A 54,178-nucleotide genomic window follows, 5' to 3' on the forward strand; every position below is an offset into this window, starting at 1 on the left:
TCATGACGCAGCCGAGCGCGTAGAGGTCGGTCGCGGGCGTCGCTCTGCCTCCGTCGGCCTGCTCGGGCGCCATGTACGCGGCGCTCCCGACGATCGTCGAGGTCGCGGTGAGCTGCCCGCTCGTGCCCTCGACGCTCGCGATCCCGAAGTCGACGACCTTGAGCCTGCCCGAGGCGTCGAAGACGAGGTTGGCCGGCTTGATGTCGCGGTGCACGATGCCGATGCTGTGGATCGCCGCGAGCGCCGCCGCGGTCTGCTCGGCAATCTCGACCGCCCGGTCGATCGGCAGCGGCTCCCCGCCCTCGAGCAGCTCCGCGACGGCGGGGCCGGGCAGCAGCTGCATCACGAGGAAGGCGGTGCTGCCGTCGGTGCCGGAGTCGAAGACCGTCACGACGTGCTCGTGCGCGAGCGCAGCGGCAGCGCGGCCCTCGCGCCGGAAGCGCTCGGCGGCGCTCGGATCGCTGCTCGAGCTGAGGTCGACCGTCTTCACGGCGACCTCGCGCCCCAGCACCCGGTCGAGCCCGAGCCACACCTGCCCCATGCCGCCGAGGCCGAGCGGGCGCACGAGCTCGTAGCGCGACGCGAGCACCGTCCCGGGGATCATGTCCCCCATGATCCCGACCGCTCCTGAACGCGGCGATGGAGTTCCCTCAGGGGTCGCGCGGCGCGGGCGCCGCGGCGCGGGGTGGAACCGTCGGCGCGCTACTCGTCGCGGCGCAGCTCCTGGCGGGCGGCGAGGTCGTGGGCGATCGCCGTCGCCTCGTCGCGCAGCTCGTCGTCGCCGAGCTCGCCCGACTGCACCTGCTGCACGAGCCGCCGGAACGCGGGGTTCTGCATGAGTGCCTTGAGCCCGTCCGCGGCGCGCTCGGGATCGTCGGTCGGCAGGCTCGCGGCGGCGGCGTCGAAGTCGATCTCGGGCTGCTCCTGCATGCCGGGAGCGTAGCGCGAGCGCGCGGAGCGCGCTTCGTCGCGCAAGCCGTCTGACGGCGCGCTCAGTCGACGAAGACGGCGCGGGCCGTCGCGGTGACGTCGAGCCGCAGGCCCTCGGGCAGCAGGAGCGAGACGACCGGCGGGCGCCACGAGCTCGAGACGGAGACCGTCGCGCTCCGGGCGTCCGCGCTCACGCCCTCGACCCGCACGGCGTCGAGCTCTCCCGCGGCCTCCGCCGCCCAGGCCGCGGCCGCGCGCTGCACCGCAGCGTCGGCGAGCTCCGGCGCCGCCGAGGCGCCGTCGAAGCGGACCTGCTCGAGCGCGAACGCCTCCGCGGCGGCGAGCGCCGCGCCGTCGGCGACCGTGAAGAGCCGCCGGCGCTCGACGAGCATGCTCGTCGCCGCGGCGACCGCGAGCACGAGGGCGAGCGCGAGCGCCGCGAAGCCGATCGTCAGCACGAGCGTCGATCCTTCCTCCTCGTGCGCGAGCCGCGACCGCGCGCGCCTCACGGGGAGCCGCCGAAGGCCGAGACCGGTTGGCTCGCGAGCGCCGAGACCGGCACGCCGACGCCCGCCCCCAGGCGCAGGCCCGGCGGCGCGAGCGGGAGCGGCACGGTCGCGTCGAGCCTGACCGAGACCGTGCCGCGCGGGGTGTCGCACGCGTCGGGCGCGGGGTCGCACGCGATCGCGACCCGCACCGCATCGGCGGAGAGCCCCGCGTCGGCCAGCGCGACGCGGATCGCCCGATCGGCCGCGGCCATGCCGTGCTCGTGCGAACCGGACTGCGCGATCGCCCGCGCCGCGTGGCGCGCGCCGCCCTCGATGCCCAGCACGGCGTGCTGGATCTGACCGAGCGCGAGCACGAGGTAGACGAGCGGCACGAGCAGGATGACGCCGACCGTCAGGAACTCGATCGAGGCGGAGCCGTCCTCGGACGCGAGCCGATGGCGGCCGGTCGCGCGCCGCTCAGCCGAGCGATTCCACCGGTGCATGACCGGCGACCTCCAGCGCGACGGGGCCGACGAGCCCGAGCATCGGCAGGGGCGCCGCGACGCGGATCTCGATGGTCTCGAGTCCTGCGACGACGGCGCTCGAGGCGCTCACCCGCTCGGCGTAGCCGGGGCCGATCGCGGTCGTGATGAGCTCGCGCGTGCGCTCGACGCCGGCCGCGGCATCCGAGCCGAGCAGCGAGGCGTGCCGCGCGCCCTCGGCCGCCGCATCCGCGACGGTCGCGCGCACGTGGAGCGCGAGCGAGAGCTGCATGACCGACAGCACGAGCACGACGAGCAGGCCCGCCACCATGGCGAACTCGGCGACCGCCGATCCGCGCTCGTCGGTCAGCCGCATCAGAAGCTCGTGACGCGCTCGATCGCCTGCTCGAAGACGCCCTGGAGCGCGGGGCCGGCGACCGTCCACAGCACGATGACGAGCCCGGCGGTCATCAAGGTGACGAGCACCCAGCCGGGCACGTCGCCGCGCTCCTCCTCGCGCAGCCGCCCGACGAGCCGGGCGAAGCGGTTGCTGATCGTGGACATGGCTCCTCCTTCAGAATCCGACCTGCAGCACGTGGATGCCCGGCCACAGCGCGAACGCGACCGTCGTCGGCAGCAGGCCGAAGACGAGCGGCACGAGCATCGAGATCTCTTTGCGGCCGGCTGCCTCGAGCAGGTCGCGCTTCGCGGCGTCGCGCGCGTCGAGCGCTTGCGCCTGGAGCGTCTGCGCGAGCGGCGTCCCGCGCTCGAGCGCCCCGCGCATCTGGTCGACGCTGCGGGTGACGCCGGGATGCGCGAGCTCGTCGGCGAGCGTCCCGAGGGCGGCCGAGAGGCTCGAACCGGCCGCCGCGTCGGCGACGACGCCGGCGAGCTCGCGCCCGAGCGCGCTGTGCCCCGCGGCTCCGACGCGGCGGAGCGCGTCCTGCAGCCCCTCGCCGGCGGCGAGGCTCAGCGAGAGGAACTCGAGGATCGAGGGCAGCTCGCTCGAGATGCGCTCGAGTCGGCGCTTCGCGCGCCGCTGCAGCAGCCGGTCGACGGCGAGCGCGCCGGTCGCGGCGCCGAGGACCGCGAGCGCGGCGGGCAGCGCGATCGGCCCCCGCTGGAGCGCGCCCGCGATCCCGAGCGCCGCGCCGACGGCAGCGCCGACGAGCGCCCACCGCAGCTGCCGAGCCCGGTGCTCGGCGACCGAGCCGCCGTCGGCGGCTTGCCGCAAGCGGCGGCGGATCCCCTCCGGCGCACCGAGCACCGCGTGCAGGAGCGGCGCGACGCGGTCGCCGATCGGCGAGGCGACGGCACCGACGACGCGCGCGGGGTCGACGCGACGCCTCGCGACCAGGTCGCGCGCGCCGGGCGAGACATCGAGCACGTACGGGGCGACGCGATGCAGGAGCAGCGGTCGGCGCAGGATCGGCACGAGGCTCACGAGCAGCCACAGCCCGAGCCCGAGGGTCCCGCCGAGCAGGAGGCTCCAGCCGGCTTCGCCGCTCACGCGAACCACCGCGTCTCGACGGGGAGCGCGCCGATGCGCAGCATGACCCGATAGGCGATGAGCGTCACGACCGCGCCGCCCGCGATGAGCAGCAGGCCGCCCGGCGCGTTGTACGCCTGCGCCGCCTCCGGTCGCGTCGAGAGGATGAGCAGCACGATCCACGGCGCGGCGACGCCGAGCCTGGCCGCGCTCACGACCCAGCTCTGCCGCGCTTCGAGCTCGCCGCGGGTTGCGAGGTCGGCCCGCAGGTAGGCCGCGAGCTCGCGCAGCACCGTCGTCACCTCCGTGCCGCCGACCTCGCGGGCCATCCGCAGCGTCTCGAGGATGCGGTCGGCGACGGGGTCGGCGAGCCGGTCCTTCACGCGGTCGAGCGCGTAGGCGAACGAGCCGGTCGCCCGGTGATCCGCCGCGAACGCCGCGAACGCGGGCCGGGTGAGCTCGGGCCCCGCGCGCTCGAGCTGCGCGACCGCATCGGACAGGGCGAGCCCGCTGCGCACGGCCGAGACGAGGTGGTCGACGACGTCGGGCCAGACGCGGGCCTGCGCGCGCTCGCGGCGCTTCGCGCGCCAGCGGACCGCGAGCGCGGGCGCGGCGCCGCCCGCTGCGAGCGCGGCCGCCGCGACGGCGACGGCGGGTACGAGGGCGAGCGCCACCCCTGCCGCGAGCACCGCGGCGACGATCGAGGCGGCGGCGAGCGCGAGCGGCGGCACGCCGTCGAGCCCCGCGAGCGTGAGCCGATCGAGGGCACGGGCGCGAGGGCGCGGGTCCGGCGCTCCCGTGCGCCGCGGCCACAGCCACGGGCTGACGGCGAGCAGGAGGCCGAGGCCGAGGGTCGCCCCGAGCAGCCACGTCATGCGCGCGCTCCCACGAGCAGCGCGACGGGATCGACGCCGACGGCGGCGAACTTCGCGGTGCGAGCGGGATGCGAGCCGGTGGGCTCGAGGAGGCCGTCGCGGAGGGCGAAGAGGGTCGACGCCTCGATGACGCCGGCGGTCGCCTGCCCCGTCGGCGCCAGGATCTCGACGGCCCTGCGATTGCCGCGCGCGTCGATCGCGAGGTGCACGACGAGGTCGATGCACTGGGCGACCGTCGGCACGACGAAGCCCGCGTCGATGTTGCGGCCGGCGAGCAGCGGTAGGGTCGTGAGCTTCGCGAGCGAGTCGCGCGCGGAGTTCGCGTGGATCGAGCACATCCCCGACACCCCGCAGTTGAGGGCGACGAGCAGGTCGAGCGCCTCCGCCTCGCGCACCTCGCCGACGACGAGCCGATCGGGCCGCATGCGCAGCGACTCCTTCACGAGCCGCCGCAGCGAGATCTCCCCGGTGCCCTCGAGCGAGGGCTGGCGGCACTGCAGCGCGACGATGTCGTCGACCGGCGGATCGAGCTCGAAGGTCTCCTCGACCGTGACGACGCGCTCGCCCGGCCGGACGCTCGCGAGCAGCGCGTTGAGCATCGTCGTCTTGCCCGCGTGGGTCGGCCCCGAGACCAGGATGTTGCAGCCGGCGACGACGGCGTGGCGCAGGAACTGCGCCGCCTGCTGGCTGAGGGCGCCGCGATCGACGAGCGCGGCGAGCGACGCGAGGCGCCGCGAGAACTTGCGGATGTTGATCGACATCGCGCCGCGCGCGACGTCGCCGCTCGCGACGTGCAGCCGCGAGCCGTCGGGCAGGGACGCGTCGACGAACGGCGTCGAGAGGTCGACGCGGCGCCCGGTCGTCGACAGCATCCGCTCGACGAGGTCGCGCACCTCGAGCTCGGTGAGCCGCAGCGGCAGCGGCTCGCTCACGCCGCCGCGCGCGCAGAAGACGCGCGAGCCCTGGTTGATCCAGAGCTCCTCGATCTCGGGATCGTCGAGGTAGGGCTGGAGCGGCCCGTAGCCGCGCACCGCCGCGAGCACGTCGCGCTCGGCCTGCCGCTCGTCGGCGAGCATCGGCACGCTGCCGCCGAGCGAGCGCTCGGCGTAGGAGCGCACCGCATCGCGCACGTAGCGCTCGGCGAGGTCGCCGGAGCGCGCGAGGTCGATGCCGTCGCGCCGCACCTTCGCCCGCACGGAGGCGGTGATCTCGGCGACGGCCTGGTGCATGCGAGCCAGTGAAGCCCAAGCGGGCGCGGCGCCTCGGAAGTTGTCCACAGCGACGCTCGACGGCTCGGTGCGGCGAGCGGATGCGTCCCACTAGGCTCCGGGGACGGGCACCGGACGAGCGGGGTGGGCAGTGGGCATCGAGGCGACGCGCACCACCGTCGCGCTGCCCTGGGGACCCGTCTCCTACCTCGAGTGGGCGCCCCCCGCCGGCGCCGACGCATCCGTCGTGGTCCTGCTCCACGGTGGCGGGCTCGACTCGGCCTGGCTGTCGTGGGGCGAGGTGGGCGGCGAGCTCGCCGCAGCGGGCCACCGCGTGCTCGCGCCCGACCATCCCGGCTACGGGCACAGCCCGCGCGCCCCGTGGCGAGCGACGCAGGATCGCCTGCTCGGCTACGTCGCGGCGTTCGCGAGCGCGCTCGGCCTCGAGCGGTACGCGCTCGCGGGGCTTTCGCTCGGCGGTGGGCTCGCGATCGGGCACGCGCTCGAGCACCCGGATCGCGTGCGCGCGCTCGTGCTGCTCGGCAGCTACGGGCTGCAGCCGACGCTCGTCGAGGGGGCGCTGCGCGTGCCCGCGCAGCTCGCGAGCTGGGCGGCGCTCCGCACCGGCGTGCTGCAGGCGGCGACGCGCGCGTCCGCGCGCGACCGGCGGCTCCTCGAGCGCAGCCTGCGGCCCGTGCTCCGCGATCCCGCGCGGCGCTCGCCCGAGCTGCTCGACGCGGTCGCCGAGGAGGCCCGGCGGGGCTCGGGGCTCGAGGCCTTCGCCGAGTGGCAGCGCGCCGAGGTGGGCCTGCGCCGCCAGTCGACCGACTACAGCGCGCGCCTGCCGCGCATCGAGGCGCCGACGCTCTTCGTGCACGGCGGGAGCGACGCGGGCGTGCCCGCGGCGGTCGCCGAGCGCGCGGCCGCGTCGATGACCCACGCGCACGCGCTCATCGTGCCGGGCGCCGGGCACTGGGTGCAGCGTGACCGGCCCGACGTCGTCGTGCCGGCGATGATCGACCACCTGGCGTCGCTCGACTGAGCGCGCATACGATGCCGCGCATGGCGGTGCAGCGCAGCTTCCCCATCCTCCGCACGCGCGATCTCGAGCGGCTCGAGGCGTTCTACGCCGCCGCGCTCGACGCCCGGCGCACCTACGCCTTCGAGGACGACGGCCGCGTCGTCTACGTCGCGCTCGAGGTCGGGGCGTCGACCGTCGCGATCGGCCTCGAGCCGAGCGCCGGCCCGCCCGAGGCGGCGCTCTGGATCTACGTCGACGACGTCGACGCCGCCTTCGACCGGGTGCTCGAGCGCGGCGCGACCGCGGTCGCCCAGCCCGAGCGCATGCCGTGGGGCGAGCGCGTCGCGCAGGTGCGGGACCCCGACGGGATGCTGCTCTACCTGGGTGCCGAGGCGTCCGGCGCGGCGGCTTCGGACGCAGCCACGGACTGAGCCTCGCCGTCGGCCCAGCGCAGCACCCGCAGCGCCTTGAGCGTGATCCACCGGCTCGGCTCCCCCGCCGCGCCGTAGTCGACGACCGCGTCGCCGCCGTGGACGACGTCGGCCGCCCACGTGCCGTCCTGCCGGCGCTTCGAGCGCACGAGCTCGATCGCCTCCCGCATCCGCTCGTCCACCCGGGCGCCGACGGCGCGGAAGTGCTCGAGCGCGCGCAGCACGTCGTACTCGTGCCGGGGCGGGAAGGCGAGCTGCACGTAGGTCGGCTTCGGGATCTCGCCCGTCGCGCGCCGTCGCATGAGGCCGCGCTCGAGCAGGTACTCCTCGCCGCTCTCGCGCGCCTCGCGCACGCGCGGGTCGTCGTGCTCGCGCTCGAACGCGGCGAGCGCCTCGAGCACGCCGATCGTGGTGTCGAACGACGAGCGCACCGAGCCCCGCTCCTGGTCGCAGTTCCAGCCGCCGTCGGCCATCCGCTCCCCCAGCAGCCGCTCGACGATCGGGTCGACCTCGACGCCGAAGTAGAGCGCGTTCGTCACGAGCGCGGCGTTGATGCACGGCTCGACCTCGCCCTCGAAGAACGGCTCGTCGTCGTACTCCCAGCGCGTCACGCGCGCGACGTCGGCGATCGCCTCGCGCACGGCCGGATCGGCGGGATCGACCCCGAGCAGCCGGAGCTCGGTGAGCACGTGGGCCGTCGAGGTCCAGGGCTGGCCGGGTAGTACCGGCTCGGCCTTCGGGAAGTGCGCGCCGCCCGCCCACTGGCCGTCGGGGCCGCGCGCCGCGAGGAGCGCCGCGCCCCAGCCCTCGCGCGCGACGCGCGAGCGCTCACGCGCCACCGCATCCGGGCCGGCGTCCTCGAGGTCCTGCAGCACCTGCCACCGGATCGCGGGGTCGCCGCCCAGCAGCCACGTCGTCGTGTCCATGCGGGGAGCATGCCGCACGCCGCCCACGCGCGCCAGGCGGCGCGCGTCAGCGATGCTCGGGATTGTGGAACCCGAAGCGGTTCCCCCGCTCCCACGCGTTCCGGTCGTTGCCCTCGTTCGGGATGCCGCCGCGCAGCATGCGCGCGAAGTGCAGCAGGTTCCACGCCATGATCGTGATGTTGCGGTTCGTGAAGTCGTTGTCGGCACCCGCGAGCGAGCCGTCGTCGAGCTCGTCGCCGTAGGAGGGTCCCGGCCCCGCTTCGCCCACCCAGCCGGCGTCGGCCTGCGGCGGGATCGTGCAGCCGAGGTGCTGCAGCGCATAGACGAGCTCGCGAGCGACGTGCTTCATGCCGTCCTCGTTGCCGCCGACGAGGCATCCGCCGACCTTGCCGTAGAAGATCGACTGGCCGTGCTCGTTCAGCTCTCCCGACTCGGCGTAGAGGCGCTCGACGACGCGCCGCATGACGCTCGACGCGTCGCCGAGCCAGATCGGCGTCGCGAGCACGAGGATGTCAGCGGCGAGCACGCGCTCCCACAGCCCGGGCCACGCGTCCTCCGCGGCGCCGTGCTCGGTCATGTCGGGCTGCACGCCGGGCGCGATCGCGTGGTCGACGGCGCGCACGACCTCCACCTCCACGCCCTGCTCGCGGAGGATGCTCGCGCTCGCCTCGATGAGGGTGTCTGTGTGGCTCGCCTCCGGCGAGGGCGTGAGCGTGCCGTTGAAGTAGAGGGCACGGATGGGTCGGGGCCGGTCGGCTGCATCGGTCATCGCCCGACCGTGGCACGCGAAGCCGGGAGCGACCTCCGAGGACGCTCCCGGCCGGATCGATGCGCCCGCGGTCGCGGGCGAGCGCGTCACATGGCGCCGGTGTAGCCGCCGTCCACGTGGATCGTCGTGCCGGTGACGTACGACGAGGCGTCGCTCGCGAGCCACAGGCTCGCCTGCGCGATCTCGCGCGGCTGCGCGAAGCGGTGCAGCGCCGAGAGCTGCTTCGGGTACTCGACCGGGTCGAGCCCGAACTGCTCGATCGCGCCCTGCAGCATGGGGGTGTCGACGGCGCCCGGGGCGACCGAGTTCACGCGGATGCCGTGCGGGCCGTTCTCGACCGCGGCGGTCTTCGTGAGCGCGTTCACGCCGTGCTTCGCGGCGTTGTAGGCGACCGTCTGCGGCTGCACGCGGAAGCCCGAGGTCGAGGAGATGTTGACGATCGAGCCGCCCTCGCCCTGCGCGAGCAGCTGCCGCAGCTCGTACTTGAGCGTGAGCGCCGTGCCCTTGAGGTCGACGGCCATGAGGCGGTCCCAGTAGTCCTCGTCGATCTCCGAGACGAGGTTCTGGTCGGGCGTGAGCGCCGCGTTGTTGACCGCGACGTCGAGCCGGCCGTAGCGCTCGACGGCCGCCGCGACCATCGCCTCCACCTGGTCGGCCTTCGAGATGTCGACCTGCACGAACTGCGCCTCGCCGCCGCCGGCCCGGATGTCGGCCGCCACGGCCTCGCCCTTCTCGGCGTTGAAGTCGGCGACGATCACCTTCGCCTTCGCCTCGGCGAACAGCCGGGCGGTCGCCTCGCCCATGCCCATCGCGGCACCGGTCACGATCGCGACCTTGTCCTGCAGCACCGGGTACGTCATCTCAGATCCCTCCGTCTCGTCGATCCGCGACCGCTCGCGCGGCCGCAGTCCTCGATGCAACGTCCGGCGGCTCGATCTATTCCGAATTTGAAATTCCTGCGCGCGCCTCGAGCAGCGCCGCGAGGCGCGCCGCGAAGCGCGCGGACGCATCCGCGTCGCGGTCGAGGAAGCCCCGGCCGGTCTTCGCCCCGAGGTCGCCGCGCTCGACCCGCTCGCGCAGCATCCCGGGGGCGGCGGATGCGTCGCCGAGCGTCGGGAGGATGCCGTCCGTCACGCTCGTCCACACGTCGAGCCCGCCGAGGTCCATGATCTCGAAGGGGCCCGCGAGCGCCCAGCGCGGGCCGAGCCCCGCGGTGACGACCGCGTCGACCTGCTCGTGCGTCGCGACGCCGCGCTCGACGAGGTGCATCGCCTCGCGGTAGAGCGCCGCCTGCAGCCGGTTGGCGATGAAGCCCTCGACCTGCTGCGCGAGCGGCACCGCCGTCTTGCCCGCCGCGGCGAGCAGGGCGACCATCCGGTCGACGGTCTCCGGCGGGGTCGCCGGCCCCGGCACGACCTCGACGAGCGGCACGGTGTCGGCGGGGTTGAAGAAGTGGGCGATCACGAGCCGGGAGGGATCCCGCATGCCGGCCGCGAGCGCATCCGCGCCGATCGACGAGGTGTTGGAGGCGATCACCGCGCCGTCGTTCGCCGCCTCGACCTCCGCGAGCAGCGCGAGCTTGAGGTCGAGCCGCTCCGGCGCGGCCTCGAGCACGATCGTCGCGCCCTCGACGGCTGCGGCGACGCTGTCGTGCGCGGTGCCGCCGGCCGACTCGGCCGCAGCGGTGGCCGCCTCGGGGCGCACGTCGAAGACCCGCACGTCGTGGCCCGCTCGGCCGAAGACTCGCGCGATGCCCGCGCCCATGATGCCCGCGCCCAGCACGGCGATCGACTCAACCACGGCAGCCTCCCCGATCCGGCCGGCGCCGGTCCCCTCCGACGATGCCACAGCGGCGCGGGCGCGGCGATCGGCGTCCCTGATCAGCCCGCGTTCGCGTCGCTCGTCGGCTCGAGCCGCCCCTCGTCGTCGCGCCGATCGAGCCGCGCCATGCTCCAGCCGCCCATGAACCGGTCCGGGATGAGCGGCACGAGCGGCGCCGTGAGCCGGTAGCGCCAATCGCTCACGACGACGCTCCGCCCCTTCCGGAGGCCGCGCAGCCCCTCGCGGGCGGTCGCCTCGACGCTCGCCCAGATGATGTCGGGCGTGCCCGACCGGTCGATGCCGAGCCGCTCGTGGAACTCCGTCTTGAGGAAGCCGGGCAGGAGCGCGGTCGCGCGGATGCCGTCGGCGCGGTACCGCGCCGCGATCGAGCGGGAGAAGGTGATCGCGTGCGACTTCGCCGCCGAGTAGGTGCCGTTCGGCATGCGCCCGGCCATGCTCGCGACGGTGAGGATGCCGCCCCGGCCGCGCTCGAGCATGCCGGGGAGCGCGGCGTGCACGAGCCGCATGGGCGCCCACACGAGCAGGTCGAGCAGCCGCCGCTCCTCGTCGACGCCCGAGACGTGGAAGTCGGCGAGGATGCCCGTGCCCGCGTTGTTCACGAGCACGTCGATCGGGCGGGCGCGGTCGGCGACCCGCGCCGCGACCCGCTCGAGGTCGGCGGCGACCGTCAGGTCGGCCGCGAGCACCTCGGTCTCGACCGGGAGCGACGCCGCGACCGCGCGGAGCCGCTGCTCGTCGCGAGCGACGAGCACGAGGGAGAAGCCGTCGGCGGCGAGCTGGCGCGCGAGCTCCGCGCCGAGGCCCGCCGTCGCGCCGGTCACGAGCGCGCGCATGTCCATGCCGCCACTGTCGCAGACGCTCCCGAGCGCCGCCTGCGCATCCCGCGCCCCGCTACGCTGGAGCGACCACGCGGGAGTGGTGGAATTGGCAGACACGCAGGATTTAGGTTCCTGTGCCCTCGTGGCGTAGGGGTTCAAGTCCCCTCTCCCGCACTGCGATCGCCCTAGGAGCCGCCCGTGCCCCCGCTCACCGCCGAGTTCCTCATCGATGTCGAGGGGCTCATCTCGGGCGCGGGACCGTGGGCGCTGCTGCTCGTGTGCGCGATCGTCTTCGTCGAGACGGGCCTGCTCGTCGGCTTCCTGCTGCCGGGCGACACGCTGCTCGTGATCGCCGGGGTCCTCTCCTACACAGGCGTCATCCCGCAGCCGATCTGGCTCGTCATGCTCTGCATCTGGGCGTGCGCCGTCGCCGGCGACCAGCTCGGCTACCTCATCGGCCACAAGGCCGGGCCGCCGATCTTCCAGCGCCGCTCATCCGGCCTCTTCTCGCATCGCACGATCGAGCGCACGAACCGCTTCTTCCTCAAGTACGGCGCCGCCGCGGTCATCATCGCCCGCTTCATCGGCATCGTGCGCACCTTCATGCCCGTCGCGGCGGGCGTGGGGCGGATGCCGTGGCCGCTGTTCCTGCGGCTCGACGTGCTGGGCGGGCTGCTGTGGGGCGCGGGGCTGCCGCTGCTCGGGTGGGGCGTCGCCCACATCCCCGGCGTCGCGGAGGTCGTGACGCAGTACATCGACGTCGTGCTGCTCGGGGTCGTCGGCATCGCGGTCATCGCGATCGCGTGGCACGCGATCCAGTCGCGGCGCGAGGTGGCGCGCGAGATCCGCGAGGGCACCGCAGCGGGCCCGGTCGAGACCCTCGACCTCTCGGGCACCGGCGCGGCCGGCCTCGAGCGCTGACGCCTCCCGGCCCCGCGCGGGCGCTCAGGCCGCGAGCCAGATGGCGCGCGCGACGTCGGGGCCGACATCGACGGTGCCGCTCCCGGACCGCACCTGCATCGAGCCGGAGTAGGGCTTGACGCCGAGCACCGTGAGCTGCGCGTCGAGCGCGATGCCGGCGTCGGCGAGGAAGCGCAGCATCGCGGGGTCCTCGTCCGAGATGCGCACGACCGCGCCCTCGTGGCCCGCGGGGGCCTCCGCGAGCAGCACCGCGTCGGGGCGCCGCACGGTGCCGTCGGCGCTCGGGATGGGGTCGCCGTGCGGATCGCGCTCGGGATCGCCGAGCGAGGCGGCGATCGACTCGAGCAGCCGGTCGCTCAGCGCGTGCTCGAGGATCTCGGCCTCGTCGTGCACCTCGTCCCACTCGTAGCCGTGCCGCTCGACGAGCCACGTCTCGACCACCCGGTGGCGCCGCACCTGCCGCACCGCGAGCCGGCGGCCCTCGGGGGTGAGCTCGACCGCGCCGTACGGGCGGTGGTGCACGAGCCCGGCCGCCGCGAGCTTCTTCACCATCTCGGTCACGGTCGAGTTCGCGAGCCCGAGCCGCGTGGCGAGCTGCGAGGGCGTGACCGGCTCGGGCTGCCACTCGGTGTGGTGGTAGATCGCCTTGACGTAGTCCTCAGCCGCTGTCGACCGCATGCCGCCTCGCTCTCGCCCACCGGATGACGAGCCCCCGTCGGGACCCGAACAGCAACGCTAGCCCGAAGGCGAGCCCTTGCGAGAGCACGACCGCGCCGCCCGGGGAGATGTCGAGCCAGAAGGCGCCGAGCAGCCCCACCATCGACGCGACGACCGTGATGCCGACCGACCAGGCGAGCAGCGCATCCCACCGCACCGCGATGAGCGACGCCGTCGCGCCGGGGATGACGAGCATCGCGACGACGAGGATGATGCCGACCGCCTGCAGCGCCGTGACGACCGTGAGCGCGAGCGCGCCGAGCAGCACGGCGTGCAGCAGCTTCGGCCGCAGCCCGATCGCGTGCGCGTGGCCCGGGTCGAACGCGACGAGCGTGAGGTCGCGGCGCAGCACGAGCAGCGCGACGCACACGATCGCGCCCACGATGAGCACCTGGGCGATGTCGGCGTCCGAGACGCCGAGCACGTTGCCGAAGAGGATGTGCTGCAGGTCGGTCTCGGCGGGCGTCACGGAGACGATCACGAGCCCGAGCGCGAACAGGGTCGTGAAGACCACGCCGATCGCCGCATCCGCCTTGATCCGGGAGGCCGCGCGCACGCCGCCGATGAGGGCGACCGCGCCGATGCCGAACACCGCCGCGCCGAGCGCGAACGGCAGGCCGAGGATGTAGGCGAGCGCGACGCCCGGCAGCACCGCGTGCGAGACGGCGTCGCCCATGAGCGACCAGCCCATCTGCACGAGCCACGTCGACAGCAGCGCGCACGCGACCGCGGCGACGAGCGTGACGAGGATCGCGCGCAGCATGAAGTCGTACGTGAAGGGCGCGAGCAGGACGTCGATCATCGCTCGCCCGCCGCTCCGGCGCCGAAGGCCTCGGCGATGCGCTCGGGGCTCAGCACTTCATCGGGCGGGCCCTGGTGCAGGAGCCTCCCCCGCAGCAGCAGCACGTCGTCGACGAGCTCGGCGACGCCCGAGAGGTCGTGGTGCACGATGACGACCGTGCGCCCGCGCTCGCGGAGCCCCCGCAGCACCTCGACGATGCGGGCCTCGCTCGAGCGGTCGACGCCCGCGAAGGGCTCGTCGAGCAGCAGCAGCTCGGCGTCCTGCGCGATCGCGCGGGCGACGAACGCGCGCTTGCGCTGGCCGCCCGAGAGCTCGCCGATCTGCCGGTCGGCGAGGTGCGCGATGCCGAGCAGCTCGAGCGCCTCGGCGACGGCGGCGCGGTCGTCCGCGCGCGGGATGCGCAGGAGCCCCATGCGCCCGAAGCGGCCGGTGGTGACGACGTCGCGCACGGTCACCGGGAAGTCCCAGTCGACCGACTCGGCTTGCGGCACCGACGCGACGAGGCCCGCGCGGCGCGCCTCGGCGGGCTTCCGGCCGAGTATCCGCACGGTGCCCTCGTGCGGCACGCGCTCGAGGATCGCGGCGAGCATCGACGACTTCCCCGAGCCGTTGACGCCCACGAGGCCCGTGATCTCCCCCGATCGGATGCGTGCCGTCACGTCGACGAGGGCACGCACGTCGCCGTAGCGCACCCCGAGCCCCTCGACGACGATCGCGTCGTGCGCTGCTGCCGTACCGCTCATCCGCCCAGTCCTCCCAGGATCGCCTCGATGTCGTGCTCGACGAGCGCGAGGTAGGTCGGCGCCGGCCCGTCGGATGCCGAGAGCGAGTCGACGTGCAGGCTGCCGTCGAAGCGCACGCCCGCGTCGCGCGCGATCTGCTGCTGCGTGCCGGGGTGCGTCGTCGACTCGCAGAAGACGGTCGGCACCTGCCGCTCCTCGACGATCGCGGCGACCTCGGCGATCGATTGCGGCGTGCCCTGGCCGCCCGCGTTCACGGGCCACAGGCTCGCCTCGTCGAGCCCCGCGTCGCGAGCGAGGTAGCTGAAGGCGCCCTCGCACGTGATGAGCACGCGGTGCCGTTCGGGGAGCCGCGCGACGCCGTCGCGGAGGCGCTCGCCGAGCGCGTCGAGGCGCGCGGTGAGGGCCGCGGCGCGCTCGTCGATCGCGGCGCGCTCGGCGGGCACGAGGTCGCCGATCGCGACGCGGAGCGCCTCGACGTAGCGCGCGCCCTCGGCGGGCGCGACCCACGCGTGCGCGTTGGGGTTGCCGGCGTAGTGGCCGGTCTCGATCGCGATCGGCTCGACGGCGTCGCTCAGCACGACGCGGGGCGCATCCTGCCGCTCGAGGAGGGTCAGCAGCCAGTCGTCGATGCCCCAGCCGTTCACGACAACGAGGTCGGCGCCCTCGGTGCGGACGAGGTCGCCGGGCGTCGGCTCGTAGTCGTGCACCTCGACGCCCGGCCGCGTGAGCGACTCGACGCGCGCGGCGTCGCCCGCGACCTCGCGAGCGATGTCGGCGATCACGGTGAAGGTCGCGAGCACGAGCGGGCGCTCGTCGGCGGCGGGCGCCGAGGGCGCGGGCGACGCGCAGCCCGCGAGCGCCGCGACGGCGAGCGCAGCCGCCGCCATGACGGCACTCCTTCGCCGCACCGCATCCCAAGATTTCGGCATACCGAAATCATGGCGCTGGATCGCGCGCCGCGCAAGCCGACTCGACCCGCCCTCGCCGATCCGACCCGTTGCAACGGACCGGGTCAGCGAGAGCGGGTCGAGTGGAGGCGTCCGGGTGCGAGCACGGATCGGCTAGGCGCGCTGGATGCGCTCCGCGAGCGCGGCGAACGCGATCCGGCGGTGGCTCAGCGCGTCCTTCTCGTCGGCGCTCAGCTCGGCCGACGAGCGGCCGCCGCCGTCGTGCGGCACGAAGATCGGGTCGTACCCGAACCCGCCCTCGCCGCGCGGCGCATCCGCCACCTCGCCCGCCCACTCGCCGCGCACCGCGAGCTCGCCGTCGGCGTCGACCCACGCGGCCGCGCACACGAAGCGCGCGCCGCGGTCGGCGTGCTCGGCGAGATTTGCGAGCAGCAGCTCGAGGTTGTCGCGATCGTCGCGCGTGCCGGCGTAGCGGGCGGAGTGGATGCCGGGGGCGCCGCCGAGCGCGTCGACCTCGATGCCCGAGTCGTCGGCGATCGCCGGCAGCCCCGTGCGCTCGTGCGCGGCGCGCGCCTTGATCAGGGCGTTCGCCTCGAAGGTGTCGCCGTCCTCGATCGGCTCCGGGCCGTCGTCGGGCAGCAGCTCGATGCCGGGCAGGAGCGGCGCGAGGATGCGCTGCAGCTCCTCGACCTTGTGGGGGTTGCGGGTCGCGACGACGACCTGCAGGCCGCCGCCGCGCGGGTCGATGCCCGTCGAGCCGAAGCCCGTGTCGACGGGGCTCACGCGAGCGCCTCGCGCTGGAGCTCCGTCAGCCGGGCGGTGCCAGCGAGCGCGAGGTCGAGCAGCGCGTCGAGCTCCGAGCGGTCGAAGGGTGCGCCCTCGGCCGTGCCCTGCACCTCGACGAGCAGCCCGCGCCCGGTCGCGACGACGTTCATGTCGGTGCCGGCGCGCACGTCCTCGAGGTAGTTCAAGTCGAGCGTCGGCTCGCCGTCGACGATGCCGACCGAGACGGCCGCGACCGAGTCGACGAGCGGCTTCGCGCTCCTCGGCACCCGGCCCTGCGCCTGCGCCCACGCGACCGCGTCGGCGAGCGCGACCCACGCGCCCGTGATCGCGGCGGTGCGCGTGCCGCCGTCGGCCTGCAGCACGTCGCAGTCGACCGTGATCGAGAGCTCGCCGAGCGCCCGCATGTCGACCCCGGCGCGCAAGGACCGACCGACGAGCCGCGAGATCTCGTGGGTGCGCCCGCCGACGCGCCCCTTCACGCTCTCGCGATCCATCCGCTCGTTCGTCGAGCGCGGCAGCATCGCGTACTCCGCGGTCACCCAGCCCTTGCCCTTGCCGGCCATCCAGCGCGGCACGGTCGGCATGACGGATGCGGTGCACAGCACGCGCGTGCCGCCGAACGAGATGAGGGCGCTCCCTTCGGCCTGCGCGCTCCAGCCCCGCTCGATCGTGACCTCGCGCAGCTGATCGAGCTGCCTGCCGTCCTTGCGTGCCATGGTCTCTCCTTCAGTCGGTGCGGCCGGGCAGCTGGATGACCCCGGTCTGGTGGAACTCGACGTGCGTGACCTCCGGCCCGAGGAAGCGGCGCGCGAGCCGCAGGAACGGCTCCTGCGCCTCGGTCGTCGCCTCGAACTCGTAGGTGGGCGTCGCGTCGACGGGCGCGAGCATGCGCCGGTCGCTCAGCATGCGGTAGACGTCGCCCGCCGTCTCCTCGGCGCTCGAGACGAGCCGCACGTCGGGACCGGCGACGTAGCCGATCGCGCCGGCGAGCAGCGGGTAGTGGGTGCAGCCGAGCACGAGGGTGTCGAGGCCCTCGGCGAGCAGCGGCTCGAGGTACTCGTGCGCGGCCTCGAGCACCTCGTCGCCGGTCGTCACGCCCGCCTCGACGAACTCGACGAAGCGCGGCGCGGCGCCGGCGGCGACGTGCGGCACCCCAGCGGCGGCGAACGCGCGCTGGTAGGCGCCGGAGCCGATCGTGCCGGCCGTGCCGATCACGCCGATGCGGCCGGAGCGGCTCTGCGCGACGGCGGCGCGCACGGCGGGATCGATGACCTCGACGACGGGGATGCCCATCCCCTCCTCGTAGCGCTCGCGCGCGACGTCGAGGGTCGCGGCGGAGGCGGTGTTGCACGCGATGACGAGCATCTTCACGCCTTGCGCGACGAGCGTGTCGAGCACGTCGAGCGCGAGAGCCCGCACCTCGGCCTGCTCGCGCGGACCATAGGGGCCGTTCGCGGTGTCGCCGATGTAGGTGATCGACTCGGCCGGCAGCTGGTCGATGAGCGCCCTCGCCACGGTGAGCCCGCCGACGCCGCTGTCGAAGACTCCGATCGGGCGCTGCACGACGGCAAGCCTAGTCGTGGCGCGTTCACGGGCTGCTCGTAGGCGCGACCGGAGAGGATGTCGCCGGCGGGCGGTATCGTCATCCCTCCGCGAAGGTGAGGAGAACCTGCGTGATCGAGTTCGACGCGGTGCGCAAGGAGTACCCGGGCGGCACCGTCGCGGTCGCCGGCTTCAGCCTGCGCGTGCCGTCGCACTCGGTCGTCGCCCTCGTCGGCTCCTCGGGCAGCGGCAAGACGACGCTCCTGCGCATGGTGAACCGCATGATCGAGCCCACGTCGGGCGCGGTCCGCATCGACGACGTCGACGTGCGCTCGCTCGACCCCGTGGGCCTGCGCCGCTCGATCGGCTACGTGCTGCAGGCGGGCGGCCTGCTCCCCCATCGCACGGTCGCCGACAACGTCGCGACCGTGCCCGTGCTCGCGGGGCGCTCGCGCCGCGAGGCGAGGGCGGATGCGCTCGGCCTCCTCGAGCGCGTCGGCCTCGACCCAGCCCTCGCCGACCGCTACCCCGCACAGCTCTCCGGCGGCCAGCAGCAGCGCGTCGGCGTCGCGCGGGCGCTCGCCGCCGATCCGAACATCCTGCTCATGGACGAGCCGTTCGGCGCGGTCGACCCGATCGTGCGCGAGCAGCTGCAGGCCGAGCTCCGCGCGCTGCAGGCCGAGCTCGGCAAGACGATCCTGTTCGTCACCCACGACGTCGACGAGGCCTTCGCGCTCGCCGACGAAGTGGTCGTGCTGCGCGCGGGCGCCGCGATCGCGCAGCGCGGCACGCCGACCGAGATCCTCGCCGCCCCCGCCGACGACTTCGTCGCCGCCTTCGTGGGCGCGGGCACCGCGCGCCGCACCCTGCGCATCCGCGAGCTCGACGGGCGTCGCATCGTCGTCGACGGCGACGACCGCCCGACGGGCGTGCTCGCGGCCGACGCCCGCGTGGACGCGCCGTGACGTGGCTGAGCCAGAACCTCCACATCGTGTGGGGGCTACTGGCCGATCACCTGCTGCTCTCGGTGCCGCCGATCCTGCTGAGCCTCGTCATCTCGGTGCCGCTCGGGCGGCTCGCGGCCGGGAGCCGCCGCTGGCGCACGCCGCTGCTGACCGGCACGGGCCTCCTCTACGCGATCCCGTCGCTGCCGCTGTTCATCATCATCCCCGCGATCACGGGCTTCGCGCTCCGCTCGCCCGCGACGATCATCACCGCGCTCACGCTCTACGGCTGCGCGCTCCTCGTGCGCGGGGCGGCGGATGCGTTCGCGTCCGTCCCCGAGGACGTCCGGCTCGCGGCTGAAGCGACCGGGCACTCCCGCTGGGCGAGCTTCTGGCGGGTCGAGCTGCCGCTCGCCGGGCCCGTGCTGCTGTCGTCGCTGCGGGTCGTGGTCGTCTCGACCGTCAGCCTCGTGACGGTCGGCGCGGTCATCGGCATCGCGAGCCTCGGCACGCTCTTCACCGACGGGTTCCAGCGCGGCATCGAGGCCTCGATCCTCACCGGCATCGTGCTCACCGTCGTGGTCGCGGTCGTGCTCGACGCGCTGTGCGTGCTCGCGGGGCGCGCGGTGATGCCCTGGCGGCGGACGGTGGCGGCGTGAACCTGGTGCTCGACGCGCTCGCGTGGCTGCTCGACTCCGCGAACTGGGACGGGCGCGGCGGGATCGGCGCGCGCATCCTCGAGCACCTCGGGTTCTCGGCCGCGGTCGTGGCGGCAGCGTGCGCGATCGGGATCCCCGCGGGCGTCGCGATCGGCCACTCGGGCCGGGGCCGCTCGCTCGTGATCGTGCTGACGAGCGGTGCGCGCGCGCTGCCGACGCTCGGCCTCCTGACCATCCTCGGCCTCGCGCTCGGCATCGGGCTCGACGCGCCGTTCCTCGCGCTCCTCGTGCTCGCGCTGCCGCCCGTGCTCGCGGGCGCGTACGCGGGCGTCGAGTCGGTCGCGCGCGAGACCGTCGGCGCCTCGCGCGCGATCGGCATGACCGAGTGGCAGATCGTGCGCGGCGTCGAGCTGCCGCTCGCCGCGCCCGTGCTGCTCGGCGGCGTCCGCTCCGCCGCCCTGCAGGTCATCTCGACCGCGACGCTCGCCGCGTACGTCGCCGACACCGGCCTCGGGCGCCCGCTGTTCGAGGGCCTCAAGACGCAGCGCTACGACATGATGCTCGGCGCCTCGCTCCTCGTCGCGCTCCTCGCGCTCGTCGTCGAGCTCGGCTTCCAGCTCGTCCAATCCGCCGCGGCCCGCCGCGCCGAACCCCACCGCGCGCCGTCCGGCGCGAGAGAGAGGAGCTCCGCATGATCAGGACCACCACCCGCCGGGCGGCGATCGCCCTCGCCGCCGTCGGCACCGCGAGCGCCGTGCTCGTCGGCTGCGCGAGCGCCGACCCCCTCGCCGCGGACGAGAGCACCGCGCCCTCGAGCGGCGGCGACGGCACGACCCTCGTCGTCGGCTCCCAGGACTACTACTCGAGCGAGATCATCGCCGAGCTGTACGCGCAGGCGCTCGAGGACGCCGGCTACACGATCGACCGGCAGCTGCGCATCGGGCAGCGCGAGGTCTACGTGCCCGAGATCGAGTCGGGGGCGATCGACCTCTTCCCCGAGTACACGGGGCCGCTGCTGCAGTACTGGAGCCCCGACCCCGAGGAGCGGCTGACCGACGAGGTGTACGACGCGCTCGTCGCCGCGGCGCCCGAGGGGCTCACGATCCTCGACCAGGCCGAGGCGACCGACCAGGACTCGTACGTCGTCACGCGAGCGTTCGCCGACCAGTACGGGCTCGAGACGGTCGCCGATCTCGCGAACGTCGACGTGCCGCTCACGATGGGCGCGAACTCCGAGGCCGAGAGCCGCCCGAACGGCCCCGAGGGGCTCGCGAGCGTCTACGGCATCGAGGTCGGCTTCACCCCGATCGAGGACGGCGGCGGCCCGCTCACGATCCGCGCGCTGCAGGACGGCGACATCCAGCTCGCGATCGTCTACACCGCCGACCCGACGATCGCGCAGAACGACCTCGTCGTGCTCGAGGACACGGAGGGACTGTTCCTCGCCTCGCACGTCGTCCCGGTCGCGAGCGACCGCGTCGACGAGGCCGCGCAGGAGGTCGTGAACGGCGTCACCGCTGCGCTGTCGTCCGACGCGCTCATCGAGCTCAACCGGCGCAGCGTCGAGCAGCAGTCCCCGGCAGCCGACATCGCGCGCGCCTGGCTCGAGGAGGAGGGGCTCGTCGGCTAGCGCCGCAGCATGCGGTGCATCGGGATGCCGCCCCACGTCGGCCCGGTCGACACCCGCTCGTCGAGGTGCTCGAAGCCCCGCCGCTCGTAGAAGCGAGCGGCGCGGGCGTTGCCGTCGATGAGCCACAGGTAGTGGGGTCGCTCGTCGACGACCGCGTCGAACAGGGCCGCGCCGAGCCCGGAGCCGTGCATCTCGGCCGCGACGTAGAGCCGGTCGAGCTCGCGATCGGCCGGCGGCGGCACGAGGCCGAGCTCGCGCTCCCAGCGCGCCGGCGCGGGCCCGGCGGCGGCGATGCCGACGACGCGGCCGCCGCGCCACGCGATGCGGCGCACGGCCTCGCCCGGCTGGCCGAAGACGTGCGCGAGTCCCGCGACGTTCGCCTGCTCGAGGCCGCGGGAGCCGAAGTCGTCGGGCAGCTGCCCCGCGTAGGTGCGCTGCTGCTCGGCGACGAGGAAGCGGGCCCACGCCTCGGCGTCCTCCGGCCGGGGGGCCCGCAGCTCGACGCCCTCGGGCAGTTGTCGCTCGCTCGTCCGGGTGGGTCGGGTCTCGTCGCGCACCGGCCCACGCTACCGGCTCCCGGTCGCTCGCTCGGCGGTCGGCATAGGCTGGCGCCGTGACCGACACCGCGCTCATGACCGACCGCTACGAGCTGACCATGATCGACGCCGCGATGCGCTCCGGCACGGCGTTCCGCCCCTCGGCGTTCGAGGTCTTCGCGCGGCGCCTCCCGGGCGCGCGCCGCTACGGCGTGGTCGCCGGCACCGGTCGCTTCCTCGAGCGGCTCACCGAGTTCCGCTTCGGCGACGCAGAGCTCGCGTTCCTGCGCGAGCACGAGGTCGTCTCGCCCGAGCTGCTCGACTGGCTCGCCGACTACCGCTTCTCGGGCGACATCCGCGGCTACGCCGAGGGCGAGCTGTACTTCCCCGGCTCCCCGATCCTCGTCGTCGAGGGCTCGTTCGCCGAGGCGGTCGTGCTCGAGACCGTCGCCCTCTCGGTGCTCAACTACGACTCGGCCGTCGCGAACGCCGCGACCCGCATGGCGCGCGCCGCGAAGGGGCGACCGGTCGCCGAGATGGGCTCGCGCCGCGCGAGCGAGGAGTCGGCGATCGCCGCCGCCCGCGCCGCCTACATCGCCGGTTTCCGCGCGACGAGCAACCTCGCCGCGGGCGCCCGCTGGGGCATCCCGACGATGGGCACCGCCGCCCACTCCTTCACGCTCCTCCACGACTCCGAGGCAGAGGCCTTCCAGGCGCAGATCGACACCCTCGGCGTCGGCACGACGCTGCTCGTCGACACCTACGACATCGAGCAGGGCATCCGCACCGCGATCGAGGTCGCGGGCCCGAAGCTCGGCGGCATCCGGCTCGACTCGGGCGACCTCGACGAGGTCGCCGCCGAGGCGAGGGCGCTGCTCGACTCGCTCGGCGCGACCGAGACGCGCATCACCGTCACGAGCGACCTCGACGAGTACGCGATCGCGGCCCTGCAGGCGAGCCCGGTGGATGCGTACGGCGTCGGCACGAGCGTCGTCACCGGCTCGGGCGCGCCCGCGGCGGGCATGGTCTACAAGCTCGTCGCGCGGCAGGGCGACGACGGCGAGTGGGTCGGCGTCGGCAAGCGCAGCGAGGACAAGGCCTCGCGCCCGGGCGAGAAGGTCGCGGTGCGCACCCTCGAGGGCGGGATCGCGGTCGAGGAGACCGTGCTCGTCACCGACGACCCGCACGTGCTCGAGCAGGCCGCGACGCGCGGCCGCGCACTCCAGGTGCCGCTCGTCGAGCGCGGCGAGATCCAGGAGCGGTGGCTCGGCCCTGCGGGAGTCGAGCTCGCGCGCGAGCGGCACACCGCCTCGATCGACGAGCTCCCGGCGGAGGCGCACCGCCTCGCGCGGGGCGAGCCCGCGATCCCGACGGTGTTCCGCTGAGGCGGATTACTCCGCGCGCAGCTTCTCGTAGATCTCCTTGCAGGCGGGGCAGATCGGGAACTTCTCCGGGTCGCGCCCGGGCGTCCACTTCTTCCCGCACAGCGCGCGCACGGGCTTGCCCGTGAGCGCCGACTGCAGGATCTTCTCCTTCTTCACGTAGTGCGAGAAGCGGTCGTGGTCGCCGTCCTCGACCGACTCCTCGTTGAGCAGCTGCTCGAGCTCGCGGTCGAGCACGTCGGTGCTGCCGCCCGTGCCGACGGTGTCCGGTCCAGGGGTGAGGGTCATGCGAGCCATGATCCCACGCTCAGCCTCCTCCCGGCACGGTCGGGACACGATGATGCCGGGCAGGATGATGGATGCGTCGCGGCACGCGACGAGGACGACGAGGGGATGCCATGGACGAGCTCGATCGCGACGAGGAGATGGGCTGGCTCATCACGACGCTCGAGAACATCCTGGGCGTGCAGCGCCCGCTCGTCGTCGGCCACTTGCGCAACCTGCGCCGACGGCACCCCGACATGACGCCCGAGCAGATGATCGCCCGGCTCGAGAAGCAGTACCTCGCGACCGTCACGAGCGGCGGCGCGGCCGTCGGCGCGAGCGCCGTCGCGCCCGGCATCGGCACCGTCGCGGCGATCGGCCTCACCGCGGCAGAGACGGTCGTCTTCCTCGAGGCGAGCGCGTTCTTCGCGCAGGCCGTCGCCGAGGTGCACGGCATCGCGGTCGAGGACGAGCAGCGGGCGAAGGCGCTCGTGATGGGGCTCATGCTCGGCTCGGGCGGCAAGGCGCTCGTCAAGCGCGTCGCCGACCAGGCGCTCGGCCGCCGCGGCGGCGGCTCGGCGTTCTGGGGCCAGATGATCACGTCGTCGCTCCCGAGCGGCGCGATGGGGCAGGTCATCGACCTCATGCGCCGCGCGTTCCTGCGCCGCATGGCGCGCAACACGGGCGCGAGCATGGTCGGCCGCGCGATGCCGTTCGGCATCGGCGCCGTCATCGGCGGCGTCGGCAACAACATGCTCGGCCGCCAGGTCGTCAAGGCCTCGCGCGAGGCTTTCGGCCCGGCACCCGTCCGGCACCACGGCTTCCTCTCCCCCGCCGAGCGCGAGGAGCGCGTGAGCCTCGGCCGGCGCATCCGCGAGGCGCGCGAGATCGAGCGCGAGGGGCTCGGCGGCGGGCTGCGCCGGCTGCGCGAGCGCCGCGCGGCTGGCGGCACCGACGCTCCGGGCATCGGCCCGGGCGGCGACGCCCCCGGCACCGACGGCGACGGGGGCGCGAGCGCCGACGAGCGCTGAGGCCCGCCGGCTAGGGCAGCTCGCCGAGGGTGACCTCGACCTCGGCGCGCTCGCCTTCCCGGAGGTACTCGATCGTCACCGTCGCGCCCGCCGCGTGCGCGCGCACCTGGGCGGTCGCGTCGACGGCGTTCGTCACGGGCGCTCCCTCGATCGCGGTGATGACGTCGCCCGGCTGCAGGCCCGCGGCAGCGGCCGCGCCGCCGTCGGTGAGCTCCCGCAGCTGCCCGCCGACCGAGCCGATCGAGGCGTCGCGCACGTCGCTCACCGTCGCGCCGAGCAGCCCGTGCGTCGCCTCGCCGCGGTCGATGATCTCCTCGACGACGCGCTGCACGAGGCTCGACTCGATCGCGAAGCCGATGCCGATCGAGCCCGACGACTCGCCCTGCCCCATGCTCGCGATCGCGACGTTGACGCCGATGAGCTGGCCGGAGGCGTTGAGCAGCGCGCCGCCCGAGTTGCCCGGGTTGATCGACGCATCCGTCTGCACGACGGGGATCGAGATGTCCTCCTGCGCGGCCTGCGCGCCGTTCTCCTGCCAGAAGCCGAACGGCGACTGCTGCGAGTCCTGCGAGTCGTCGGGCGCGGCGCTCGAGGCGATCCGCAGCCCGCGATCGACGGCCGAGACGATGCCGTCGGTGACCGAGTTCGAGAGGCCGAGCGGCGCCCCGATCGCGATCGCGGTGTCGCCCACGCGCACGTCGTCGCTCGACGCGAACGTCACGACCGGCAGCTCGGCGTCGACCCGCAGCACCGCGAGGTCGACGACGGGGTCGGTGCCGACGATCTCGGCGGCGAGCAGCCGGCCGTCGCTCGTCTCGACCGTGATGGATGCGTCGGCCGACTGGCCGTCGAGCGTCACGACGTGGTTGTTGGTGACGATGTAGCCGCCGGGCGCGATCACGACGCCGGAGCCCTCGCCCGCGCCGGCGCGCGAGGCTGCCTGCACCGTCACGACGGAGGGGCCCGCGGCCGCGGCGACGTCGGCGATCGTGCCGGGATCGGAGACCGGCTCGGCGGCGACGCCGCCGCTCGGCGCCGATTGCGTCTGCGGGGAGGTCTGCTGCGCCGCGAGCGCGCCCCCGCCGAAGCCCGTCGCACCGCCGATGAGCGCGGCGCCGACGATCGCGCCGACGACGAGCCCCGTGCTGCGGCGACGCGCGGACGCCTGGGGGCTCGCGCCCGCAGGCTGCCCGTAGTGGGGCTGGGGGTCGCTCGAGCGACCGAAGGCCGAGGGTGCGGGCACCGAGGACGCGTAGGGAGCGGAGCCGAAGGGCGGCGCGACGTCGGGCGTCGATCCGTACGGCGCCGACGCGGGCGCGGCCTGCCCGCTCGGCTGGCCCGCGGCGGGGCTCTGCCACCGGGTCTCGTCCGCGGGTCGCGACCAGGGGTTCGGCACGTGGCCCTGGTGGCTCGCGGGATGCGGCGGCTCGTACGGGTTCGTCATGACCTCGACGATGCCACGCCAATCCATGCGGTTGCTAAGCACTCGCAATGTCGACCGTTCGCGGTGCGAAGCGAGTAGCGTCGAGGCATGGAGGTCGATCGCTCGCACCGAGCACCCTGGCAGCGCACGGCGGCGGGGGCGGGCCTGCTGGGAGCCGACGGGCGCCTCGCGCCGACGATCTTCGCCGAGATGACGGCGCTCGCGACCCGCACGGGAGCGCTCAACCTCGGCCAGGGCTTCCCCGACGAGGACGGCCCGCGCGCGGTGCTCGACGCCGCGAAGCACGCGATCGACCACGGCCGCAACCAGTACGGGCCGGGTCGCGGCGCCCCCGAGCTCATCGACGCGATCATCGAGCACCAGCGCCGCTTCTACGGCATCGGCCTCGGCCGCGGCGACGTGCTCATCACCGCGGGCGCGACCGAGGGCCTCGCCGCGACGATGCTCGCCTACCTCGAGCCGGGCGACGAGGTCGTCGTCTTCGAGCCCTACTACGACGCCTACGCGGCGGTCGCCGCGCTCGCGGGCGCCGTGCTCGTGCCCGTGCCGCTCACGGCCCCCGACTTCCAGCCCGACCCCGATCGGCTGCTGCGGGCGACGAGCCCGCGCACGCGCATGATCCTCGTGAACTCCCCGCACAACCCCACCGGCTCGGTCTTCAGCGAGGAGACCGTGCGGCACATCGTGCGGATCGCCGAGCGGCGCGACGCGCTCATCGTCACCGACGAGGTCTACGAGCACCTCGTCTACGACGAGCAGCACGTGCCGGTCGCGGCGTTCCAGGCCGCGCGCGAGCGGCTCGTCTCGATCTCCTCCGCGGGCAAGACGTTCTCGATCACCGGCTGGAAGGTCGGCTGGATCATGTCGACGCCCGAGCGGATCGCGCACATCACCGCGGTCAAGCAGTACCTCACGTTCGTCAACGGCGCGCCCTTCCAGCCCGCGGTCGCGGTCGGCCTGCGCCTCCCGGACGAGCACTTCCAGACGATCCGCGACTCCTTCTGCCGCAAGCGCGACATCCTCACGAGGGGCCTGCGGAAGGCGGGCTTCAAGGTCAACGACGCGATGGCGGGCTACTTCGTGCTTGCCGACGCCGCCCCGCTCGGCATCGACGACGCGAGCGCGCTCGCGCGGCGGCTGCCGGAGCTCGCGGGCGTCGTGGGCGTGCCGCTCTCGGCCTTCGCGCGGCCCTCGCGGCGCGACCTGCGCTCGACGATGCGCTTCGCCTTCTGCAAGTCCGACGACACGCTCCACCGGGCGGCCGAGCAGCTCGCGGCGCTCCGCGGCGTCGAGCTCGAGCCTGCGCGCTGACCGCCCGAGCGGCCGCGGCTCAGGCGATCCGGTAGCGCCGGTTCGCGAGCGAGGGGTTGCGCCGCCGCGTCGCTGCCGTCACGGCCGGGTCGATCGGAGCGATCGCGATCCCCTCCCCGTCGCCGAGCGCCGCGAGCGGGATGCCCATCGGGTCGACGATGAGCGAGCAGCCGACGCCGAGCGGGGGCGCTTGCCCCGCCGCGACGACGTGCACGGTCGACTCGATCGCGCGCGCGGTGACGAGCGTCGTCCAGTGCCGCTCCTTCTGCGGGCCGCGCACCCACTCCGCGGGCACGAGGACGACGTCGGCCCCCGCATCCACGAGCCGCCTCGTCGACTCCGGGAAGCGCAGGTCGTAGCACGTCTGGATGCCGATGCGCGTGCCGCGGAAGTCGACGACCGGCACCTGCGCGGGATCGCCGGGCGTCAGCCAGTCCGACTCGCTCGAGCCGAAGGCGTCGTAGAGGTGCACCTTGCGGTACGCGACCCTCAGGCCCGTCGCGTCGACGGCGACGACCGTGTTGCTCGGGCCGGCGTCGGTGCGCTCCACGAGGCCGGCCACGACGAGCGCGTCGTGCGCCGCGGCGCGCTCGGCGAGCATCGAGACGAAGGGCCCGTCGAGCGGCTCGGCGGCGTCGGGCGCGGTCTCGGCGAGCGTCGCGGAGCAGTGCTGCGCGTACTCGGGCAGCACGATGAGCTCCGCGCCGCGATCGGCCGCGCCGTCGATCCACGCGGCCGCCGCCGCGCGGTTCGCATCGACGTCCTCCGTCGCGGCGAGCTGCACCGCCGCCGCCATCAGCACCCCGGTCGCATCCGCCATGCCGACAGCCTACGGCGGGCCCGCGCGGCGCTGCTGGCGGTCGACGGCGGCGGGTGCGAGGATGCGACCGACGAAGGGAGCAGGATGCTCGTCGCATTCTCGATCGCACCCGGCACGGCCGGACCGGACGGCTCGGTGCACGACGCGGTCGCGGCCGCCGTGCGCGTCGTGCGCGCCAGCGGGCTGCCGCACCGCACCGACGCGATGTTCACGACGCTCGAGGGCGAGTGGGACGAGGTGATGGCGATCGTCAAGCGCGCGACCGACGCCGTGCTCGCGCTCTCGCCCCGCGCGTCCCTCGTCCTGAAGGCCGACATCCGACCCGGGTGGACGGGCGAGCTCGACGGCAAGGTCGATCGGCTCGAGCGAGCCCTCGAGGAGGACGCATGAGATCAGAGCTGTTCGCCGAGGCGAACCAGGAGGCCCAGTCGACCGAGCGCTGGGTCAAGCAGTCGAGCAAGATGCTGCGCATCAGCGTCTCGAACGGCGGCGACGTGCTCGCCGCGAAGGGCGCGATGGTCGCCTACCAGGGGCGCATGGAGTTCCAGCACGAGGGCGCCGGCGCGGCCCGCATGCTCAAGAAGCTCGTGACGGGCGAGGGCGCGCCGCTCATGCGCATCCGCGGCGAGGGCGAGGTGTTCCTCGCGCGCGACGCCGCGAACGTCTTCACCGTGCTGCTCGAGGGCGAGGGGCTCTCGGTGAGCGGGAAGAACCTGCTCGCCTTCGACCCCGACCTGCAGTGGGACATCAGGATGCTGCGCAGCGGCAACATCATGGCCGGTGGGCTCTTCAACGTCGAGATCGGCGGGCGCGGCACGATCGGCATCTCGTGCGAGGGCCAGCCGATGCTGCTCGACTGCTCGCGGCAGCCCACCTTCGTCGACCCGAACGCGGCGGTCTGCTGGTCGGCGAACCTGCAGCCGAGCGTCGTGAACAGCATGAACATGCGCTCGATGCTGCGCGGCGGCACGGGCGAGGCGTTCCAGCTCGCCTTCCACGGGCCGGGCTTCGTCGTCGTGCAGCCGAGCGAGGGCCGCCAGCAGCTCTCGGGCTCGAACGGCGGCGCCTCCTCCGGCGGAGGGCTCGGCAGCCTCTTCGAGTGACGCTCAGGCTCGCGTGCCGCGAGCCGCCCACGCGAGCGCCCGCACGTCGAACGGCGGCGCCGGCAGCAGCTCGCGGCAGCGATCGCGCACGCGCGCGCGATCGGCCGCGCCGAGCCGGGCGACGAGCTCCCCGACCGGCCCGACGCCGAGCTCGAAGGGCTCCCACCACTCGTCGATCGAGCCGATGCGCGCGGTCGCCTCGATCGGCGCCTCCACGACGTCGCGGAGCCCCGCGGCCTCGAGCAGCCGCGCGAGGTCGCCGCGCCGCGTGCCGACGCGCGGCGGCGGCGGCGCGAGGCCCGCCGTCTCGGCGGCCGCCGTCCAGAACGGCCCGAGCGGCCCGCGCTCGTGGTCCCAGACGCACGCGGCGACCGCGCCGCCGGGGCGCACGACCCGAGCCATCTCGGCGACGCCCGCCGACGCATCCGCCATGAAGTGCACGACGAGCTGCGCGAGCGCGGCGTCGAACGCCGCGTCGGCGAACGGCAGCGCCTCGGCGGCGCCCTCGAGCGCTCGGGCGCCCGGGTGGCGCTCGCGCACCGCGGCGACGAACGAGGGCGAGGGGTCGAGGGCCGTGACGGTCGCGCCGCGCGCGAGCAGCTCCTCGGTGAGCGCGCCGGGGCCGCTGCCGACGTCGAGGGCCTCCCCCGGCCCGGCGCCGGCGAAGTCGGCGAAGGCGCGCGCGAGCGGTCGCGAGTAGCGGCCCATGAAGCGGTCGTACGCGTCGGCCGAGACGGCGAAGCCCATGGCGGGACGCTACGCCGCCGGCCGGAGATGCAGAAGAGGCGCCCTCTCGGGCGCCTCTTCTCGTGCCGCAGTTCGCGGACTTCGTTGCGGGGACAGGATTTGAACCTGCGACCTCCGGGTTATGAGCCCGGCGAGCTACCGAGCTGCTCCACCCCGCGGCACAAGAAGAGACTCTATCAGCCGCGGGGCGGGAGGGCAAACCGGCTAGGGCGCGGCCGTCTCCTCCGTCGCCGGCTCCTCGGCAGGCGCCGACTCCTCGGGCGCGATCTCGGGCGCCTCGGTGCCCTCGATCTCGGCCGAGAGGTCGACCGCGCGCTGCACCGCCTCGTTGAGCCGCACCTCCGCCTCGGCGGCGGCGACGACGTCACCCTCCGCGTAGGCGGCCTGGCGCGCCTGGATCGCCGCGACGGCCTCCTGCAGCGCCGCGTCGAGCTGCGCCTGCAGGTCGGCGTCGGGTGCCTCGGCGCCGGGCTCCGCCGGCTCCTCGGTGCCGGGCTCGACGTCGGAGTCGCCCGCCTGGGCGCCCGAGTCGCCGCCGAAGAGCGCGTCGAGCGCCTCGTCGAGGGTGTCCTCGAAGGCGATGTCGTCGCCGAACGCCACGAGGATCTTCCGCAGCACCGGGAACGACGTCGCACCCGTCGAGCGCAGGTACACCGGCTGCACGTAGAGCAGGCCGCCGCCGACCGGGAGGGTCAGCAGGTTGCCGTTGATCACGTCGGACGCGCCCTGGCGCAGCAGGTTGAGCTCGCGGGAGACCTGGTCGTCGGTGTCGAAGGTGTTCTGCACCTGGCCGGGGCCCGGGATCGAGCGGTCCTTCGGCAGCATCTGCAGCGTCAGCTGCCCGTAGGTGTCGAGCCGCTCGCCCGCGGTGCCTCCCGCGTCGGCGTTGACCGACAGGTAGCCGTAGAGCACCTCGCGGCCGTCGCGCGGGATGAACGTCGAGTAGAGCGTGAACGCGGGGTCCTGCCCGTCGACCGACATCGTCAGGTAGTACGGGGGCTGCGGCGGCGCCTGCGTCTGCGCGCTCGACCACGTCGGGTCGGCCGGCGTCGCCCACTGGTCGTCGCCCGAGAAGAAGGTCGCCGGGTCGGTGACGTGGTAGTCGCCGAGGATGTTGCGCTGCAGCTTGAACATGTCGGCCGGGTAGCGCACGTGGCTCATGAGCTCGCCCGACATCTCGCTCATGGGGCGGATGGTGCCGGGGTAGATCTCCTGCCACGCCTGCAGGATCGGGTCCTCCGTGTCCCACGCGTACAGCGTGACCGAGCCGTCGTACGCATCCACCACGCCCTTGACCGAGTTGCGCATGTAGTTCACGACGTCGCCGGGCGTGAAGCCGGGGTTGGGGTTCGTGCTGTCGGCGATCGTCTGCGCGATCGAGCGGTGGGATGCGTAGGGGAACGACGACGAGGTCGTCATGCCGTCGACGATCCAGACGAGCCGCTCGTCGACGACCGCCGGGTAGGTGTCGCTGTCGAGCGTCAGGTACGGCGCGACCTCGCCGACCCGCTGGCGCGGGTCGCGGTCGTAGAGGATCTGCGACTCCTCGTTGACCGCGTCGGAGAGAATGATCTGCTCCGACTGGAACTTGAGCGCGTAGACGAGCCGGTTGAGGAAGCTGTCGAGCTTCGGGCCGCCGTCGCCCGCGAACGTCGTGTTCGCGTTGCCGCTGCCCTCCTCGGTCGAGCGCGGGTAGTCGAGCTCGAGGTTCGGGGAGCCCTCGGGGCCGCCGACGATCGAGTAGTCGGGCGTCGACTCGCCGAAGTAGACCCGCGGCTCGTAGTCGCCGAGCGCGCCGTCAGTCGGGATGCCCGCCTGCAGGAACACCGGCTGGCCCTCGGGGCCGCGCTGGTTGCCGTACGCGGCGACGACGCCGTAGCCGTGGGTGTAGACGATGTGGCGGTTGTACCAGCTGTCCTCGTCGAGGCCCGAGAGGTCGAGCTCGCGCACCGCGATGACGGTGTCGGTCGTCTGCCCGTCGATCTCGTAGCGGTCGACGTCGAGCTGCTCGGGGAAGCCGTAGTACTGGCGGTACTCCTGCAGGTTCGCGAACGCGTCGGTGACGAGCGCGGGGTCGATGATGCGGATGTTCGCGGTCGTCTCCGCGTCCTCGCGCAGCGCGCCGGGCTCGGCGTCGGTGCGCGCGTCGGAGGGCGCCTCGACCATCTCGTCGACGCCCCACGCGGCGCGCGTCGCGTCGATGTTGCGCTGGATGTACTCGGCCTCGAGCGTCCGCGCGCTCGGGTCGACCTGGAAGCGCTGCACGATCGCGGGGTAGGCGACCCCGACGACGAGCGACGACGCGATGAGCAGCGCCGTGCCGACGATCGCGATGCGCCAGCGGCCGATGATCGCGGTGACGATGAAGAACACCGCGACGAGCCCGGCGATGCCGGCCATGATCTGCGCGCCGGGGATCGACGCGTTGACCTCGGTGTAGCCGGCGCCTGCCTCGAGGAAGCCCTGCGCGGGCATCGAGAGCGAGGCGTACTGGCCGAGCCAGATCGAGACGCCGAGCGCGAGCATGTAGAGCGCGCCCGTGACCGCGAGCTGGATGCGCGCGGAGCGCGAGATGCGGAACTCGCGGCCGGTGACGCGGATCGCGCCGTAGAGGTAGGAGGTCGCGAGCGCGGCGACGAGGCAGATGAACAGCACCGCGAGCGCGAAGCCGACGATCGACTGGTAGAAGGGCAGCTCGAAGACGTAGAAGCCGATGTCGAAGCCGAACTGCGGGTCGGCCTCCCCGAAGGGCTTGCGGTGCAGCCACAGCTGGGCCGTCTCCCACTGCGATGCGGAGGCGATGCCCGCGAAGAGGCCGAGCACCGCGGGCGCGGCCCACATGCCCACGCGGCGCAGCGGCTCGACGAGCTCCTGGTAGCGGTCGAGCTGCGAGCTCAGCTGCGCGTAGACGGGCCGCGAGCGGAAGGCGATCTGCACGCTGAGCGCGAGCGGCACCGCCATGCCGAGGAAGCCGATGAGGAACATCACGAGCATCGAGAGCCAGCGCGTCTGCAGCACCTGCAGGAAGCCGAGCTGGTCGAACCACAGGATGTCGGCGTAGAAGCCGGAGAAGAGCACGAACGCTCCGAGGATCGCGGCGACCACGATCACCGTGATCAGCAGCGGCGATGGCCGCCTGCCGCTCGGCGCGGTCGTCGGCATGGGTCGATCGGCGTTGGCAGACACGTCGGGATGCTCCAAAGAGGGGGCTCGGCGGGCGGTGCCGCCATGCTATCGGCCGCGCCTATGAGCCGGGCACGGCCTCGCACGTCGGGAGCGCGCCCGCGTCGCCCTGCTCGGCGACGGTCTCGATCGCGGTGACGGCCTCGTCGAGCGTCGAGACGGCGAAGACCGTGAGCCCCTCCGGTACGTGGCCCACGACCTCCGCGCAGTTCGCGGCCGGGGCGAGGAAGTGCGTCGCGCCCGCGTCGACCGCGCCGTGCATCTTCTGCACGATGCCGCCGATCGCGCCGACCTCGCCGAGCGCGGCGATCGTGCCGGTGCCCGCCCAGCTCGTGCCGGCGGTCATCGCGCCGGGGGTGAGCTCGTCGACGATCCCGAGCGCGAACATCATGCCCGCGCTCGGCCCGCCGACGTTCGGCAGCTCGATGTCGACCTCGAAGGGGAACGCGAACTCGTTCGCGGGGTAGATCCCGACGATGCGCTGCTCCCCCTCCATCGCGGGCATCACCTCGACCGTGAGCGGCTCGCCGTCGCGCTCGATCTCGAACGTCGACGCGCCCTCGGCGGCGGCGATGGATGCGCGGATGGAGTAGACGTCGTAGGCGGTGTCGCCGTTGACGCGCAGGATCCGGTCGTCCTCCTGGAGGATCCCCTCCGCGGGCGAGCCCTCGATGACGCCCGCGACGCGCACGTCGCTCTCGACCGGCTCGCCGAGGTGCAGCAGCGCGGCGGCGACCGCGGCCGATTGCGAGTTGCGCATCTCGATCCGGCCGGCCTCGTTCTGGTCCTCCACCGAGACGGACGGCGGGAACGCGGCCTCCATCGGGATGATGGCGCGCGACGGGTCGACGTACGCGCGCGCGACGTCGACCCACGTGAGCGGCCGCTCGGGGTTGCCGAGCAGCGAGACCGTGAGCAGCCGCAGCTCGCCCTCGGTCGGGAACGTCTCGGCACCCTCGATCTCGATGAGCTCGCCGGCGTCGGTCGCGCCGAGCGTGTCGAACGTCGGGCCGGGCACCTCGACGACGTAGGGCGAGGGCACGAACGCGAGCGAGAGCGACGCGAGGCCCGTCACCCCGAGCGCGGCCCAGCCGGCGCGGCGCACGCGGCGCGGGCGCACGTCCGGGAAGCGGGGCTGAGCCCGGTGTTCGCGGACGGCGGATGGCTGGATGGGCGGATACCCGGCGGGCTCGGACATGCTGGGGCTAGCGTAGTCGCATGCCTGAGGAGCCCGAGGACCGCCGCCCCGAGGACGAGCTGCGGGAGATGCTCCAGCAGTTCCTCTCCGGCCAGGGGCCCATCGATCCGTCGCGCCTCGCCGGCGCCGCCGGCATGCCGAGCGACCCGGCGCAGCTGCACGCGCTCATGGCGCAGCTGCAGGCCGCGCTCGCCCGCACCGACGACGGCATCGACTGGTCGGCCGCGCAGCGGCAGGCCGCCGCGGTCGTGCAGCGCGACCCCGGCTCGGTGACGACCGCCGAGCGCGACGCCGTGCGGCAGGCCGCCGACCTCGCGGCGCTCTGGCTGAGCGAGACGACCGAGATCGGCGCCGCCGCCGGCTCGCTCACGCTCCTCTCGCGCCAGCAGTGGGTCGACGCGACGATCCCTGTGTGGCAGGAGATGAGCGAGCCGGTCGCGAACAGCATCGCGAACGCGCTCACGAGCGCGATGCAGGAGCACGCGCCCGAGGAGGCGCAGGAGATGCTCGCGGGCGCCGAGCGCATCCTCCGCAACGTCGGCGGCACGATGTTCGCGATGCAGCTCGGCAACGTCGTCGGGCAGCTCGCGAGCGAGACGATCGCGGGCGGCGACTTCGGGTTCCCGCTGCTCGAGGACACCGCGGCGCTCCTGCCCGTCAACCTGCGCTCGGCCGCCGAGGGCCTCGAGATCCCCGAGGATCAGGTGCGCATCTGGATGGCTGCGCGCGAGCTCGCGCACGCGCGCCTGTTCCACCACGCCCGCTGGCTGCGCCTGCACGTGCTCTCCTCCGTGCGGGAGTACGCCGAGGGCATCCGCATCGACGTCGAGCGGCTCGAGGAGCTCGCCGAGTCGTTCGACCCCTCGAGTCCCGAGCAGCTGCGCGAGGCGCTCGGCAGCGGCGCGCTCATCCCGCCGAAGACGCCCGAGCAGGTCGAGGCGCTCGCGCGGCTCGAGACGACGATCGCGCTCATCGACGGCTGGGTCGACGCCGTGACCGAGGCGGCCACCGCGCGCCTGCCCAAGCGCGACGCGATCGCCGAGACCGTGCGCCGTCGGCGCGCGACGGGCGGGCCGGCCGAGAAGGCCTTCGGCACGCTCGTCGGCCTCGAGATCCGCCCGCGGCGCCTGCGCGAGGCGGCCGCCTTCTGGCACGCCGTGACGGATGCGGTGGGCCCCGAGGTGCGCGACTCCCTGTGGGACCAGCCCGACCTCATGCCGGGCTCGGCCGACATCGACGACCCCTCGCGCGTCATCGCGCGGCTCCGCGGCGTCGGCGAGCTCGACGAGATGGACCTCGCGCTGCAGGAGCTGCTCGACGACGCGGAGCGGGGCACCGGCGAGGACGAGGCAGGCGGCGCGGAGCAGCGCTGAAGCGGGGCCCGAGACGGGCGCCCGCGCCGGGCCGGCTGTGGACAGCCGCCGACGCGCCCGGCCGCGCTGGCGCACCATGCCGCCATGCTCCGCCTCGACCCGCACCTCGCCGTCTTCCGCAGCGCCCCCGACCGCGTGACGGTCGGCGGGCAGCAGCCCGTCGCCGAGCTGCCGGCCGACGACGCGACGCTCCGCGGCCTCGCGCTCCTCACGCGCGGGGTCGTGCGCCGCGAGCTCGAGCACGTGCTCGGCGACGACGCGGCCGCGGCGCTGCTCGAGGCGCTCGCACCCGCGCTCGACCCGCTGCCGCCCGCCGTCCCGACGCTCGTGCGCGGACGCATCCCCTTCGCCCTCGAGCTGCATCGCGCGCTCGATCGCGCGGGGCACCGCGCCGGGCCCTCGGCCGGCGACGACCCGCTCGTGCTGCCGGTCTCGCCGTGGCGGCTGCCCCACCGCGAGCGCGACCGGCTCGTGGAGTCGGGCACCGCGCACCTGCCGGTCACCGTCGGCGACGCGTGGGTGCAGATCGGCCCGTTCGTGCCCGCGGGCGCGGGCTGCGTCGAGTGCGCGGTCGACGACGAGTCGCTCGTGCCGGCGCACCTCGCGCCGGTGCCGAGCGCGATCGCCGCGGCGCAAGCGGTCGCGACGGTGCTCGGGGCGCTCCGCCGCCTCGGTGACGACGAGCTCCCCGCGGGCTGGGGCGCGCGGGTGCGCCAGCGCGACGGCGCGGTCAGCGCGCTCCGGCGCGCGCGGCGGGCCTGCCGGCACCGATCTCCGCGAGGAATCGCGACGGCTGCCTGACCGCGTGGCCCGAGCTGCGCGCCCACGTGAGCGAGAGCGAGCGCTGCGCGCGCGTGATGGCGACGTAGAGCAGCCGCCGCTCCTCGTCGATCTCGGCGAGCGAGGTCGCGTGCGAGATGGGCAGCAGCCCCTCGGCGAGCCCGCACACGTGCACGTGCTGCCACTCGAGGCCCTTCGCGGCGTGGATCGTCGCGATCGTGACGGCCGCGACGGTCGGCTCGTGCTCGGTCGCCGCCCGGCGCTGGAGGTCGAGCGCGAAGCCCGGCAGGTCGGTGCCGCCCGTCTCCTCCGCGAGCGTCACGAGCGCGTGCAGCGCATCCCACTGCGCCCGCTCCTCGCCGTGGCTCGACGGCGGCTCGGCACGGTACCCGAGCCCCATGACGACGTCGGTCACCGCCTGGAAGAGCGGCCGCCCGTCGGCGGGGGCGCTGCGCAGCATCAGGAGCGCGCGCTTGACCACGGGGAGCTCGAAGAAGCGCACCGAGCCGCGCACGGTCGACGAGATGCCGGCCGCGGCGAGCGCCTGCTCGATGATCCCGGACTGGGCGTGGAAGCGCGTGAGCACCGCGATCTGGCCGGGATCGGCACCCGCGGCGACCTGCGCGCGCACGGCCGCGGCGATCGCGGCGGCCTCCGCGGAGTCGCTCGCGTGCTCGGTGACGCTCGGCTCGAGCCCGTGCTCCCCCGAGGCGGCCTCGAGCGTGAGCGCGTCGCGGCCGCGCATGAGCCGGTTCGCGAGCCCGACGATCGCTCCCGTCGAGCGGTAGGAGCGCTCGAGCCGCACGAGCTCGGCGTCGGGGTGCTCGTGCAGGAAGCGCTGCAGCCCCGCGGGGTCGGCGCCCGCGAACGAGTAGATCGTCTGGCTCGGGTCGCCGACGACGCACACGTCGCGGCGGTCGCCGAGCCAGGCGGCGAGCAGCTGCTGCTGCATCGGCGAGACGTCCTGGTACTCGTCGACCGTGAAGTGGCGGTAGCGCGAGCGCACCTCGTCGGCGACGACGGGCTCGCGCTCGAGCATGCCGGTCGTGGCGAGCAGCACGTCCTCGAAGTCGATCTGGCGGCGCTCGTCCTTCACCCGCTCGTACGCCATGTGGAGGTCGATCATCGCCTCGGGGGTCAGGCCCGTCGGCAGCGGGCGCACGCGCGCCTGGACGCCGTAGTCCTCCATGGTCATCGCCTGCGACTTGCGCCACTCGATCTCGCCCGCCGCGTCGCGCAGCTGCGCGGTCGGCAGCCGCAGCCGCAGCTGCGCGGCCGCGTCGGCGAGCGTCGACGCCTTCTGCGGCAGCAGCTGCGGCATGCGCGAGCCCGTCACGCGCGGCCAGAAGTGCGACAGCTGCGCGAGCGCCGCGGCGTGGAAGGTGCGTGCCTGCACGCCGCCCGCCCCGAGCCGCGCGAGCCGCGTGCGCATCTCCCCCGCCGCCCGGCTCGTGAAGGTGAGCGCGAGCGACGCGTGCTCGACCTGCTCCCCGGTCGCGACGCCGTAGGCGATGCGGTGCGTGATCGCGCGCGTCTTGCCGGTGCCGGCGCCGGCGAGGATCGCGACCGGGCCGCCGAGCGTCGTCGCGGCGAGCCGCTGCTGCTCGTCGAGCCCGGCGAGGATCCGGTCGGCGTCGGGCTTCGGCGCGCTCATCGCCCCAGCCACGCGTCGATGATCCAGGCCGCGATCGACGTCGGGCCAGGCAGCTGCACGACGCCCGAGCGCAGCTCCTCGCGCGTGAACCAGCGCACGTCGAGGATCTCGACGCCGTCGGGCACGATCGCGTCGGGCTCGGCCGCGACGCACTCGAAGCCGATCATGAGGCTCCGCGGGAACGGCCACGGCTGCGAGCCGAGGTAGCGCACGCCGGCGACGGCGAGGCCCGTCTCCTCGCGGACCTCGCGGACGACCGCCGCCTCGAGCGACTCGCCCGGGTCGACGAAGCCGGCGATGAGCGAGTAGCGGCCCTCGGGCCACGCGGCGTTGTGGCCGAGCAGGATGCGCTCGTCGGATGCGTCGTGGATGGCGACGATGACCGCCGGGTCGGTGCGGGGGAAGTGCGCGCCGCCGCTCGCGTCGCGCCGCACCCAGCCCGACTCCTCGAAGCTCGCCGCCGAGCCGTCGACCGGGCTGTGGTGGCTCTCGCGCTGCCAGACGCCGAGCGCGACCGCCTGCACGAACGCTCCGGCATCGGCGTCGTCGAGCTCGGCGCCCACCTCGCGGAGCGACCGCCACTGCGCTCCCTCGACCTCGAACGGCTCCGCGACGAGCATGCTCAGCACGACGCCGCCGGGGGCGCCGTCGCGAGCGGGAGCGCGGCCGAGCCAGCTGAGCGGCACGCGCGGCTCGACGTGCCGCGCGGTCGCGGGCAGCTCGTCCGGGCGCAGCCGCACGAGCGCGCCGTCGCGCACGGGTGCGCGGTCGCCGGCGACCGCGATGACGCGCGTCGAGGGCTGCTCGAGCGCGCGCGCGACGGCATCGGCGCCGAGCCGCCCGGCGTGGTCTCGGTCGAGCGCCGAGCGGGCGAGCGGGGGAACCTGCACGTCACCTCCGTCGCGTGGCGCGGTCTCCCCCGGTCGAGGTCGGCCTAGCCTGGCATCCATGAGCACGAACCCCTTCACCCTATCCGCGCTCGCCACGACGGCCGTGCCCGGGCTCGACATCGTGGGGGCGACGGAGGACGGCTCCGACGAGCACCGCTCGGTGGTCGCCGCCCGCCTCGCCGACGGCGAGACGGTGCAGGTCGTGCTGCCCCGATCCGTCGCGGCGCTGACGGCGGCGGAGGCGCACGCCGCCGGGCTCGCCGCGCTCACGCTCGCGACGCGCTCGCGGCTGCCGTTCGTCGTGCCGACGGTGCTCGGCACGACGGCCGCGGGCAGGTCGACCCTCTTCGTGCTCTCTCGCCTCGGCGGCGAGCCCATGCGGCTCGCCGACGTCTCCCCCGCGCGGCCGGGGCTGTCGACGAGCGTCGGCGAGGCGATCGCCGCGATCCACGAGCTGCCCACCTCGGTCGCCGCCGACGCGGGGCTCCCGCACGAGAGCGCGATGACGCTCCGCCAGCACCTGCTCGCGACCTTCGACCGCGCGGCCGCGACGGGATCGGTGCCGGCGCCGCTGCTCGAGCGCTGGGAGGGCGCGCTCGGCGACGACCGGCTGTGGCAGTTCAAGCCCACGCTCGTGCACGGCGACCTGCAGGCGCCCGCGTTCCGCATCGAGGGCGCGCGGGTCGTCGGCATCGACGGCTGGCACGCGCTCTCGGTCGGCGACCCGGCGCGCGACCTCGCCTTCCTGCTGGGCTCGAGCGAGTTCGGCAGCGTCGACGACGCCTTCGAGGCGCACGCCGCCGCGCGCGGCGCCGGCGACCGGCACGTGCGGCAGCGCGCGATGCTGCACGCGGAGCTCGACATCGCCCGCTGGCTGCTGCACGGCGTCGAGCGCGGCGATCAGTCGATCGTCGACGACGCGAAGCGCATGCTCGCCGGGCTGCTCGCGCGCGTCGACCGCGATCCCACCGCGGCGATCGCGCCCGAGCGGCTCGAGACGATGGACCTCACGGGCGTGCAGGAGTACCTCGGCGAGCAGGCCCAGCCCGAGGCGACCGAGCCCGGCGGTTCAGCCGAGCGCTGACGCCTCGGCGACCGCCTGCTGCGCCCGCAGCCAGCGCGCCTCGAGCTCGGCGAGCGACTCGATGCGCTCGGGGCGCACGATCCGGTCGTGCTCGACGAAGTACAGCTCCGCATCCACGAGGTCAGGATCGAGCCCCGCGTGCGCCGCGTACGCGGCGCGGTAGAGCGCGAGCTGCAGCTGCCGGGCCTCGAGGTCGGCCTCGCCCGACGGCAGGCGGCCGGTCTTCCAGTCGACGACCGTCGCGCGCTCGCCGTCGCGGTAGACGGCGTCGATCTTGCAGACGACGGTCGTGCCCGCGAGCGGCAGGTGGATCTCGAGCTCGGTCTCGGCGGGGCGGCGGTCGCCGTAGGGCGAGAGGAGGAACGTCTGCTTGAGCCGCTCGAGCCGCTCGGCGTCGATGCCGACGAGCTCGTCGTCGAGCGGCGCGTCGTCGACCGCGTCGCCGAGGCTCACGGCGCTGCCGCGGCGCTCGACCCAGCCGTGGAAGAGCGTGCCGAGCCGCGTCGCCGCGAACGGCTCCTGCGGCATGGGCCGCGCGATCGCCCGCGCGACGGCGACCGGGTCGGCCGCCCAGTCCTTGAACCCGGATGCGGCGATGCGGCTCGGGAGCGAGAGCCCGGCCTGGCCGCGGTCGGCGAGCAGGAGCTCGATCGCGTCGTCCCAGGGGGTCTCGGCCGACGCATCCGCCGCCTCGACGCGCGCCGCGGCCGCCTCGACCGCCTCGCGACGGCGACCGAGCGGGTCGACGGGCCACGCGAGCGAGGGGCTGCGGTCGCCGAGCGGGTTCTCGGCACCGCGCTCCGGCGCCTCGAGCAGCTCGGCGCCCATCGCGCCCGCGGCGATCTCGAGCAGCCGCTTGGGCGCCGCGGGCGTCTTCGCCATGCCGTACCACTGCGCGCCCGAGAGCCACAGCGCGCGCCGCGCGCGCGTGACGCCGACGTAGGCGAGGCGGTCCTCCTCCGACTGGTAGTGGTCCCACAGCTCCTCGAGGAAGCGCTCGCGCGCGAGCGCGTACTCGTGCTGCGTCGCGTGCCCCTCCCACTCGAGCCGCGGCAGCAGCGACGCGTCGCCGCGCAGCGGGTAGGGCAGCGTCGCGTGCGTGAGCCAGCCGAGCGGCCGGTCGTCGCCCTTCGCGGCCGCGAGCCGCGGGAGCGCGACGACGTCCCACTCGAGGCCCTTCGACGCGTGCATCGTGAGCACCTGCACCCAGCCGGGCTCGGCCTCGGGCTCGGGCACGTCGGGGCCGCGGCCCGCCTCGAGCACGTCGAGGTACGCGAGGAAGGCCTCGAGCGAGCCGCGCTCGTCGGCCGCGGCGAACGCCTGCACCTCGCGCGCGAAGGCGTCGAGCGCGCCGTGCGCGTGGTGGCGCTTCGCGGCGACCTCGATGTCGAGCCGGAGGGCGTGCTCGACGCTGCGCACGAGCTCGGGCAGCGGCATGCCGGCGCGGCGGCGCAGCTCGCGCAGCAGCGCGCCGGCGTCGCGCATGCGCGCGAGCCCCTCCGCCGTCGCGCCCTCGAGCCGCGGCGAGTCGACGAGCGCGTCGAGCGCGTCGACGATCGAGACGCTCGCCTCGACCGCGATCGCGCCGCGGTCGGCGCTGCGCTGCTCGGGGCTCAGCCCCGCCTTCGCGAGCATCGACGCGTGCCGCTGGAGCGCGGCGAGGTCGGCGACGCCGATGCGCCAGCGGCTGCCGGCGAGCAGCCGCACGAGGCTCGAGCCCTCCTCGGGCCGGCCGAGCACGCGCAGCGCCGCGACGAGGTCGACGACCTCGGGCTCGTCGAGCAGTCCGCCGCCGCCGGAGCGAAAGACGCGGATGCCCTCCGCCCGCAGGGCGCGCGTGAGCTCGACGCCTTGCGAGTGCGAGCGCACGAGCACGGCGGCGGTCGTCTCGGAGCCCGCGACGCCCGCACCGTGCGAGCGCAGCCACGCGGCGAGCTCGCGCGACTCGTCCTCGATCGTCGGCAGGTGCCGCACCGCGACGTCGCCCGGGCCCGCGCCCTCCCGCGGCTCGAGCCGCTTGACGGGCACGCCGGGCTGCTCGGGCAGCCGGCTCGCGACGGCGTGCGCGAGCGAGAGCACCTCGGCGTCGTTGCGCCAGCTCGTCGAGAGCGTGAGCGTGCGCTCGACCCGGAAGCGCTGCGCGAAGAGCGCGAGCGTGCCGGCGCTCGCGCCGCGGAAGCCGTAGATGGCCTGGTTCGGGTCGCCGACGGCCATGACGGGCGAGCCGTCGAAGAGCGCGTGGATGAGCTGGAGCTGCAGCACCGAGGTGTCCTGGAACTCGTCGAGCAGCACCGCGCGGTGCCGGGCGCGCAGCTCGGTCACCGCGCCCTCGTGCGCGTCGATCGCGTCGATCGCGAGCCGCACCTGGTCGCTGAACTGCACGGCGCTGCGCCGGCGCTTCGCCTCGTCGAACGCGTCGACGAGGTCGGCGAGCGGGTCGAGGCTTCCGACGCGCTCGACGTCCTGCGCGATCGCCTTCGCGTGCGCCGCCTTGAACAGCTTCGGCTCCTCGGCGGTCGGGAGCGCCTGCAGGGCGCGGAACCGCTCGGGGTAGCGGCCGCGGCGCAGCCGCTCGGTCGAGACGCGGTGGTCGCCGAGCGTGCCCGCGAGCTGCACGACGCGCTCGGCGACGGTCTCGGCGCGGCCGAGCGAGGCGAGCCGCAGGTCGTCGGAGGCGCGCGCGACGCGGAGCGCGAGCAGGAACGCGGCCGGGTCGGTGAGCACCTCCGACTCGGGGTCGCGGCCGATGAGCAGCGCCCACTCGCGGAAGAGCGAGCTCGCGAACGAGTTGTAGGTCTGCACGACGGGGCGGCGGGTCGCGGCGACCTCGGGGTCGACGAGGCCCGCCCTGGCGAGCAGCGCGAGCTCCTTCGTCAGCCGCTCGGCGAGCTCGCGCGCCGCCTTCCGCGTGAACGTGAGGCCGAGCACCTCGTCGGGCGCGACGCGGCCGTTCGCGACGAGCCACAGCACGCGCTGCGCCATCGTGTGCGTCTTGCCGCTGCCCGCGCCCGCGACGACGAGCGTCGGCGCTTCGGGCGCAGCGATGACGGCCGACTGCTCGGGCGTCGGTCGCTGCCCGGGCTTCCCGCTCGCCGCGGCGAGTGCGTCGGAGAGCTCCTCTGGGGTGATCTCGCGGGTCACTCGGTCACCTCCGGGATGACGTGGATGGCGCACTGGCCGAAGCTGTAGTCGTCGTTGCAGTGCAGCTCGGGCCGGGCGGTGAAGACCGCGCCGCCCATGGTCTCGATCGCTGTCCGCAAGTGCTCGTGGAACGCATCCGCCACCTCGTCGAAGGGCTCGGAGTCGATCGTCTTGTCCTTGCGGGCGAGCTTGGGCATCACGAGCCGCGCAGAGGTCTGCGCGCCCGCCTCGATGCCCTCGACGCCGCCGAGCGCGACCGCGAGCTGGTAGGCGCGCAGCTGCAGGTTGCCGAGGCCCTCGACAGCCTTCGGCACGCGCTTGCCGGTCTTGAGGTCGACGATGCGCACCTCGCCGCTCGGCCCGTGCTCGAGCCAGTCGATCGCGCCCGAGAGCACGGCGCCGCCGACCTCGACCTCGAAGCGCGCCTCGCGCTCGTCGCGCTCGATCCGCCAGCCCGAGCCGCGCAGCACCTGGAAGTAGTTCGCGAGGGCCGAGGCCATCGGCACGACCTCGGCGCGCTGCTGCGCGGCCTCCCACGCGGAGGGGTGGTCGAGCTCGGCGAAGCGCGCGTCGACGGCCGCCTCGATCGCCGCGGCGTCGGTCGCGTCGACGTGCTCGACCGCGTCGTGCACGATCGTGCCGAGCGCGGCGGCGCGGTTCGACGTGCCGCCGGCGAGCCGGCCGATGACCCACGAGAGCTCGCACTCGACGAGCCCTTGGAGCGCCGAGGGGCTCACGCGCACCTGCTCGCTCGCGTCGAGCCGCTCGGTCGTCGTGACGGGCGCGAGCCCCGCCCACTCGCGCGGGTCGGCGCCCGGCACGCCCGCATCGGCGAGCCGGCGCAGCGCGCTCGCGGCCGCATCGGCATCGTGCCGCTGGTCGACGACCCGCCGGCGGAGGCTCGCGACGAGCGAGCGCAGCGAGTGCCAGCTGTCGTCGGCGCCGGGCGTCGGCTCCGGGTCGACCGTCAGCACGAAGGGCGAGGGCTGCTCGTCGTCGCTCGCGACCGCGGTGAGGAGCACGGCCGAGCGCGCGGTCGAGACGGTCTTGACGAAGGTGCGCAGCTCGTCGTGCAGCACGCCGGCGCGCGCGTCCTCCGTCGGCTCCCCGTCGAGCCGGTTCGCGCCGAGCAGCGATCCGCGCGGCCGCAGGTTCGGCCACACGCCGTCCTGCAGGCCCGCAACGATGACGGTGTCGAGCTCGCGCCCGACGAACTGGCCCGGCGTGCCGATCGCGACGCGGGCGCCCTCGGCGCGCGCGGCGAGCGAGTCGTCGTCGACGCTCGAGGCGAGCCACGCGTCGACGAACGCGCCGGTGTCGGCGTCGGGCCGGCGCTCGATGAGTCGCGCGACCTGGTCGAAGAGCGCGACGACCGCGTCGAGCCGCCGGTTGGCGAGCGCGCGCTCGACGCCCGCGCCGCCGAGCGCCGTGCGCCGCAAGCCCTCGGCGACGCCCGCGGCGCTCCAGACGGCCCACAGCACCCGGTCGGCGCCGGCCGGGTCGTCGGCGGTCAGGAGCGCGCGAGCGTCGGCGAGCATGCGCACGAGGCGGCGCGCGGCGGCGGCGCCCTGCCGCGCGCCCGCGAGGCCCTCGAGCTGCTCGGGATCGGCGATCGCGGCGCGCACGAGCTCGGCGCCCGCGACGTGCACGGAGCCGCCCTCGGCGACGACGCGGTGCCGGAGCGCGCGCTTGAGCCGCCGCACCGCGAGCGCGTCGAGGCCGAGCAGGTCGCTGCGCAGCAGATCCTCGGCGAGCTGGGCGTCGAGCTCGCGGCGCCCGGTCGCGACCGCGAGCACGCTCACGAGCGCGTCGACGACCTCGGTCTCGCGCAGCCGCGTCGGCCCACCCGAGGCGACCGGCACCTCGAGCGCCGAGAGCAGCGAGCCGAGCTCGGCGGCCGAGCGCCCGGTGCGGGCGATGATGGCGATGTCGTCGAACGCGACGCCGCGGGCGCGGCGCTCGTGGATGAGCCGCGCGATCCGACGGGCCTGCTCGTCGAGCGATTGCGCGAGGTGCAGCTCGAGCACGTCCTCCGCGCTCGATCCGCCCGCGGCCGCGCGCCGGTGCGCGCCCGCGCCCGCCGTGCCGATGCCCTCGGCGGCCTTCGCGAGGAACGCGCGCACGCGCGCGCCGTGGCGGTGGTCGACCGCGAGCTCGAGCCGGTGGCCGGGCTCGCTCGCGAAGCGGAGCCTCGTCGGCAGCGCCGCGAGCAGCGCGGGGTCGGCGCCGCGGAAGCCGCCCGTCGTCGTGTCGGGGTCGCCGAACGCCACGACCGTCGCGCCGCGCGCGCGGAGCGCCTCGAGCACGACGACCGCGCCCTCGGTGAGCTCCTGCGCGTCGTCGACGAGCACGAGGCTCGGCAGCGGCACCTCGGTCTCGGCGATCGCGCTCGCCGCGCGCCGCAGGAGCGACGCGGCCGTCATCGCCTCGGCGCCGCGCCGCTCGAGCCGCTGGAGCCGCTCGAACTCGTCGAGGAACTGCGCAGCGGCGGCCCACTCGGGCACCGCGCGCTCGGCCGCGAGCGCGGAGAGCGTCGACGCATCCCACCCCCGCTCCTGCACCGCGGCGAGCAGCTCGCGCAGCTCGGCCCGGAACCCCGCCTGCTCGCGCACCTCGGCGTGCAGGTGCTCGGGCCACTCGGGGCCGCTCGGCGCGCCCGCCGCCGCGTCGTCGACGTGGCCGGCGAGCATCGCGGCGATGATGCGGTCCTGCTCGGCACCCGAGAGCAGCTGCGGCACGGGCCGCTCGTCGGCGAGCGCCGCGGCCGTGAGGAGCGCGTGCGCGAACGACGGCATCGAGCGCGCGAGCGGGCCCGGGGTGACGATCGCGGTGCGGTGCGCGAGCCGGTCGCGGAGCGCCGTCGCGGCTTGCCGCGAGCCGGCGATGACGAGCAGCCGCGCGGGGTCGAGGCCGCGCGCGAGGCGGTCGGCCGCGAGCTCGACGAGCGTCGTCGTCTTGCCGGAGCCGGCGACGCCGAGCACGATCGCGGATGCGTCGTCGGGCCGCTCGAGCACGGCGCGCTGCGACGCGTCGAGCTGCGCGGCGAGCGCCCGCTCGGGGGCGTCGAGGGTGAGGCTTCGCTCTGGCACGCGCCCACGGTATCGACGGCCGCCGACACCGCCGCTCGCCCCGCTGATCGCCCACGGCGGAACGGCGCGGGCGCCCGCATCCCATCGCCTATCCTCAAGGCATGGACATCCGCATCGGCATCAAGGACTCGCCCCGCGAGATCTCGTTCGACTCGTCGCAGACGGCCGAGGAGGTGCAGGCGCTCGTGCTCGACGCGCTCGACGCGGGCCACCTGGCGATCGACGACGCGAAGGGCCACCGCTACATCGTCCCGAGCGCGAACATCGCCTACGTCGAGATCGGCAGCGAGACGGCGCGCAAGATCGGCTTCGTGGCCTGATGCCCATCCTCATCCTGGTGCCGATGGTGCTCGGCGCGGCGATCGGCCTCTTCGCGCGCTACGCGCTGCCAGGTCGCGAGTGGATGGGGCTCTTCCTGAGCCCGGGCGCGTCTGCCGCCGCCGCGGGCATCGTCTGGATCATCGGCATGCTCGCGGGCGTCGGGGCGGATGCCCTGTGGCTGTGGCTCGTGTGCCTCGCGGCCGCGACCGCGGTCGCCCTCGTGCTGCCGCGGCTGCTGCCGAAGCGGCGCGAGCAGGCCGACCGGGAGTACCTCGCGGCGCTCACGGCCGCGAAGCGGGCGTAGGTCTCGACGCGGCCCTGCGGGCCTGCTCGACCACCGGGGATCGCAGGGCGCTCAGGCCGTGAGGCCGAGCTCGTCCATGCGGCGCGTGTGCGAGGCGACGATGTCGTTGAACGCCGGCTCGAGCCGCTGCTGGCTCGGCACCGCGCGGCCCGCGTCGTCGGGGCCGTTGACCGCGAGGTACATCTGCAGCAGCGCGTCGCCGACGAGCCGCCGGCCCCACACCGCGAGCCGGTCCGAGAGGCGCGGCGTCTGCTCGATCGCCGCGAGCAGCAGCTTCACGAGCTGCGGGTGGGCGCTCTCGCCGCGCAGGGCGCGCAGCATCGCGTCCTGATCGTCCTCGGGCAGGCCCGGCACGACCGCGACGAAGAAGTCCTCGAGCAGCCCGCTCACGACGTGCACGGCGAGCAGCTCCTCGTACCAGTCGGAGCCGGCGATGAGCTTCGAGAACTCGCGCGTCGAGTCGGCGAACGGGCGCATGGCGTCCTGCGCCTCGACGCCCTCCCCCTCGAGGATGCGCGCGAACGCCGTCGCGCGCGTGGCGAGGATGCGCACGACCTCCGAGAGCGCGACCTGCGCCTCGGCCGAGGGCGCCGCCTGCAGCACCCGACCGGCCTTCGCGACGAGGTCGAGCTCGAGGCCGAGGGCCTGGCCCACGAAGGGCACGAGCGCGGGCCGCACGTCCTGCAGCAGCACGCGGTCGCCGACGACCGGCACCCGATGGTGCCTGAGGAGCTGGCGCGTGACGTCGCGCGGCGTCCGGTCGAACCACTTCACCACAGTCGTGCAGTCTATGGGCGTGCAGGGAGCCTGCCTCGCATGCCCCTTGTACGCTGGAGGCAGATAACGAACAGGCGGAACCCCCTCTTGACCTTCCAAGACCTCAACATCGATGCCGACATGGTCCAGGCGCTCGCCGACCGCGGCATCCTCGAGCCCTTCCCCATCCAGGCGCAGACGATCCCGCTCGCGCTCTCCGGACAGGACATCATCGGCCAGGCGAAGACCGGCACCGGCAAGACCTTCGCGTTCGGCCTGCCGCTCGCGCAGCGCCTCGGCCCCGAGCCCGAGAGCGGCGTGCAGGCGCTCATCGTCGTGCCCACGCGCGAGCTCGCCGTGCAGGTGACCGAGGACATGGAGCTCATCACCTCCAACCGGCCGACGACGATCGTCTCCATCTACGGCGGCAAGGCCTACGAGGGCCAGGTCGAGCAGCTCAAGGCCGGCGCGCAGATCGTGGTGGGCACCCCCGGGCGCCTCCTCGACCTCTCGCAGCAGCGCATCCTCGACCTCTCCAACGTCAAGGAGATCGTGCTCGACGAGGCCGACAAGATGCTCGACCTCGGCTTCCTGCCCGACGTCGAGAAGATCTTCTCGAAGGTGCCCGCGGTGCGGCACACGATGCTCTTCTCGGCGACCATGCCCGGCGCGGTCGTCGCGCTCGCGCGCCGCTTCATGTCGCGGCCGCTGCACATCCGCGCCGCGGGCGTCGACGAGACCGTCGCGCAGGCCAACATCGAGCACGTCGTCTACCGCGCGCACGCGCTCGACAAGGACGAGGTCGTCTCGCGCATCCTGCAGGCCGAGGGCCGCGGCAAGACCGTCATCTTCACGCGCACGAAGCGCGCCGCCTCGCGGCTCACCGAGGAGCTCATCGACCGCGGCTTCGCGGCCGCGGCGGTGCACGGCGACATGAGCCAGGAGGCGCGCGAGCGCGCGATGGCGCAGTTCAAGGCCGGCAAGAAGGACGTGCTCATCGCGACCGATGTCGCCGCGCGCGGCATCGACGTCGACGACGTCACGCACGTCATCAACCACACGATCCCCGAGGACGAGAAGGCCTACCTGCACCGCGTGGGCCGCACGGGCCGCGCCGGCCGCACCGGCATCGCGGTCACGTTCGTCGACTGGGAGGACCTGCACAAGTGGTCGCTCATCGACCGCGCGCTCGAGTTCGGCCGCCCCGAGCCGCTCGAGACGTACTCGTCGAGCCCGCACCTCTACAGCGACCTCAACATCCCGGTCGGCTCGAAGGGCCGGCTGACGACGACGCCGCCCAACAAGGACGCGAAGCGCGAGCACATCGCCGAGTACGCGGCGGGCGACGGCTCGGCTGCGGGCGGCCGCGGGCGCGGCGGCGATCGCGGTCGCGGCGGCGACCGGGGTCGCGGCGGCGAGCAGGGCGGCGGGCAGCGCCGTCGACGCGGCGGCAGCGGACGCTCCGGCGGCGAGGGACAGCAGGCGGATGCGTCGGCCACGCCCGAGGGACGCGGCACGCACGACGGCGGCGGCACCGAGCACCGCGACGGCAACGCCGCGCCGACGCAGCGCCGGCGCCGTCGTCGCCGCACGGGCGGCGGCGCGGGCGCACCGCAGGCCCCGCAGGCCTGACGCCCTCCTGATCGAACGGCCGCCCCGCACCGCGCGGGGCGGCCGTTCGCGTGCCGCGCGGCAGAGTGCCGACACTCTGCGGTCGGGTGGAGAGCGCGAGGCTCGGGTCAGGCGGGGAGGACAGGGGCCCAGCCGGTCGCGCGGCGCACGATCTCGGCGAGCACCTCGGGCTCGGTCGTGTGCTCGCCGAGCCGGTTCGGCTTCCCGAAGCCGTGGTAGTCGCTCGAGCCCGTCACGAGCAGCCCGTACCGCTCCGCGTCGGCGAGCAGCACGCGGCGCGACGCCTCGTCGTTGTCGCGGTGCCACACCTCGACGCCGTCGAGGCCGGCATCGACGAGCTGGCCGAGGGCGCGCATCCGCATCACCGGTCGGCCCCGCGCGGCCGGGTGCGCGAGCACCGCGACGCCGCCGGCCTGCTTGATGATGCCGATCGCGTCGACGGGGTCGGGCGCGTGGTGCGGCTGGTAGTAGCCGCCCTGCCAGTGCAGGATGCCCTCGAACGCCGCCGAGCGGTCGGGCACGATCCCGAGCGTGACGAGCGCGTCGGCGATGTGCGGGCGGCCGATCGTCGCACCGGGCGCGGAGTGCTCCTCGACATGCTCCCACGTGAGCGGGTAGTCGCGGCCGATCGCGTGCACCATGCGCTCGGCGCGCTCGAGCCGCTCGAGCCGGATCCGCTCCCGCTCCCCCACGAACGCCGCCGACTCCGGATCGAGCAGGTAGCCGAGCACGTGCACGCTCGCGGGCCCCAGCTGCGCCGAGAACTCGACGCCGGGGATGAGCGCGACGCCCGCCTCGCGCGCGGCCTCGCTCGCCTCCGCCCAGCCGCTCACGGTGTCGTGGTCGGTGAGCGCGACCGCGCCGAGCCCCGCGGCCGCGGCGGCGCGCACGACGTCGCCCGGTGCATCCGTCCCGTCCGACTCGCGGGAGTGCGCGTGGAGGTCGATCGGCCCCAGCGCGGCCCAGTCCGTGGTCACCTCGCCAGACTACGCTGGGCCCCGATGCTCGCGATCCTCGGCGCTCTTGCCGCCCTCGTCGTCGCGGTGTGCCTCGCGGTCGCCGCGTGGCCGCAAGCGCTCGGGCTCGAGCAGGCGCCGATCGTCGCGCAGGTCGTCTCGATGCGGGTGGGCGTCATCGGCATCGCGCTCGTGCTCGCGCTCCTCGCGCTGTGCTTCGTCGGCTGGCGCCGCGTGCGGCCGCTCGTGCTCGGCATCGTCTCGCTGCTCGTCGTCTTCTCGCTCGTCTCTGGCGGCATCCACGCCTCGCGCGGGCTCGACGACAGCCAGTCGATCGACCGCGACTCGGGCGACCTCGTCGTGCTCACCTGGAACACGCTCGGCGACGAGCCCGGCGTCGAGGAGATCGCGCGCGTGATCGACGAGACGGGGGCGGATGCCGTGATGCTGCCCGAGACGACGCTCCAGCTCGGCGTCGGGGTGGCCGAGCTGCTGCGCGAGCGCGACAACCCGTTCTGGGTGCACACGAGCTGGGTCGATCCCGCGTACGGCGCGCTCAACACGACGCTGCTCATCTCCGCCGCGCTCGGTGAGTACACGACCGATCGCTCGGTCGGCGACACCCGCACGCTGCCGACGGTCGTCGCCCGGCCGGACGACGGCGACGGCCCGGTGTTCGTCGCGACCCACCCGGTCGCGCCGGTGCCGCAGCAGATGCGCAACTGGCGCGCCGACCTCGAGTTCGTCGCGTCGCTGTGCGACGGCTCCGAGTCGGTCGTCATGGGCGGCGACTTCAACTCGACGCTCGACCACTGGTGGGGGCTGCGCGCCGAGGGCGGCGACCTCGGCACCTGCGGCGACGCGGCGAGCGCCGTCGGCGCGGGCGCGGTCGGCAGCTGGCCGACGTGGGCGCCCCCGTGGCTCGGGGCGCAGATCGACCACGTCGTCGCGACTCCCGATTGGGAGCCGGTCGCCGCGCGCGTGCTCACGGGCCTCGACGACGCCGGCACCGATCACCGGCCGGTCGTCGTGCAGCTGCGCCAGACGGGCTGAGGCCCCCGCGGCCGAGCCGGGGGCGCGGTCAGGCCGGCGGCTCGGCGCGCGACGCGGGCGCCCCCGCGAGCTCGTCGATCGCCGCGACGATCGCGCGCGCCGCCTCCGCGGTCGCGAGCGGCCGGAAGTGCCCGCTCTCGCGCAGCCGCACGCCGCGCATCCCCTCGGGCACGCGGTTCTTCGGCACGTGCGGGTCGATCTGCGGCAGCACGACGCGGATGCGCGCATCCGCCGACCGCTCCGCCGCGAGCGCGGTGAGCATCGCGTTCGAGGGGTCGAACTCGCGGATGTACTCCCCCGGCAGCAGCGCCGCGCGGCTCGATCCCGCGAACGGCGTCGCGAGCGTCACGAGTCCCGCGGGCTGCGGCCTCGACGGCTCGAGCGCGCGGTCGACGAGCAGCCGCTTGCCGATGAGCCCGCCCTTCGAGTGGCCGACGAGCACGATGCTCGCGTGCGGATGCGCTGCGGCGACCCGGTCGACGACGGCGCCGACGATCGGGGCCGACTCGAGCACGGGCGCGACGTTGCGGCCGAGCTCGGGCACGAAGTGCACGGCGAAGCCGGCCCGCACGAGCCGCTTCGCGAGCGGCTCCATGAAGTGCCAGCCCTCGATGACGCCCGGGATGCAGACGACGTGCACGCGCGAGCCGGGGATGCCGAGCGCCTTCGGCGCCGTCGGGTCGAGCGTCGAGCGCAGGTGCATGCGCGCCGCGAAGGCGTAGTCGCGAGCCCACACCGCCACCTCCGCGGGGTCGATCGGGTCGACGTCGCGGAAGCGGGCCGGGATGAGCGAACGCAGCGGGATGCGCATCGCCACAGGCTAGTCGCGGCCGGCTTCGGGGAGCCTGCGCGCGGCGACGACGCCGATCGCGCCGAGCGCGGCGAGGAGGAGCAGCGCCCACGTCGGCCCGAGCGTCGCGAGCGCCGCGCTCGCCGCGCCCACGACGAGCAGCACGACGCCCATCGCCGAGTTCGCCACCGCGACCGCGCGCGTGCGCCGGTCGCCGTCGGCCATGTCGACGACGTAGGTCTTCCGGGCGACGCGCACTGCCGTGTGGGTGAGGGCGAGCAGGAAGTAGGCGGCGACGAGCACGGCGCTCCCCCAGAGGCTGCCGCCGTCGAAGCCGGGCAGCGCCGCGATCGCGACGACCGCGAGCACGATCGCCGACGCCAGCGCCGCGCCGACCGACATGAGCGTGCGGCTCGAGCGGTCGGCGAGCCGCCCGGCGACGCGACCGCCGAGCAGCGCCGCGAGGCCCGCCGAGAGCACGAAGCCGCCGAGCCCGACGAGCGAGCCGGAGCCGGTCGCGGCGGCGAGCGAGACGAGGAAGGGCGGGCTGAGCGCCGAGACGAGGAGGAGGCTCCGCACGCCGACGAAGCGCCGCAGCTGCGCGTCCTCGCGCAGCAGCGCCCAGGCGTCGCGGGCCCAGCCGGGACGCTCCGCGGCACCGGCCGACGCATCCGCGTCGTCCTCCCACGGGTCGCCGTCGGGCTCCCGGATGCCCGAGTACAGCAGCGCCGCGAGCACCCAGAGCGCCGCCCCGCCCGCGATGACCCACGCGAGGAGGCCCGCGGAGGCGTCCTCGCCGCCGACCACCCGGATCGCGACGCCGAGCGTGATCGCGGCGAGCCCTCCCGCCGTGGTCGCGAGGCCCGTGATCTGGCCGCGCTCGCCCTTCGGGATCGTGCGGCCCTGGACGTCCTTCGACGCGATCGAGCACAAGCAGCGGCCGAGCGCGAAGACCGCGAGCGCCGCGACGATGAGCACGCCCGCCGCGAGCCCCTCGCCGAGCGCGGCGACGAGCGCGATCGCCCCCGCCGCTCCGGCTTGCACGAGGGCGCCGGCGACGAAGATCGCCTTCCGGTGCCGCACGCGCAGCACGAGCGGCGTGAGCATCGCCTGCGGCAGCATCGAGAGCGACTCGCGCACCGGCACGAGCAGGCCGACGAGCGCTCCGGGTGCGCCGAGCGCGTGCAGCAGCCACGGCAGCACGGTCGAGGCGTGCACCGAGTGGTCGCCCGCGCTCTGGAGCGCTTGCGCGGCGACCTGCCGCACGCCGTTCGCGGGCACGCGCTCGCGCACCGCCGCCGGGAGCGCTCGCTCGGCCTCCTCGTCGCGCCGCACGGCGCGGCGGTAGACGCGCTCGGAGAGGGACTCGGGCACGCCCCGATCCTACGAGCCGGCGCCGCTCGCCGGCTCGGCGTCGGGCAGCCGCCGCATGCGCCAGAAGGGGCCGATCACGACGAAGGCGGCCGCGAGCAGCTGCCCGGCGGCGCCGATCCACATCGTCGGCACGACGCCGAGCCACGTGCCGAGCGCGCCGGCGAGCAGCGCCCCGATCGGCATGACGCCCCAGACGCAGAAGCGCACGGATGCGTTCATGCGGCCGAGCAGGCGGCGGGGCGTGATGCGCTGGCGGAACGTGACCTGCGTGATGTTGTAGACGAGCACGGTGAAGCTCGAGACGAACCCCTGCACGACGAGCAGCCCGAACGCGATCGACGGCACGGTCGCGGCGAGCGGCAGCAGGCACGCGATGGCGCTGAACGCGATCGCGCTCGCCGGGATCGCGCGCGCCTCGCCGATGCGGCGCACGACGTGCGGCGTCGCGATCGCGCCCGCGAGCCCGCCGATCGCGCCGAGGGAGAAGATGATGCCCATCGCCTCGGGGCTCAGGCCCAGCTCGCGCAGGAGGAACAGCGGCAGGAGCGTGAAGGAGACGGTGGCGAAGAGGTTGGACGAGGCGGTCGTGCCGACGATGCGCAGCAGCAGCGCGTTGCCGAACACCCACCGCAGCCCCTCGCCGATCTCGCGCAGGATCGGCCCGCGGTCGTCGGCCGTGCGCGGCTCCTCGTCATCGCGCGTCAGCAGCAGCGCGACGAACGAGGCGACGTAGGTGCCGACCGTCGCGAGGATCGCGAACGGCGCGCTGAGCGCCGCGACGAGCCAGCCGCCCGCGGCGGGGCCCGCGATGTTCGCGAGCTCGCGCGTCGCTTCGAGCTTGCCGTTCGCCTCGGCGATCTGCTCGGACCGCACGAGCGAGGGGATGATGCTCTGGTACGAGACGTCGAAGAAGACGGTCGCGACCCCGACGACGAGCGCGACGGCGTAGAGGTGCCACATCTCGAGCGCGCCGAGCCACCACAGCAGCGGCAGCGCCGCGAGCGCGAGCGCACGCACGGCATCCGCCCAGA

The 54,178-nt window shown here is 74.7% G+C and carries 56 protein-coding genes and 2 tRNA genes (1 of these 58 cut by a window edge); 20 read left to right on the forward strand and 38 right to left on the reverse strand.

All coding sequences use genetic code 11. From position 1 onward, the window contains the following. The 9 genes from JQT67_RS02895 to JQT67_RS02935 form a co-directional block, all read right to left on the reverse strand. The coding region (locus JQT67_RS02895) for a serine/threonine-protein kinase (RefSeq protein ID WP_208063437.1) at positions 1 to 604 on the reverse strand (604 nt) is incomplete at its 3' end. Positions 605 to 702: 98 nt separating this feature from the next. Next, the gene (locus JQT67_RS02900) at positions 703 to 930 is read right to left on the reverse strand and encodes a hypothetical protein (RefSeq protein ID WP_208063438.1); all 228 of its coding nucleotides are present in this window, start codon (positions 928 to 930) and stop codon (positions 703 to 705) included. 62 nt (positions 931 to 992) lie between these two features. Next, positions 993 to 1,439: a pilus assembly protein TadG-related protein gene (locus JQT67_RS02905; RefSeq protein ID WP_208063439.1), complete on the reverse strand. Its 447-nt coding sequence runs from the start codon at positions 1,437 to 1,439 to the stop codon at positions 993 to 995. Next, entirely contained in the window at positions 1,436 to 1,921 is a 486-nt protein-coding gene (locus tag JQT67_RS02910) for a TadE family protein (protein WP_208063440.1), read from the reverse strand. Before JQT67_RS02910 ends, JQT67_RS02905 begins: the two co-directional genes overlap by 4 nt. Continuing rightward, positions 1,896 to 2,276, reverse strand: coding sequence for a TadE/TadG family type IV pilus assembly protein (locus JQT67_RS02915; protein ID WP_021064962.1), 381 nt, complete (start codon positions 2,274 to 2,276; stop codon positions 1,896 to 1,898). The genes JQT67_RS02910 and JQT67_RS02915 overlap by 26 nt, the downstream gene beginning before the upstream one ends. Further along, positions 2,276 to 2,464: a hypothetical protein gene (locus JQT67_RS02920; protein WP_208063441.1), complete on the reverse strand. Its 189-nt coding sequence runs from the start codon at positions 2,462 to 2,464 to the stop codon at positions 2,276 to 2,278. The genes JQT67_RS02915 and JQT67_RS02920 overlap by 1 nt, the downstream gene beginning before the upstream one ends. 10 nt (positions 2,465 to 2,474) lie before the next feature. Next, positions 2,475 to 3,410: a type II secretion system F family protein gene (locus tag JQT67_RS02925; RefSeq protein ID WP_208063442.1), complete on the reverse strand. Its 936-nt coding sequence runs from the start codon at positions 3,408 to 3,410 to the stop codon at positions 2,475 to 2,477. Then, positions 3,407 to 4,264, reverse strand: a complete 858-nt coding sequence (locus tag JQT67_RS02930) for a type II secretion system F family protein (protein ID WP_208063443.1) — start codon at positions 4,262 to 4,264, stop codon at positions 3,407 to 3,409. The genes JQT67_RS02925 and JQT67_RS02930 overlap by 4 nt, the downstream gene beginning before the upstream one ends. Continuing rightward, positions 4,261 to 5,493 carry a CpaF family protein gene (locus tag JQT67_RS02935; protein ID WP_208063444.1) on the reverse strand — a complete coding sequence of 411 codons (1,233 nt, stop codon included), beginning with the start codon at positions 5,491 to 5,493 and terminating at the stop codon, positions 4,261 to 4,263. The genes JQT67_RS02930 and JQT67_RS02935 overlap by 4 nt, the downstream gene beginning before the upstream one ends. 130 nt (positions 5,494 to 5,623) lie before the next feature. Between JQT67_RS02935 and JQT67_RS02940 the strand changes: the two genes are divergently transcribed. Next, entirely contained in the window at positions 5,624 to 6,514 is an 891-nt protein-coding gene (locus JQT67_RS02940) for an alpha/beta hydrolase (protein ID WP_307864179.1), read from the forward strand. A gap of 20 nt (positions 6,515 to 6,534) precedes the next feature. Further along, positions 6,535 to 6,924 carry a glyoxalase/bleomycin resistance/extradiol dioxygenase family protein gene (locus JQT67_RS02945; RefSeq protein ID WP_021064961.1) on the forward strand — a complete coding sequence of 130 codons (390 nt, stop codon included), beginning with the start codon at positions 6,535 to 6,537 and terminating at the stop codon, positions 6,922 to 6,924. Here the strand turns inward: JQT67_RS02945 and JQT67_RS02950 are convergent. The 5 genes from JQT67_RS02950 to JQT67_RS02970 all read right to left on the reverse strand — a co-directional run bounded on the left by JQT67_RS02950 (position 6,870) and on the right by JQT67_RS02970 (position 11,300). Beyond that, a complete protein-coding gene (locus JQT67_RS02950; protein WP_208063445.1) occupies positions 6,870 to 7,850 on the reverse strand; it encodes a hypothetical protein in 981 nt (326 codons plus the stop codon). The genes JQT67_RS02945 and JQT67_RS02950 overlap by 55 nt on opposite strands. Before the next feature lie 46 nt (positions 7,851 to 7,896). Further along, positions 7,897 to 8,619: a flavodoxin family protein gene (locus JQT67_RS02955; protein ID WP_208063446.1), complete on the reverse strand. Its 723-nt coding sequence runs from the start codon at positions 8,617 to 8,619 to the stop codon at positions 7,897 to 7,899. Positions 8,620 to 8,705: 86 nt separating this feature from the next. Continuing rightward, positions 8,706 to 9,479, reverse strand: coding sequence for an SDR family NAD(P)-dependent oxidoreductase (locus tag JQT67_RS02960; protein WP_208063447.1), 774 nt, complete (start codon positions 9,477 to 9,479; stop codon positions 8,706 to 8,708). Positions 9,480 to 9,555: 76 nt separating this feature from the next. After that, complete coding sequence (locus JQT67_RS02965) at positions 9,556 to 10,419, reverse strand: 3-hydroxyacyl-CoA dehydrogenase family protein (RefSeq protein ID WP_208063448.1); 864 nt, start codon at positions 10,417 to 10,419, stop codon at positions 9,556 to 9,558. A gap of 80 nt (positions 10,420 to 10,499) precedes the next feature. Further along, complete coding sequence (locus JQT67_RS02970) at positions 10,500 to 11,300, reverse strand: SDR family oxidoreductase (RefSeq protein WP_208063449.1); 801 nt, start codon at positions 11,298 to 11,300, stop codon at positions 10,500 to 10,502. 70 nt (positions 11,301 to 11,370) lie between these two features. Between JQT67_RS02970 and JQT67_RS02975 the strand changes: the two genes are divergently transcribed. Continuing rightward, positions 11,371 to 11,453, forward strand: a tRNA-Leu gene (locus JQT67_RS02975). 24 nt (positions 11,454 to 11,477) lie between these two features. Continuing rightward, the gene (locus tag JQT67_RS02980) at positions 11,478 to 12,200 is read left to right on the forward strand and encodes a DedA family protein (RefSeq protein WP_208063450.1); all 723 of its coding nucleotides are present in this window, start codon (positions 11,478 to 11,480) and stop codon (positions 12,198 to 12,200) included. Between the two features lie 24 nt (positions 12,201 to 12,224). Here the strand turns inward: JQT67_RS02980 and JQT67_RS02985 are convergent, their stop codons facing one another. The 7 genes from JQT67_RS02985 to murI all read right to left on the reverse strand — a co-directional run bounded on the left by JQT67_RS02985 (position 12,225) and on the right by murI (position 17,719). Next, positions 12,225 to 12,878: a metal-dependent transcriptional regulator gene (locus JQT67_RS02985; RefSeq protein ID WP_208063451.1), complete on the reverse strand. Its 654-nt coding sequence runs from the start codon at positions 12,876 to 12,878 to the stop codon at positions 12,225 to 12,227. Next, on the reverse strand, positions 12,859 to 13,719 hold the full coding sequence (locus tag JQT67_RS02990; RefSeq protein WP_208063452.1) for a metal ABC transporter permease: 861 nt from the start codon (positions 13,717 to 13,719) through the stop codon (positions 12,859 to 12,861). The genes JQT67_RS02985 and JQT67_RS02990 overlap by 20 nt, the downstream gene beginning before the upstream one ends. Beyond that, a complete protein-coding gene (locus tag JQT67_RS02995; protein ID WP_208063453.1) occupies positions 13,716 to 14,462 on the reverse strand; it encodes a metal ABC transporter ATP-binding protein in 747 nt (248 codons plus the stop codon). The genes JQT67_RS02990 and JQT67_RS02995 overlap by 4 nt, the downstream gene beginning before the upstream one ends. Beyond that, positions 14,459 to 15,349, reverse strand: a complete 891-nt coding sequence (locus tag JQT67_RS03000) for a metal ABC transporter solute-binding protein, Zn/Mn family (protein WP_208063454.1) — start codon at positions 15,347 to 15,349, stop codon at positions 14,459 to 14,461. The genes JQT67_RS02995 and JQT67_RS03000 overlap by 4 nt, the downstream gene beginning before the upstream one ends. Before the next feature lie 174 nt (positions 15,350 to 15,523). Continuing rightward, a complete protein-coding gene (gene rdgB, locus JQT67_RS03005) occupies positions 15,524 to 16,153 on the reverse strand; it encodes an RdgB/HAM1 family non-canonical purine NTP pyrophosphatase (protein ID WP_307864180.1) in 630 nt (209 codons plus the stop codon). Beyond that, the gene (rph, locus tag JQT67_RS03010; protein ID WP_208063455.1) at positions 16,150 to 16,872 is read right to left on the reverse strand and encodes a ribonuclease PH; all 723 of its coding nucleotides are present in this window, start codon (positions 16,870 to 16,872) and stop codon (positions 16,150 to 16,152) included. The genes rdgB and rph overlap by 4 nt, the downstream gene beginning before the upstream one ends. A gap of 10 nt (positions 16,873 to 16,882) precedes the next feature. Further along, entirely contained in the window at positions 16,883 to 17,719 is an 837-nt protein-coding gene (gene murI, locus JQT67_RS03015; RefSeq protein ID WP_208063456.1) for a glutamate racemase, read from the reverse strand. A gap of 110 nt (positions 17,720 to 17,829) precedes the next feature. Here murI and JQT67_RS03020 point away from each other — a divergent pair, with 110 nt between their 5' ends. Genes JQT67_RS03020 through JQT67_RS03035 form a run of 4 tightly spaced genes read left to right on the forward strand, consistent with a single transcriptional unit; the run spans position 17,830 to position 20,931 of the window. Beyond that, complete coding sequence (locus tag JQT67_RS03020) at positions 17,830 to 18,663, forward strand: ABC transporter ATP-binding protein (protein ID WP_208063457.1); 834 nt, start codon at positions 17,830 to 17,832, stop codon at positions 18,661 to 18,663. After that, the gene (locus JQT67_RS03025) at positions 18,660 to 19,301 is read left to right on the forward strand and encodes an ABC transporter permease (protein ID WP_208063458.1); all 642 of its coding nucleotides are present in this window, start codon (positions 18,660 to 18,662) and stop codon (positions 19,299 to 19,301) included. Before JQT67_RS03020 ends, JQT67_RS03025 begins: the two co-directional genes overlap by 4 nt. Then, positions 19,298 to 19,996 carry an ABC transporter permease gene (locus tag JQT67_RS03030; RefSeq protein ID WP_208063459.1) on the forward strand — a complete coding sequence of 233 codons (699 nt, stop codon included), beginning with the start codon at positions 19,298 to 19,300 and terminating at the stop codon, positions 19,994 to 19,996. The genes JQT67_RS03025 and JQT67_RS03030 overlap by 4 nt, the downstream gene beginning before the upstream one ends. Continuing rightward, positions 19,993 to 20,931 (forward strand): ABC transporter substrate-binding protein, encoded by a 939-nt coding sequence (locus JQT67_RS03035; RefSeq protein ID WP_208063460.1) that lies wholly within the window; start codon positions 19,993 to 19,995, stop codon positions 20,929 to 20,931. The genes JQT67_RS03030 and JQT67_RS03035 overlap by 4 nt, the downstream gene beginning before the upstream one ends. Here the strand turns inward: JQT67_RS03035 and JQT67_RS03040 are convergent. Then, complete coding sequence (locus tag JQT67_RS03040) at positions 20,928 to 21,488, reverse strand: GNAT family N-acetyltransferase (protein ID WP_208063461.1); 561 nt, start codon at positions 21,486 to 21,488, stop codon at positions 20,928 to 20,930. The genes JQT67_RS03035 and JQT67_RS03040 overlap by 4 nt on opposite strands. Before the next feature lie 74 nt (positions 21,489 to 21,562). Here JQT67_RS03040 and JQT67_RS03045 point away from each other — a divergent pair, with 74 nt between their 5' ends. Continuing rightward, entirely contained in the window at positions 21,563 to 22,852 is a 1,290-nt protein-coding gene (locus JQT67_RS03045; RefSeq protein WP_208063513.1) for a nicotinate phosphoribosyltransferase, read from the forward strand. Positions 22,853 to 22,858: 6 nt separating this feature from the next. Here the strand turns inward: JQT67_RS03045 and JQT67_RS03050 are convergent, their stop codons facing one another. Then, complete coding sequence (locus JQT67_RS03050; protein ID WP_208063462.1) at positions 22,859 to 23,137, reverse strand: DUF3039 domain-containing protein; 279 nt, start codon at positions 23,135 to 23,137, stop codon at positions 22,859 to 22,861. A gap of 110 nt (positions 23,138 to 23,247) precedes the next feature. Here JQT67_RS03050 and JQT67_RS03055 point away from each other — a divergent pair, with 110 nt between their 5' ends. Continuing rightward, positions 23,248 to 24,144, forward strand: a complete 897-nt coding sequence (locus JQT67_RS03055; protein ID WP_208063463.1) for a hypothetical protein — start codon at positions 23,248 to 23,250, stop codon at positions 24,142 to 24,144. A 10-nt stretch (positions 24,145 to 24,154) separates the two neighbouring features. Here JQT67_RS03055 and JQT67_RS03060 read toward each other — a convergent pair whose 3' ends face one another. Then, positions 24,155 to 25,615 carry a S1C family serine protease gene (locus JQT67_RS03060; RefSeq protein ID WP_208063464.1) on the reverse strand — a complete coding sequence of 487 codons (1,461 nt, stop codon included), beginning with the start codon at positions 25,613 to 25,615 and terminating at the stop codon, positions 24,155 to 24,157. Positions 25,616 to 25,675: 60 nt separating this feature from the next. Between JQT67_RS03060 and JQT67_RS03065 the strand changes: the two genes are divergently transcribed. Then, positions 25,676 to 26,899 carry an aminotransferase class I/II-fold pyridoxal phosphate-dependent enzyme gene (locus JQT67_RS03065; protein ID WP_021010190.1) on the forward strand — a complete coding sequence of 408 codons (1,224 nt, stop codon included), beginning with the start codon at positions 25,676 to 25,678 and terminating at the stop codon, positions 26,897 to 26,899. A 19-nt stretch (positions 26,900 to 26,918) separates the two neighbouring features. Here the strand turns inward: JQT67_RS03065 and JQT67_RS03070 are convergent, their stop codons facing one another. After that, entirely contained in the window at positions 26,919 to 27,719 is an 801-nt protein-coding gene (locus JQT67_RS03070) for a carbon-nitrogen hydrolase family protein (RefSeq protein ID WP_208063465.1), read from the reverse strand. 84 nt (positions 27,720 to 27,803) lie between these two features. On the opposite strand from JQT67_RS03070, the gene JQT67_RS03075 reads away from it, so the two are divergent. After that, on the forward strand, positions 27,804 to 28,109 hold the full coding sequence (locus JQT67_RS03075; protein ID WP_208063466.1) for a thiamine-binding protein: 306 nt from the start codon (positions 27,804 to 27,806) through the stop codon (positions 28,107 to 28,109). Next, the gene (locus tag JQT67_RS03080) at positions 28,106 to 28,822 is read left to right on the forward strand and encodes an AIM24 family protein (RefSeq protein WP_208063467.1); all 717 of its coding nucleotides are present in this window, start codon (positions 28,106 to 28,108) and stop codon (positions 28,820 to 28,822) included. The genes JQT67_RS03075 and JQT67_RS03080 overlap by 4 nt, the downstream gene beginning before the upstream one ends. 3 nt (positions 28,823 to 28,825) lie before the next feature. Here the strand turns inward: JQT67_RS03080 and JQT67_RS03085 are convergent, their stop codons facing one another. The 4 genes from JQT67_RS03085 to JQT67_RS13720 form a co-directional block, all read right to left on the reverse strand. Continuing rightward, a complete protein-coding gene (locus JQT67_RS03085) occupies positions 28,826 to 29,569 on the reverse strand; it encodes a class I SAM-dependent methyltransferase (RefSeq protein WP_021010186.1) in 744 nt (247 codons plus the stop codon). An 84-nt stretch (positions 29,570 to 29,653) separates the two neighbouring features. Further along, positions 29,654 to 29,727 (reverse strand) — tRNA-Met (locus JQT67_RS03090). A gap of 46 nt (positions 29,728 to 29,773) precedes the next feature. Then, positions 29,774 to 32,731 (reverse strand): UPF0182 family protein, encoded by a 2,958-nt coding sequence (locus JQT67_RS03095; protein ID WP_021010185.1) that lies wholly within the window; start codon positions 32,729 to 32,731, stop codon positions 29,774 to 29,776. A gap of 82 nt (positions 32,732 to 32,813) precedes the next feature. After that, entirely contained in the window at positions 32,814 to 33,872 is a 1,059-nt protein-coding gene (locus tag JQT67_RS13720; protein WP_307864183.1) for a S16 family serine protease, read from the reverse strand. A 98-nt stretch (positions 33,873 to 33,970) separates the two neighbouring features. Here JQT67_RS13720 and JQT67_RS03105 point away from each other — a divergent pair, with 98 nt between their 5' ends. Together JQT67_RS03105 and JQT67_RS03110 are read left to right on the forward strand one after the other, a co-directional pair. Further along, entirely contained in the window at positions 33,971 to 35,323 is a 1,353-nt protein-coding gene (locus JQT67_RS03105; protein ID WP_208063469.1) for a zinc-dependent metalloprotease, read from the forward strand. An 84-nt stretch (positions 35,324 to 35,407) separates the two neighbouring features. Next, positions 35,408 to 36,124: a hypothetical protein gene (locus JQT67_RS03110; RefSeq protein ID WP_208063470.1), complete on the forward strand. Its 717-nt coding sequence runs from the start codon at positions 35,408 to 35,410 to the stop codon at positions 36,122 to 36,124. Here the strand turns inward: JQT67_RS03110 and JQT67_RS03115 are convergent. Beyond that, positions 36,054 to 37,757 (reverse strand): ATP-dependent helicase, encoded by a 1,704-nt coding sequence (locus JQT67_RS03115; RefSeq protein ID WP_208063471.1) that lies wholly within the window; start codon positions 37,755 to 37,757, stop codon positions 36,054 to 36,056. The genes JQT67_RS03110 and JQT67_RS03115 overlap by 71 nt on opposite strands. After that, complete coding sequence (gene nudC, locus JQT67_RS03120; RefSeq protein ID WP_208063472.1) at positions 37,754 to 38,647, reverse strand: NAD(+) diphosphatase; 894 nt, start codon at positions 38,645 to 38,647, stop codon at positions 37,754 to 37,756. The genes JQT67_RS03115 and nudC overlap by 4 nt, the downstream gene beginning before the upstream one ends. A gap of 58 nt (positions 38,648 to 38,705) precedes the next feature. Here nudC and JQT67_RS03125 point away from each other — a divergent pair, with 58 nt between their 5' ends. Next, positions 38,706 to 39,731, forward strand: coding sequence for a phosphotransferase (locus JQT67_RS03125; protein ID WP_208063473.1), 1,026 nt, complete (start codon positions 38,706 to 38,708; stop codon positions 39,729 to 39,731). On the opposite strand, the gene JQT67_RS03130 is transcribed toward JQT67_RS03125, so the two are convergent. Both JQT67_RS03130 and JQT67_RS13725 read right to left on the reverse strand, forming a co-directional pair. After that, on the reverse strand, positions 39,717 to 42,872 hold the full coding sequence (locus JQT67_RS03130) for an ATP-dependent DNA helicase (protein ID WP_208063474.1): 3,156 nt from the start codon (positions 42,870 to 42,872) through the stop codon (positions 39,717 to 39,719). The genes JQT67_RS03125 and JQT67_RS03130 overlap by 15 nt on opposite strands. Then, positions 42,869 to 45,961 (reverse strand): UrvD/REP family ATP-dependent DNA helicase, encoded by a 3,093-nt coding sequence (locus tag JQT67_RS13725; RefSeq protein ID WP_208063475.1) that lies wholly within the window; start codon positions 45,959 to 45,961, stop codon positions 42,869 to 42,871. Before JQT67_RS13725 ends, JQT67_RS03130 begins: the two co-directional genes overlap by 4 nt. Positions 45,962 to 46,062: 101 nt before the next feature. Here JQT67_RS13725 and JQT67_RS03140 point away from each other — a divergent pair, with 101 nt between their 5' ends. Further along, positions 46,063 to 46,281 carry a DUF3107 domain-containing protein gene (locus tag JQT67_RS03140; RefSeq protein ID WP_021010176.1) on the forward strand — a complete coding sequence of 73 codons (219 nt, stop codon included), beginning with the start codon at positions 46,063 to 46,065 and terminating at the stop codon, positions 46,279 to 46,281. Further along, positions 46,281 to 46,586 (forward strand): hypothetical protein, encoded by a 306-nt coding sequence (locus JQT67_RS03145; RefSeq protein WP_208063476.1) that lies wholly within the window; start codon positions 46,281 to 46,283, stop codon positions 46,584 to 46,586. The genes JQT67_RS03140 and JQT67_RS03145 overlap by 1 nt, the downstream gene beginning before the upstream one ends. Before the next feature lie 51 nt (positions 46,587 to 46,637). Here JQT67_RS03145 and JQT67_RS03150 read toward each other — a convergent pair whose 3' ends face one another. Beyond that, positions 46,638 to 47,360 carry a ferritin-like fold-containing protein gene (locus JQT67_RS03150; protein ID WP_021010174.1) on the reverse strand — a complete coding sequence of 241 codons (723 nt, stop codon included), beginning with the start codon at positions 47,358 to 47,360 and terminating at the stop codon, positions 46,638 to 46,640. A 42-nt stretch (positions 47,361 to 47,402) separates the two neighbouring features. On the opposite strand from JQT67_RS03150, the gene JQT67_RS03155 reads away from it, so the two are divergent. Then, positions 47,403 to 48,974, forward strand: coding sequence for a DEAD/DEAH box helicase (locus tag JQT67_RS03155; protein ID WP_208063477.1), 1,572 nt, complete (start codon positions 47,403 to 47,405; stop codon positions 48,972 to 48,974). A gap of 107 nt (positions 48,975 to 49,081) precedes the next feature. Here the strand turns inward: JQT67_RS03155 and JQT67_RS03160 are convergent, their stop codons facing one another. Further along, a complete protein-coding gene (locus JQT67_RS03160; RefSeq protein ID WP_021010172.1) occupies positions 49,082 to 49,951 on the reverse strand; it encodes a PHP domain-containing protein in 870 nt (289 codons plus the stop codon). A 24-nt stretch (positions 49,952 to 49,975) separates the two neighbouring features. Here JQT67_RS03160 and JQT67_RS03165 point away from each other — a divergent pair, with 24 nt between their 5' ends. Continuing rightward, entirely contained in the window at positions 49,976 to 50,983 is a 1,008-nt protein-coding gene (locus JQT67_RS03165; protein WP_208063478.1) for an endonuclease/exonuclease/phosphatase family protein, read from the forward strand. Between the two features lie 28 nt (positions 50,984 to 51,011). Here the strand turns inward: JQT67_RS03165 and JQT67_RS03170 are convergent, their stop codons facing one another. The 3 genes in view from JQT67_RS03170 to JQT67_RS03180 are tightly spaced (at most 9 nt apart) and all read right to left on the reverse strand, a layout consistent with a single transcriptional unit that may run on beyond the window. Beyond that, the gene (locus JQT67_RS03170) at positions 51,012 to 51,794 is read right to left on the reverse strand and encodes a triacylglycerol lipase (protein ID WP_208063479.1); all 783 of its coding nucleotides are present in this window, start codon (positions 51,792 to 51,794) and stop codon (positions 51,012 to 51,014) included. Between the two features lie 9 nt (positions 51,795 to 51,803). Then, entirely contained in the window at positions 51,804 to 53,147 is a 1,344-nt protein-coding gene (locus JQT67_RS03175) for an MFS transporter (protein ID WP_208063480.1), read from the reverse strand. A 9-nt stretch (positions 53,148 to 53,156) separates the two neighbouring features. After that, positions 53,157 to 54,178: the 3' portion of an MFS transporter gene (locus JQT67_RS03180; protein ID WP_208063481.1), read on the reverse strand. Its footprint extends 313 nt past the window's final position; the window shows 1,022 of its 1,335 coding nt (coding positions 314-1,335); its start codon lies beyond the right edge, outside the window; the stop codon is at positions 53,157 to 53,159.

It is taken from the genome of Agrococcus sp. TF02-05, from assembly GCF_017565345.1.
Taxonomy (GTDB): domain Bacteria; phylum Actinomycetota; class Actinomycetes; order Actinomycetales; family Microbacteriaceae; genus Agrococcus; species Agrococcus pavilionensis.

Coding starts and splice junctions, on each gene's coding strand:
- JQT67_RS03165 (WP_208063478.1), top strand. CDS start 49,976: ATGCTCGCGATCCTCGGCGCTCTTGCCGCCCTCGTCGTCGCGGTGTGC.
- JQT67_RS02900 (WP_208063438.1), bottom strand. CDS start 930: ATGCAGGAGCAGCCCGAGATCGACTTCGACGCCGCCGCCGCGAGCCTG.
- JQT67_RS02935 (WP_208063444.1), bottom strand. CDS start 5,493: ATGCACCAGGCCGTCGCCGAGATCACCGCCTCCGTGCGGGCGAAGGTG.
- JQT67_RS03115 (WP_208063471.1), bottom strand. CDS start 37,757: ATGAGCGCGCCGAAGCCCGACGCCGACCGGATCCTCGCCGGGCTCGAC.
- JQT67_RS03050 (WP_208063462.1), bottom strand. CDS start 23,137: ATGACCCTCACCCCTGGACCGGACACCGTCGGCACGGGCGGCAGCACC.
- JQT67_RS03065 (WP_021010190.1), top strand. CDS start 25,676: ATGGAGGTCGATCGCTCGCACCGAGCACCCTGGCAGCGCACGGCGGCG.
- JQT67_RS03140 (WP_021010176.1), top strand. CDS start 46,063: ATGGACATCCGCATCGGCATCAAGGACTCGCCCCGCGAGATCTCGTTC.
- JQT67_RS03095 (WP_021010185.1), bottom strand. CDS start 32,731: ATGCCGACGACCGCGCCGAGCGGCAGGCGGCCATCGCCGCTGCTGATC.
- JQT67_RS02945 (WP_021064961.1), top strand. CDS start 6,535: ATGGCGGTGCAGCGCAGCTTCCCCATCCTCCGCACGCGCGATCTCGAG.
- JQT67_RS02990 (WP_208063452.1), bottom strand. CDS start 13,719: ATGATCGACGTCCTGCTCGCGCCCTTCACGTACGACTTCATGCTGCGC.
- JQT67_RS03045 (WP_208063513.1), top strand. CDS start 21,563: ATGACCGACCGCTACGAGCTGACCATGATCGACGCCGCGATGCGCTCC.
- JQT67_RS03170 (WP_208063479.1), bottom strand. CDS start 51,794: ATGCGCATCCCGCTGCGTTCGCTCATCCCGGCCCGCTTCCGCGACGTC.
- JQT67_RS02910 (WP_208063440.1), bottom strand. CDS start 1,921: ATGCACCGGTGGAATCGCTCGGCTGAGCGGCGCGCGACCGGCCGCCAT.
- JQT67_RS02915 (WP_021064962.1), bottom strand. CDS start 2,276: ATGCGGCTGACCGACGAGCGCGGATCGGCGGTCGCCGAGTTCGCCATG.
- JQT67_RS02960 (WP_208063447.1), bottom strand. CDS start 9,479: ATGACGTACCCGGTGCTGCAGGACAAGGTCGCGATCGTGACCGGTGCC.
- JQT67_RS03060 (WP_208063464.1), bottom strand. CDS start 25,615: ATGGATTGGCGTGGCATCGTCGAGGTCATGACGAACCCGTACGAGCCG.
- JQT67_RS03075 (WP_208063466.1), top strand. CDS start 27,804: ATGCTCGTCGCATTCTCGATCGCACCCGGCACGGCCGGACCGGACGGC.
- JQT67_RS02930 (WP_208063443.1), bottom strand. CDS start 4,264: ATGACGTGGCTGCTCGGGGCGACCCTCGGCCTCGGCCTCCTGCTCGCC.
- JQT67_RS03125 (WP_208063473.1), top strand. CDS start 38,706: ATGAGCACGAACCCCTTCACCCTATCCGCGCTCGCCACGACGGCCGTG.
- JQT67_RS02950 (WP_208063445.1), bottom strand. CDS start 7,850: ATGGACACGACGACGTGGCTGCTGGGCGGCGACCCCGCGATCCGGTGG.
- JQT67_RS03105 (WP_208063469.1), top strand. CDS start 33,971: ATGCCTGAGGAGCCCGAGGACCGCCGCCCCGAGGACGAGCTGCGGGAG.
- JQT67_RS03000 (WP_208063454.1), bottom strand. CDS start 15,349: ATGGCGGCGGCTGCGCTCGCCGTCGCGGCGCTCGCGGGCTGCGCGTCG.
- JQT67_RS03110 (WP_208063470.1), top strand. CDS start 35,408: ATGCTCCGCCTCGACCCGCACCTCGCCGTCTTCCGCAGCGCCCCCGAC.
- rph (WP_208063455.1), bottom strand. CDS start 16,872: ATGGCACGCAAGGACGGCAGGCAGCTCGATCAGCTGCGCGAGGTCACG.
- JQT67_RS03155 (WP_208063477.1), top strand. CDS start 47,403: ATGCCCCTTGTACGCTGGAGGCAGATAACGAACAGGCGGAACCCCCTC.
- JQT67_RS03070 (WP_208063465.1), bottom strand. CDS start 27,719: ATGGCGGATGCGACCGGGGTGCTGATGGCGGCGGCGGTGCAGCTCGCC.
- JQT67_RS02920 (WP_208063441.1), bottom strand. CDS start 2,464: ATGTCCACGATCAGCAACCGCTTCGCCCGGCTCGTCGGGCGGCTGCGC.
- JQT67_RS03085 (WP_021010186.1), bottom strand. CDS start 29,569: ATGGGCTTCGCCGTCTCGGCCGACGCGTACGACCGCTTCATGGGCCGC.
- JQT67_RS03080 (WP_208063467.1), top strand. CDS start 28,106: ATGAGATCAGAGCTGTTCGCCGAGGCGAACCAGGAGGCCCAGTCGACC.
- JQT67_RS03145 (WP_208063476.1), top strand. CDS start 46,281: ATGCCCATCCTCATCCTGGTGCCGATGGTGCTCGGCGCGGCGATCGGC.
- JQT67_RS02970 (WP_208063449.1), bottom strand. CDS start 11,300: ATGGACATGCGCGCGCTCGTGACCGGCGCGACGGCGGGCCTCGGCGCG.
- JQT67_RS02985 (WP_208063451.1), bottom strand. CDS start 12,878: ATGCGGTCGACAGCGGCTGAGGACTACGTCAAGGCGATCTACCACCAC.
- JQT67_RS02995 (WP_208063453.1), bottom strand. CDS start 14,462: ATGAGCGGTACGGCAGCAGCGCACGACGCGATCGTCGTCGAGGGGCTC.
- JQT67_RS03055 (WP_208063463.1), top strand. CDS start 23,248: ATGGACGAGCTCGATCGCGACGAGGAGATGGGCTGGCTCATCACGACG.
- JQT67_RS02955 (WP_208063446.1), bottom strand. CDS start 8,619: ATGACCGATGCAGCCGACCGGCCCCGACCCATCCGTGCCCTCTACTTC.
- JQT67_RS03035 (WP_208063460.1), top strand. CDS start 19,993: ATGATCAGGACCACCACCCGCCGGGCGGCGATCGCCCTCGCCGCCGTC.